The sequence below is a fragment of the Acinetobacter sp. TSRC1-2 genome (genome assembly GCF_049895885.1).
Lineage (GTDB): Bacteria > Pseudomonadota > Gammaproteobacteria > Pseudomonadales > Moraxellaceae > Acinetobacter.
In genome coordinates, this window is sequence record NZ_JAFCTF010000002.1 from 1 (window position 1) to 57671 (window position 57671).

The 57671-nt window shown below is 39.6% G+C and carries 45 protein-coding genes, 2 tRNA genes and 1 pseudogene; 28 read left to right on the forward strand and 20 right to left on the reverse strand.

All coding sequences use genetic code 11. The features are described from left to right. Positions 1–816: 816 nt before the first annotated feature. Positions 817–1938: a dimethylsulfone monooxygenase SfnG gene (gene sfnG / locus ACP69Y_RS03005; RefSeq protein WP_425916082.1), complete on the reverse strand. Its 1122-nt coding sequence runs from the start codon at positions 1936–1938 to the stop codon at positions 817–819. 29 nt (positions 1939–1967) lie between these two features. Then, positions 1968–2702, reverse strand: coding sequence for an FMN reductase (gene msuE / locus ACP69Y_RS03010; RefSeq protein ID WP_425916084.1), 735 nt, complete (start codon positions 2700–2702; stop codon positions 1968–1970). Positions 2703–3079: 377 nt separating this feature from the next. Between msuE and ACP69Y_RS03015 the strand changes: the two genes are divergently transcribed. Next, complete coding sequence (locus ACP69Y_RS03015) at positions 3080–3730, forward strand: response regulator (RefSeq protein WP_131292605.1); 651 nt, start codon at positions 3080–3082, stop codon at positions 3728–3730. A gap of 97 nt (positions 3731–3827) precedes the next feature. Here the strand turns inward: ACP69Y_RS03015 and ACP69Y_RS03020 are convergent, their stop codons facing one another. Beyond that, positions 3828–4595, reverse strand: a complete 768-nt coding sequence (locus tag ACP69Y_RS03020; RefSeq protein WP_425916086.1) for a hypothetical protein — start codon at positions 4593–4595, stop codon at positions 3828–3830. 416 nt (positions 4596–5011) lie between these two features. After that, positions 5012–8503, reverse strand: a complete 3492-nt coding sequence (locus ACP69Y_RS03025) for a hybrid sensor histidine kinase/response regulator (RefSeq protein ID WP_425916088.1) — start codon at positions 8501–8503, stop codon at positions 5012–5014. Positions 8504–8685: 182 nt separating this feature from the next. Between ACP69Y_RS03025 and ACP69Y_RS03030 the strand changes: the two genes are divergently transcribed. The 4 genes from ACP69Y_RS03030 (at position 8686) to ACP69Y_RS03045 (ending at position 13874) form a co-directional block, all read left to right on the forward strand. Next, positions 8686–9018, forward strand: coding sequence for a DUF485 domain-containing protein (locus ACP69Y_RS03030; RefSeq protein ID WP_131215340.1), 333 nt, complete (start codon positions 8686–8688; stop codon positions 9016–9018). A 1-nt stretch (position 9019) separates the two neighbouring features. Next, complete coding sequence (locus ACP69Y_RS03035) at positions 9020–10735, forward strand: cation acetate symporter (protein ID WP_425916090.1); 1716 nt, start codon at positions 9020–9022, stop codon at positions 10733–10735. Between the two features lie 302 nt (positions 10736–11037). Then, on the forward strand, positions 11038–11730 hold the full coding sequence (locus tag ACP69Y_RS03040; RefSeq protein ID WP_425916092.1) for an ion channel: 693 nt from the start codon (positions 11038–11040) through the stop codon (positions 11728–11730). Positions 11731–11903: 173 nt separating this feature from the next. Beyond that, positions 11904–13874: a BCCT family transporter gene (locus tag ACP69Y_RS03045; protein WP_425916094.1), complete on the forward strand. Its 1971-nt coding sequence runs from the start codon at positions 11904–11906 to the stop codon at positions 13872–13874. Positions 13875–13936: 62 nt separating this feature from the next. Here ACP69Y_RS03045 and omp33-36 read toward each other — a convergent pair whose 3' ends face one another. Continuing rightward, complete coding sequence (omp33-36, locus tag ACP69Y_RS03050) at positions 13937–14818, reverse strand: porin Omp33-36 (RefSeq protein ID WP_425916096.1); 882 nt, start codon at positions 14816–14818, stop codon at positions 13937–13939. Between the two features lie 1073 nt (positions 14819–15891). On the opposite strand from omp33-36, the gene blaOXA reads away from it, so the two are divergent. Further along, positions 15892–16746, forward strand: a complete 855-nt coding sequence (blaOXA, locus tag ACP69Y_RS03055) for a class D beta-lactamase (protein WP_425916098.1) — start codon at positions 15892–15894, stop codon at positions 16744–16746. A gap of 246 nt (positions 16747–16992) precedes the next feature. Continuing rightward, positions 16993–18648, forward strand: a complete 1656-nt coding sequence (locus ACP69Y_RS03060; protein WP_425916100.1) for a diguanylate cyclase — start codon at positions 16993–16995, stop codon at positions 18646–18648. A gap of 19 nt (positions 18649–18667) precedes the next feature. On the opposite strand, the gene ACP69Y_RS03065 is transcribed toward ACP69Y_RS03060, so the two are convergent. Both ACP69Y_RS03065 and uvrA read right to left on the reverse strand, forming a co-directional pair. After that, entirely contained in the window at positions 18668–19510 is an 843-nt protein-coding gene (locus tag ACP69Y_RS03065; protein ID WP_425916102.1) for an AbiJ-NTD4 domain-containing protein, read from the reverse strand. A 109-nt stretch (positions 19511–19619) separates the two neighbouring features. Next, positions 19620–22451 (reverse strand): excinuclease ABC subunit UvrA, encoded by a 2832-nt coding sequence (gene uvrA, locus ACP69Y_RS03070; protein WP_425916104.1) that lies wholly within the window; start codon positions 22449–22451, stop codon positions 19620–19622. 261 nt (positions 22452–22712) lie between these two features. On the opposite strand from uvrA, the gene ACP69Y_RS03075 reads away from it, so the two are divergent. Beyond that, complete coding sequence (locus tag ACP69Y_RS03075) at positions 22713–23066, forward strand: DUF1304 domain-containing protein (RefSeq protein ID WP_425916106.1); 354 nt, start codon at positions 22713–22715, stop codon at positions 23064–23066. 64 nt (positions 23067–23130) lie between these two features. After that, positions 23131–23472: a GlpM family protein gene (locus ACP69Y_RS03080; protein WP_425916108.1), complete on the forward strand. Its 342-nt coding sequence runs from the start codon at positions 23131–23133 to the stop codon at positions 23470–23472. Positions 23473–23878: 406 nt separating this feature from the next. Here ACP69Y_RS03080 and tenA read toward each other — a convergent pair whose 3' ends face one another. Further along, complete coding sequence (gene tenA, locus ACP69Y_RS03085) at positions 23879–24550, reverse strand: thiaminase II (protein WP_425916110.1); 672 nt, start codon at positions 24548–24550, stop codon at positions 23879–23881. A gap of 238 nt (positions 24551–24788) precedes the next feature. Between tenA and ACP69Y_RS03090 the strand changes: the two genes are divergently transcribed. The 4 genes from ACP69Y_RS03090 (at position 24789) to ahpC (ending at position 28818) form a co-directional block, all read left to right on the forward strand. After that, positions 24789–25874 carry a DUF475 domain-containing protein gene (locus ACP69Y_RS03090; protein ID WP_425916112.1) on the forward strand — a complete coding sequence of 362 codons (1086 nt, stop codon included), beginning with the start codon at positions 24789–24791 and terminating at the stop codon, positions 25872–25874. A 147-nt stretch (positions 25875–26021) separates the two neighbouring features. Beyond that, a complete protein-coding gene (locus ACP69Y_RS03095) occupies positions 26022–27386 on the forward strand; it encodes an MFS transporter (RefSeq protein ID WP_425916114.1) in 1365 nt (454 codons plus the stop codon). A gap of 51 nt (positions 27387–27437) precedes the next feature. Beyond that, positions 27438–28043, forward strand: coding sequence for a single-stranded DNA-binding protein (ssb, locus tag ACP69Y_RS03100; protein ID WP_425916116.1), 606 nt, complete (start codon positions 27438–27440; stop codon positions 28041–28043). Positions 28044–28254: 211 nt separating this feature from the next. Continuing rightward, positions 28255–28818 (forward strand): alkyl hydroperoxide reductase subunit C, encoded by a 564-nt coding sequence (ahpC, locus tag ACP69Y_RS03105; RefSeq protein ID WP_425916118.1) that lies wholly within the window; start codon positions 28255–28257, stop codon positions 28816–28818. Positions 28819–28965: 147 nt separating this feature from the next. On the opposite strand, the gene ACP69Y_RS03110 is transcribed toward ahpC, so the two are convergent. Both ACP69Y_RS03110 and ycaC read right to left on the reverse strand, forming a co-directional pair. Further along, positions 28966–29169 (reverse strand): hypothetical protein, encoded by a 204-nt coding sequence (locus tag ACP69Y_RS03110; RefSeq protein WP_425916120.1) that lies wholly within the window; start codon positions 29167–29169, stop codon positions 28966–28968. Positions 29170–29332: 163 nt separating this feature from the next. Then, the gene (gene ycaC, locus ACP69Y_RS03115) at positions 29333–29959 is read right to left on the reverse strand and encodes an isochorismate family cysteine hydrolase YcaC (RefSeq protein WP_425916121.1); all 627 of its coding nucleotides are present in this window, start codon (positions 29957–29959) and stop codon (positions 29333–29335) included. Positions 29960–30266: 307 nt separating this feature from the next. On the opposite strand from ycaC, the gene ACP69Y_RS03120 reads away from it, so the two are divergent. The 3 genes from ACP69Y_RS03120 (at position 30267) to ACP69Y_RS03130 (ending at position 33713) form a co-directional block, all read left to right on the forward strand. Then, positions 30267–31154 carry a pirin family protein gene (locus ACP69Y_RS03120; protein WP_425916123.1) on the forward strand — a complete coding sequence of 296 codons (888 nt, stop codon included), beginning with the start codon at positions 30267–30269 and terminating at the stop codon, positions 31152–31154. A gap of 429 nt (positions 31155–31583) precedes the next feature. Beyond that, a complete protein-coding gene (locus tag ACP69Y_RS03125) occupies positions 31584–32882 on the forward strand; it encodes an FAD-dependent oxidoreductase (RefSeq protein WP_425916125.1) in 1299 nt (432 codons plus the stop codon). Between the two features lie 3 nt (positions 32883–32885). Further along, a complete protein-coding gene (locus tag ACP69Y_RS03130; RefSeq protein ID WP_425916127.1) occupies positions 32886–33713 on the forward strand; it encodes an SAM-dependent methyltransferase in 828 nt (275 codons plus the stop codon). A gap of 85 nt (positions 33714–33798) precedes the next feature. On the opposite strand, the gene ACP69Y_RS03135 is transcribed toward ACP69Y_RS03130, so the two are convergent. From ACP69Y_RS03135 to ACP69Y_RS03150, 4 genes are all read right to left on the reverse strand, one after another. Then, positions 33799–33874 (reverse strand) — tRNA-Thr (locus ACP69Y_RS03135). A 138-nt stretch (positions 33875–34012) separates the two neighbouring features. Next, a complete protein-coding gene (locus ACP69Y_RS03140; RefSeq protein ID WP_131215281.1) occupies positions 34013–34240 on the reverse strand; it encodes a hypothetical protein in 228 nt (75 codons plus the stop codon). A gap of 267 nt (positions 34241–34507) precedes the next feature. Further along, positions 34508–35566, reverse strand: a complete 1059-nt coding sequence (locus ACP69Y_RS03145; protein WP_425916129.1) for a type II asparaginase — start codon at positions 35564–35566, stop codon at positions 34508–34510. 380 nt (positions 35567–35946) lie between these two features. Next, complete coding sequence (locus tag ACP69Y_RS03150) at positions 35947–36057, reverse strand: hypothetical protein (protein WP_131215275.1); 111 nt, start codon at positions 36055–36057, stop codon at positions 35947–35949. 459 nt (positions 36058–36516) lie between these two features. On the opposite strand from ACP69Y_RS03150, the pseudogene ACP69Y_RS03155 reads away from it, so the two are divergent. The 8 genes and pseudogenes from ACP69Y_RS03155 to ACP69Y_RS03190 form a co-directional block, all read left to right on the forward strand. Beyond that, positions 36517–36734, forward strand: a pseudogene (locus ACP69Y_RS03155) (tyrosine-type recombinase/integrase); the annotation flags it as partial. 263 nt (positions 36735–36997) lie between these two features. Further along, positions 36998–38515: a hypothetical protein gene (locus tag ACP69Y_RS03160; protein ID WP_425916131.1), complete on the forward strand. Its 1518-nt coding sequence runs from the start codon at positions 36998–37000 to the stop codon at positions 38513–38515. Positions 38516–38822: 307 nt separating this feature from the next. Beyond that, on the forward strand, positions 38823–39698 hold the full coding sequence (locus ACP69Y_RS03165) for a hypothetical protein (RefSeq protein WP_425916133.1): 876 nt from the start codon (positions 38823–38825) through the stop codon (positions 39696–39698). Positions 39699–39790: 92 nt separating this feature from the next. Beyond that, complete coding sequence (locus tag ACP69Y_RS03170) at positions 39791–40063, forward strand: hypothetical protein (protein WP_425916135.1); 273 nt, start codon at positions 39791–39793, stop codon at positions 40061–40063. Between the two features lie 20 nt (positions 40064–40083). Next, entirely contained in the window at positions 40084–41118 is a 1035-nt protein-coding gene (locus tag ACP69Y_RS03175; RefSeq protein WP_425916137.1) for a DUF932 domain-containing protein, read from the forward strand. 151 nt (positions 41119–41269) lie between these two features. Further along, positions 41270–42334, forward strand: coding sequence for a YqaJ viral recombinase family protein (locus ACP69Y_RS03180; protein WP_425916139.1), 1065 nt, complete (start codon positions 41270–41272; stop codon positions 42332–42334). A 176-nt stretch (positions 42335–42510) separates the two neighbouring features. Further along, positions 42511–43398, forward strand: a complete 888-nt coding sequence (locus ACP69Y_RS03185; RefSeq protein ID WP_425916141.1) for a hydrolase or metal-binding protein — start codon at positions 42511–42513, stop codon at positions 43396–43398. Positions 43399–43477: 79 nt separating this feature from the next. After that, positions 43478–43708, forward strand: coding sequence for a helix-turn-helix transcriptional regulator (locus ACP69Y_RS03190; RefSeq protein ID WP_425916143.1), 231 nt, complete (start codon positions 43478–43480; stop codon positions 43706–43708). Between the two features lie 103 nt (positions 43709–43811). Here ACP69Y_RS03190 and ACP69Y_RS03195 read toward each other — a convergent pair whose 3' ends face one another. Both ACP69Y_RS03195 and ppk1 read right to left on the reverse strand, forming a co-directional pair. Next, entirely contained in the window at positions 43812–44039 is a 228-nt protein-coding gene (locus ACP69Y_RS03195; protein ID WP_171541582.1) for a hypothetical protein, read from the reverse strand. A 119-nt stretch (positions 44040–44158) separates the two neighbouring features. Further along, positions 44159–46237: a polyphosphate kinase 1 gene (gene ppk1, locus ACP69Y_RS03200; protein WP_425916145.1), complete on the reverse strand. Its 2079-nt coding sequence runs from the start codon at positions 46235–46237 to the stop codon at positions 44159–44161. A 398-nt stretch (positions 46238–46635) separates the two neighbouring features. On the opposite strand from ppk1, the gene ACP69Y_RS03205 reads away from it, so the two are divergent. The 3 genes from ACP69Y_RS03205 (at position 46636) to ACP69Y_RS03215 (ending at position 52341) form a co-directional block, all read left to right on the forward strand. Next, complete coding sequence (locus ACP69Y_RS03205; protein ID WP_425916147.1) at positions 46636–49098, forward strand: ExeM/NucH family extracellular endonuclease; 2463 nt, start codon at positions 46636–46638, stop codon at positions 49096–49098. Positions 49099–49386: 288 nt separating this feature from the next. Next, positions 49387–51303 (forward strand): bifunctional metallophosphatase/5'-nucleotidase, encoded by a 1917-nt coding sequence (locus ACP69Y_RS03210; protein ID WP_425916149.1) that lies wholly within the window; start codon positions 49387–49389, stop codon positions 51301–51303. Between the two features lie 852 nt (positions 51304–52155). After that, positions 52156–52341 (forward strand): hypothetical protein, encoded by a 186-nt coding sequence (locus ACP69Y_RS03215; protein ID WP_425916151.1) that lies wholly within the window; start codon positions 52156–52158, stop codon positions 52339–52341. A gap of 302 nt (positions 52342–52643) precedes the next feature. On the opposite strand, the gene ACP69Y_RS03220 is transcribed toward ACP69Y_RS03215, so the two are convergent. The 3 genes from ACP69Y_RS03220 to ACP69Y_RS03230 all read right to left on the reverse strand — a co-directional run bounded on the left by ACP69Y_RS03220 (position 52644) and on the right by ACP69Y_RS03230 (position 54798). Then, entirely contained in the window at positions 52644–53237 is a 594-nt protein-coding gene (locus ACP69Y_RS03220) for a hypothetical protein (protein WP_425916153.1), read from the reverse strand. 91 nt (positions 53238–53328) lie between these two features. Continuing rightward, positions 53329–54525 (reverse strand): tyrosine-type recombinase/integrase, encoded by a 1197-nt coding sequence (locus ACP69Y_RS03225; protein WP_425916155.1) that lies wholly within the window; start codon positions 54523–54525, stop codon positions 53329–53331. Between the two features lie 182 nt (positions 54526–54707). After that, a tRNA-Ser gene (locus ACP69Y_RS03230) sits at positions 54708–54798 on the reverse strand. Positions 54799–54920: 122 nt separating this feature from the next. Here ACP69Y_RS03230 and ACP69Y_RS03235 point away from each other — a divergent pair. Beyond that, positions 54921–56801, forward strand: coding sequence for a potassium transporter Kup (locus ACP69Y_RS03235; protein ID WP_425916157.1), 1881 nt, complete (start codon positions 54921–54923; stop codon positions 56799–56801). 86 nt (positions 56802–56887) lie between these two features. Here the strand turns inward: ACP69Y_RS03235 and ACP69Y_RS03240 are convergent, their stop codons facing one another. After that, the gene (locus ACP69Y_RS03240; protein WP_425916159.1) at positions 56888–57625 is read right to left on the reverse strand and encodes a hypothetical protein; all 738 of its coding nucleotides are present in this window, start codon (positions 57623–57625) and stop codon (positions 56888–56890) included. Positions 57626–57671 lie beyond the last annotated feature (46 nt).

Here is a 57671-nt window from a genome sequence, read left to right on the forward strand (position 1 = left end):
GCAACAACATGAAGAGTTGGAAAAACAGAATAAACGTTCCCGGGCCCAGAAAAGTATGCCGAGTCGTAAAGCTCAGAGAGCCATCATTGAACAACGAAATCTCAATCCTGTGCTTGACTCTTGTCGTTAAAAACAGGACATTTTAAATGGTTTATCGCATAGATATTTTAATTGGTGAATAACAGCGTTTCATAAAACCTTTGTTTTTCATGTATTTAAAAAAATTTTGACCGACCTGAAAAACAGCAAAAAGCCGGCTTGGAAACAAGTCGGTTTCTTTTTAAGCAAAGCTATAAGCTTTCGCCAATAAAATTGATCAATAAGCAATCAAATTAAAGCTTTTTTCAATGTCCTCGCGTCCGAAACTCCCCCCATTTCTGCGGATAAAAAGGGAACGGTTTTTAGCCGATCTTGTACGCATTTGCTCACATCAATCTCGTCCCTTTGCGGCTAGGCGACTAGACTTTAATTTCCTATGATGGGGCCATAGAGAACAGGAAGTTCTACAGAATAAAAAGAATAGATCGCACAAGGACTGCAAGGTACGACAGGAGTTATACCAAGCGAACCAATACGAAAAACCCCGGGCAGGATGCTGGGGTTTTTTATTATCTAAAATTTTATTATGACCAAGACTAAAAGTCCTCTCATATTGCATCCTTTCTACTTATGTAATTTATTTAACATCAATCTCTTATACGAAATGAACTTGTTATCATCCATTTAAGTTATTTATAAGAATAAAAAAGCCCTCAAGCCGAGCCTTGAGGGAGAAATGGAGCTGCTTTTTATTCTTCTTGTTATTTTCAACTGTAGTTAAGCAGACCTGGCTTGAACCCGTTGTTGCTGCTGTTTTGCTTCAAGTTCACGAACCAGAGGCAACACCTTCGCACCGAAATACTCGACTTCCTCAATAAAGTGTAAGAAGCCTGAAAGCACCAAATCGACACCGACTGCTTTCAATTCCAGAATACGCTCTGCAATTTGTTGCGGAGTACCAATCAGATTGGTTTTAAAGCCATCGTTATACTGCACTAAATCTTCAAAAGTCGATTTCGCCCAGTTTCCTTCACCCTCTAATGTTGAAGCACCTGCCTCACGGGTAGCATCGCCAAAAGCATTCACAGCTTGGATATTGGCTCTATCCACAATTTCTTGCAGAACGGATTGTGCTTCTTCTGCTGTATCACGGGCAATAATGAACGCATTGACCCCAATTTTCACACTGTGATTATTAGCTTTAGCCTTTTCTCGAATATCATCGATTTGCTTTTTAATTTCTTCAGGCGTGTTGCCATTGGTAAAGTACCAATCTGAAACACGCGAAGCCATATCACGTGCAGCACGTGAACTGCCACCTTGGAAGATTTCAATATGTGGCTGTTGCACCGGTTTTGGACTGAGGGTGTAATCCTTGAATTGATAATACTTGCCATCAAAACTGAAATTATCTTGAGTCCAGACTCCTTTTAAAGAACGAATAAATTCTTCTGAACGGACATAACGCTGATCGTGTTCTGGCCATTCTTCGCCAATCGCATCAAATTCACCGCGGAACCAGCCACTGACCACGTTAATTGCGATACGACCATTTGTGAGATGATCAATCGTTGCTAATTGTTTTGCAGCAAGCGCGGGTTTCCAAGGGCCGGGCAAAATCGCCGCAATCACTTTTAAGCGTTCAGTTTTTGCCAAAATGCCGTGACTGAAGCTTACAGACTCATGTTGATTTTCTGCGTTGTAGCCAGCAGTAAAACGAATCTGCGTCAGTGCATACTCAAAACCACTTTTTTCTGCCGCTTGGGCTAAGCGTACGTTGTACTCATAGCTCCAATCGGTGCGTTGTTCGATATTACTGATCACCAAACCGCCACTGACATTCGGTACCCAATAGGCAAATTTTATGTTGTTGTCTTGCTGTGCTTGTTGTTGTGACATATCTAAACCCTCGAGGTAGAAGTCGCTGCTTAAGCGACTTGAGCCTTCGGTGCTTTTTTGCTGTGTAGGCGAGATTCTGCTGCATCCAAGTTTGGCACTGCCGCTGAAGGAAGTACTTCTTCCTGCTGGATTTGTTTATTAATGCCCAGGTTTTGGTTGGCTTGTTGGGTTTTCTCTTTCACCACTTCTGCGCGTTGGCCTTTTGCTGGCGCCCATTCAAGAATTGGTAAAGCACGTGCCACTGCCAAAGTAATACGGTCACGCAAGAATTCGCTGTGAATGGTGTATTCAGGTGTGAAATCACGGTCTGTTGCATATACACCGATAGGCAAAGTTTGCGCCTGGAAGAAACTAAACAACGGACGTAACTGGTGCTCAAGAACCAAGGCATGACGTTCAGAACCGCCTGAAGCCGCAAGAAGAACCGGAACATCAACCAATGCTGTTTGTTCTACAAAATCAAAGAAATGTTTAAATAGACCGGTAAATGATGCGCGGTACACTGGCGTACCTACAATTAGCGCATCTGCTGCTTCTACGGCAGCCAAGTCATCTTGTACCCGTTGTGGTAATTGATTGCGGTAGATCGCACCACCCAACAAATGTCCAATTTCGCTGAATTTAATAAAATGCACATTAATTGGTGTTGCTTCACCCAGTTCGTCCAGAATCGCTTGAACCAAAGCTTCAGTTTTTGATGGGTTGTTTAAACCACCTGATACAGCAACAATATTTAAGGGCTTTTGTGTATTTAAAATAGACATCTCGGAATAACCTAAAACAATAAAATCTCGGAATGTGTTTATTAATCAATACCTGAGATATCCTGTAAAATAAGCAAATACAGAAAAGTTATCTGATTTTGAGATATACAGAAAATTGTCATTAAGTAAGCTTTAAAGGGTCGTTAATGGTTTGATTTATAAATTTATCTTGACTTTTAATAAGCATTTTTCTTTATACGATAAAATTTATATGAAAAAGTGATTAGGTTTAAACAAATTAAGAAAATACACAGTTTTGCTAATTTCTTACTGCGAATATCAGCTTAAATGCAAAAATAGTGAGATCTTGCATATCCTTAGATGTGTGACTATGGTTAGAATAGAAACCACTGTGCACAAGATCCTTCATGTCGCTTATGAATATTTTAATCGTTGATGACCATCCGTTGTTTCGTCATGCCTTAATTCAGGCCGTTCGTTACAGCTTACCGCAAGCTCAAATTCACGAAACGGCTGCAGTAAATGAGTTGTATGAACGCTTAGATAACGGACCAGAACCGGATTTGGTTTTATTAGATTTAAATTTGCCAGGGGCTTCGGGCTTTTCAGCTTTGGTTCACGTTCGTGCACAATATCCCTCGATTCCAATTATTGTGGTTTCTGCACATGAAGAAACTTCAATTATTCAACGTGCGATTGCGCATGGTGCAATGGGCTATATTCCTAAATCAGCACATCCAAGCCATATTGGTGAGGCGATCCGTCAGGTACTGGAAGGTGAAATCTGGTTACCGCCAAACTTGCCTGCCAATCTGAATTTTGATCCACGTGCAGCAGATGAAACTGCCCTTGCAGAACGTATTCAATCGCTGACACCGCAACAATTCCGTGTATTGATGATGGTGGCTGAAGGTTTGCTGAATAAACAGATTGCGTATGAGCTTGATGTCTCTGAAGCAACCATTAAAGCGCATGTCACTGCGATTTTCCGTAAATTGAATGTGCAAAACCGTACTCAGGCGGTATTGGCAATCAGTGCTTTAAATATCGAAGAAAAAAAAATGTAATCTGCTGAACCCAGCATTGAACGAAAAAGGCACTTCATGGAAGTGCCTTTTTCATTGTGAGGGAGATTTTAAAAGTCAAAGCATTTAGTGCTTTAGATTACGCGACACAGCTTTGTCTGGGAGTGTGGTCGGTGCAAAATAATGGATTTAATGCACATTGCAGATCATCAATTTGCTCTTGAGAGACATAGGCTTTCTCTTTCAGGTATTCAGCCACGCTGTCATCTCGTAAACTTAAAAATGCAGCATCATATACGCCTAAATCGACAAATAAGGCTGCAGTTTCCAAGCTGTTAAAACGGTCTAAATAGACATCACTGCCATACAGCAGGAAAATATGATCTTCATTGGCCTGCGCATTTACACCTAAACGTTTTGCCAATTCAAAAGGTGGGGTTTTAATAAAAAGCAGATCAGACAATTCATCAAATTGTGTGGTATCTAACATATTCTCATCGGTTTTTACTTTACCTAGCCATGCTTTAAAGACCAGTACCGCACCACCACGTAATAGCATGCTCCAAATCTGGTGACGCACTTGATCAGTCAAGTCTTTAGATTCGGCTTTTAAGGACTGAATCAGCTTATCTTCTTGTTCAGCCAGTCGATCAAATAGACCCAAGCCTTGGGGTTTGTATGCGGCAGGGCTGAAAACATCAAAATTCAATTCATCGAACACTTGTAATGCAAGTGGAACTGCACTTTGATACAGGGCGTTTAATGCCTGAATATGAATATCCTTCAAGTGGCTGGGCTTAAACAATTCAGTCCATTGAATTTCGGGTAACAGGGCATTGGCACCATATTGACGGTAAAATTGTTGCCATTGATCTACGTTATGGCTTCCGGCTTCAGAAATGTTCATCTTAAACTCCTGTATTTTTCTATGATGATCAGTTTCTTGGGCAGCGTTTTATGTAGGTACTGATAGACAGATTAAACTGATCATTTGTTGCTCTCATATATGAGCCAGGATGATGACAAACGGAATACGACTAAAGTTATAGATGCAACTTTTATCAAAAAAATACTTTTAATAATAAAAACTTGTAAAATTGTAACCAAGTATACAAGTGTATATTTAAATTTTGATGTTCTTTGCCATAGAAAGTACGAACTTGGAGTTTTTGGTCAATGCAGCAGTGCTTAAACTAAGACTTTTTGAACAGTTTTGCCTAAATGAAAAAATAAATTGCCAGTACCCGTAATCATAGGTGTATTTGTGTAAAAAAACGTCCATTTCATCAATCTGAAATGGACGTCTGAGTTTAGGATTTAGGTTTAAGGACTGGAAATTTTTAATCCAGATAACCATGAACGAAGCGATGCCGGTTTTAACGGTTTTTTCAGCAGCACAATATTCATTTCTTTCAAATATTGTGGAAGTTCAGGATCAGAATCTGCAGTAATCAGCGCTACAGGAACTTGCTCTTGACGGTTTTCCAGAATGAAATCCAAACCGATTTTATTGTTATTCAAGTGCTGGTCGACCAACCACACCTGAATGTTTTCTTGCTGAATGAGTTGTAGCGCCTGTTCAGGTTCAGTCGCTTTAAACACTTGATAGCCCCATTTGCTCAGCAAAGTCGACATGCCTTCCAAAATGGTTTCATCATTGTCTAAGCATAAAATTTTATAGGCTTTGCTTTTCAGCGGAGTCGCCTGAACCGGCGTTGCCACCACTTTTGGCGCTTTCACAATCGGTACTTCAATCATGAAGCAAGAGCCTTTACCATATTCGGAATAGACATGTACCGGATAGTCCAGCAGACTGGTCATACGCTGTACAATGGCTAAGCCTAAGCCCAGACCTTGTTCACCCCAAGGTGAGGTATGACCGCAGCGCTCGAATTCCTGGAACAGCTTAATCCGTTGTTCTTCTGCAATACCCGGACCGGTATCCCAGACACCAATCCGAATGTTGTTGGGTTTTTCTGCAGAACGCAGCACACCGACAATCACGCGACCTTTGGCGGTATAACGCAAGGCATTGCTGACGAAGTTTTGAATAATACGTCGAATCCATTGCGGATCGGTATCAATCCAGAATTGCGCATCATGTACACTCAATTTAATCCCACGTTGTGCAGCGATGGATTTAAATTGCAGTTCTAAATCACTCAGCAAGTCATGCAGGGGATAAGATTGACGCTTAGGTTGAATCGTCCCACCTTCCAAACGCGCAATATCAAGCAGGGCAGACAACATACTTTCTGCACCATGCAAGGCACGATCAAGTTGTTGTAAGGTTTTGCGGTCTTCATCGGACTGCACGCTTTGTTCTAAAGCGGTACTAAACAAACGTGCGGCATGCATCGGTTGTAATAAATCATGACTCGCTGCTGCAATAAAGCGACTTTTTGACATATTGGCGCGGTCAGCTTGTTCGCGTGCCAATTGCTGCTCGGAAAGCGCATTGGCGAGCTGTTGGGTTCGATCTTGAACTCGCCCTTCAAGTACGGCTTCATTTTCACGGAATGCGGTAATATCGGCAAAAGTGGTCACGAAACCACCGCCTTCAATCGGATTTCCGCGCATCTGAATCACCCGACCATCTTTACGGATCCGTTCAAATTCATGGGCGCTCCCCATCGCCATCCAGTGAATCCGTTTACGCACATGTTCTTCAACTGAACCCGGGCCGCATTCACCACGTTCTGCGTTATAGCGAATTAGATCTGCAATTGGACAACCGACATAGACAATGTCTTTTGGATAGTCGAACAGTTTCAGGTATTGATTGTTCCAGGCCACCAGACACATATTTTCATCCACCACGCTGACCCCTTGGGTCATATGGTCAATCATGGTCATGATCAGGTTTTGGTTAAAACGCTGCCATTGTGAAGCCTGATCCAGAATGTTTGCAACCTGACCAAGGGCTAAACCATTATTCACCATTGCCGTGGTGAGCAGTGTACGCGCAGAAGCTGAACCGATGGTTCCTGCCAGATACTGTTCGGTGAAGCGCCACCACATGCCATTGGCACTGCTGTTCTCGTTCAGGATGACATTGTTTTGCGCACAGAATTGGTGAAAGGCTTTGGTAGTAGGTCCTTCACCGGTAATCCGTTTGGCCAGGGCAATTAAATCCCCAACTTTCAGACGGGCCACATCATGATTGAGGTAGGTAATGTCCGTCGAGCTTGTGTGTGCCGGCAAGGGCTTGGTTTCATAATAGAAGAAACTTTCCGCTTGAATCTGTTCCGCAATACTGGGGCGAAAAATTCGAGAGACCCAAACATATAACAGGATATTCAGACCTAAAGACCAAATCACGCCATGGGTCAATGCGGCAAAAGACTGAAAACCGAGTAAAGCTTCTGGACGTAACCAGTTAATGCCCAAAGGCCCCAGACTCAGGAATTGTTGGGTAAACTGGCTGTATTCAGCAGGCAAGCTACGCAATACGGTGGGTAACAGCAAGGTATATGCCCATATTACGAAGCCGGTAATCAGACCTGCATAAACCCCCTGCTTGCTACCGCCACGCCAATACAGTCCACCAATCAGGGCAGGAGAGAATTGTGCCACTGCACTAAATGCCAGCAAGCCAAAAACAGAAAGTTGGTCGATGTCATTAAAGAAATGGAAGAACAGGAAGCCCAGCAACATGACCGCTAAAATACAGACGCGACGGGTGAATTTGAGTACCAACGGCAGACGTTTGTCGTGACGTGAAATTATGCCTGTGCGCCAGAGAGCCGGCATAATCAGGTCATTACTGAGCATAATCGACAAAGCGACCGATGACACCAGCAACATGCCGGTTGATGCAGAAAAACCACCCAGAAAGGCCAATAAGGTTAACCATTCCTGATTATAACTGAGCGGTAATGACAGCACGGCAACATCGGGAATGGCTAAAAAGTGCGGGGCTGCATGTAATGCCCAACTGGCAATGGGAATAATCGCGATGGTGGTCAGGATTAGATAAGTGGCAAACCAGCGACGTGCCCCACGAATATGTTTTTCATCGCGTAGTTCAACCACAGCCACATGGAATTGGCGTGGCAAACAAATGATCGCAAGGGCTGCCAATACCGTTTGTACCCAAAAAGTTTCCGGTACACCAAACAGTTGGACCTCTTTAAATGTATTAGCGACATCATTTGAAATTTGCGCCAGATTTCCCGGAGAATCAAACACAAAAAATAAGGCAACACAGAGTAAAGCAAACAGTTTAACAAAGGACTCAAATGCCACCGCCAGCATTAAACCGCCATGCTGTTCGGTATTGGCAATTTGTCGGGTTCCAAAAATCATGGCTAAAATGGCCAATATCCCAGTTAAGAACAGCACGCCATTGGTCGTGCTTTCTATGCCCGAGTCCTGTTGCAGAATCACGGCGGCACTTAAGGCAATCGCTCTCAGCTGCAAGGCCAAATAAGGAATAATCGCGATGACGGCAAGAATGGTAACCAGGGATGCCAATGTTCCGCTTTTGCCATAACGCGCGGCAACAAAGTCGGCAATGGAGGAAATGGCATGATGTTGACGTACTCGACCCAAGCGTCGCCAAATATCGTAACCGAGTCCGACAAAAATTAACGGTCCTAAGTAAATTGGCAGGAAAATAATCCCTTCACGAACAGCGGCACCAGTCGCACCATAAAATGTCCAAGATGAACAGTAAACCCCTAAAGTTAAACTAAAAAGTAGCATGCGACCGCGGGTACTTAATCGACTTGCATGTTTTTCCCCAAAAAATGCACAGATAAAAAGTAATGCGATATAAAGGGCGAGAACCCCGATAATAAGCCAGCTGTTCATATTGCCTACAGTGTAAAACTATGTCGTAATGATACCCTATCTGATAATCTGACCGCTTAATTGATCAAAATTTAACGACCAAAGTATTAATTACAACAACCCAACAAGATTGTTAAGTTATACAACGTAATAATTCGAATTAAAAATAGCACCTAAGATTGGGTGCACACAGGAGCATTGTTATGGATGAGAGACAGGTAGAGCAAATTCTACAAAATCCAAAATTTAAACAGATGGTCAGTAAAAAAAGCACACTGAGCTGGACACTTACAGCAATTATGTTGTTCGTCTACGTGGGTTTCATGCTGCTCGTCGGTTATAACAAAGAATTCTTAATGAGTTCTTTTAGTGGTGGTGTAACAACTTGGGGAATACCACTAGGTCTAAGCATCATCGTATTATCATTTATACTTTGTGGCGTGTATTCCTATATTGCTAACAATAAGTTAGATCCGTTAACAAAAGAAGCAATGAGAGAAGTAGAAGCAATTGCTAACGCAAAAGGACCGCACTAATATGAAATGGAATTCATTAAAGGCTCAGGCCTTAGCAGCATCAACGCTGCTCATGTCGGGTATGGTCATGGCTGGTCCAGATCTTGGGGCTGCTGAACAGCAAGCGACCAACTGGCATGCCATTATCATGTTCGTGATTTTTGTCGCTTTCACCTTGGTGATTACCAAATGGGCAGCGAAACAAACCACCAGTACTACAGATTTCTATACTGCCGGTGGCGGTATTTCAGGTTTCCAAAATGGTTTGGCGATTGCCGGTGACTATATGTCTGCCGCATCCTTCCTCGGGATTTCTGCACTTGTTTTTAGTTCAGGTTTTGACGGTTTACTTTACTCACTCGGCTTTATGGTAGGTTGGCCAATCGTATTGTTCTTGGTGGCTGAACGTCTGCGTAACTTAGGTAAATTCAACTTATCTGACGTGGTGTCTTTCCGTTTGGCAGAAAAGCCGGTACGTACCTTGGCAGCCGTGAGCTCACTTGTGGTTGTTGCGTTCTACTTAATTGCTCAGATGGTTGGTGCAGGCCAGCTCATCAAACTGCTCTTTGGTTTGAACTACAACATTGCTGTTGTCATCGTTGGTCTATTAATGATGGCTTACGTAATTTTCGGCGGTATGCTGGCAACCACTTGGGTACAGATCATTAAAGCGGTGATGTTACTTTCAGGCGCGACCTTTATGGCATTTATGGTCATGAAAGGCGTGGGCTTTAGCTTCACTGAAATGTTTGAACAATCGATTCAAATCTTCTCTAAAGTACATGAAGTAAGTTTGACTGAAGCCGGCAATATCATGGGGCCAGGTAAGCTAGCAGCCAATCCTCTAGATGCTATTTCACTCGGTCTGGCATTGATGTTTGGTACTGCAGGTTTACCTCATATCTTGATGCGTTTCTTCACCGTGAAAGATGCTAAAGAAGCTCGTAAGTCAGTTGTGGTTGCCACAGGTTTCATTGGTTATTTCTACCTTTTAACTTTCATCATTGGTTTCGGTGCGATCCTTTATGTATCGAATAACCCGCAATTCCTTGATGTGGCAAAAATGGCACTGACCGGCAAGTTAGAACTTGTTGGTGGTAACAACATGGCTGCAGTGCACTTAAGTGATGCGCTTGGCGGCGACTTGTTCATGGGCTTCATTTCAGCAGTGGCATTCGCAACGATTCTTGCTGTAGTTGCAGGTTTGACCTTGTCTGGTGCTTCAGCAATTTCACATGACTTGTATGCAAACGTATTCAAAAAAGGTCAAACGACCCCTGAATCTGAACTTCGTATGTCAAAAATTGCGACTTTAGGTCTTGCAATCTTTGCGATGATTTTAGGTATTTTGTTCGAGAAACAAAACGTTGCCTTTATGGTTGGTTTGGCATTCTCTGTGGCTGCATGTGCCAACTTCCCGGTACTTGTACTTTCAATGTTCTGGAAAGGCTTAACTACGCGCGGTGCGGTCATTGGTGGGGTAGTAGGTTTAGCGCTTGCAGTGCTCTTGATTGTTCTATCTAAAGCCGTTTGGGTGGATACATTAGGTATCTCTGATACACCAATCAATCCGTTTAATGGTCCTGCGATCTTCGCTATGCCATTGTCGTTCTTCTGCTGCTGGTTGTTCTCTGTGACTGATAATTCAGCACGTGCACAAGCAGAACGTAAAGCATTTGACGCACAGTATGTTCGTTCACAAACGGGTATTGGTATCTCTGGAGCATCGGATCACTAAGACTCAAAATTGAACCGATAAAAAAGTCCCTGCGGGGACTTTTTTATTGTCTGAATATTTATGATGCGCTTGATTAATAAGCTCTTGTTTCAAATTTAATAGGTTTATTTGAAGCTGATTTTTATTTTTTTGCTTCACGAATTCAATTTTTAAAATTCAATTTAGAATATTTATGAATGAATTTCTTGATGATTTTCATACAAATGTATTGCTGGTATTGTGTTTAGTTCGTGCTAAGTTCATCAGATGAAAACAAAGAAAACACCATGATAAACAAAAACAGCAATGTCTTGGAGTTATGAATGCAGGCGTTTATTGATGTTTGGAAGATTTTCCGCTTATTACCTTCGGCGTGGCTGATCTTGTTGCAATTTTTCATTTTAATATTATCTGTGGCCGTCAATTACAGTACGACTTATCGGACATTGACCTGGCTTTTAGGGGTTTTGGTTTTATTGGTGATTGCCAAAGTTATTCGACAAACACCGATGTTTACATTTTTAGGCTTAAGTTTTGTGGGTGGAGCCGTCGTTTTTTCTTCACTGATTTTATTGGGTATAGATCATCCAATGATTCAAGTGATAGCGCATGGTTTCGAGGCTGCAGCCTATTTTAGTGCCGCATATGGATTATTGCGTTATATGTTTGAAGACCGTTATTTAACTATAGATGAACTGTTTGCGGCAGGTGCGGTATTTACGCTGCTTGCTTGGGGTTTTGCCTTTTTATATAACATTTGCCAGTTGTTGGTGCCGGGCAGTTTTCACAATCCAAATATGAGCGGTTTACAAACCTGGCTGGATTTATTGTTTTTAAGTTTTAGTTTGCAGTCGGCAACAGGCTTGGCTGATTTAATGCCGATGAGTGCACCGGCACGGGTGTTGGCTGTGATGCAAATGTTTTGTGGGGTTATGTATTTGGCACTGATTGTGTCACGTTTAATTGCCCTGCAATATATTGCACATTTACCCAATCGCGATAAAACCAACAAATAATCTGGGCTTTTGAGAATGTTACAGGAATGTAACTGCGCTATTCCGGTCATTAATTTATGATGCGTTTGAGTTTTAATTCATTTCTACTTAACTCATCTTTTATTTATCCTCGATAAATGCTTTGTTTGACCTGCTGGTCTGTCACATTAATTAAAATATAAAATGGAGGATGTATGCCTTCCAAAAATCCATCCTGGTTTGCTAACGTCAATCCAAATGTGTTTTTAAGTACGGTCACTATTATTTCTATCTTCCTGATAGTGGTTGTTTTAGCCCCCAACTCATTTGAGCTTATTACCAAACACCTTAATCAGTGGGTTACAGATTCTTTTAGTTGGTTCTATGTGTTATCGGTCGCGATATTTCTTATTTTACTGATTTATATTGCGCTATCGGACATGGGCAAAATTAAACTGGGTCCTGATCATAGCCAACCCAATTATAGCAATGGTTCCTGGTTTGCCATGCTATTTACGGCAGGTATGGGGATTGGTCTGATGTTCTTTGGGGTGGCCGAGCCGGTAATGCATTATGTATCACCGCCAGAAGGTGCGGGCGAAACGATTCAAGCCGCACAGCAGTCTATGCGTGTGACTTTCTTTCATTGGGGCTTTCATGCCTGGGCAATTTATACTGTGGTGGGATTGGCACTGGCTTATTTTGCTTATCGCCATAATCTGCCACTAAAAATTCGTTCTGCTTTATACCCGATGATCGGTCAAAAAATTCATGGTCCGATCGGGGATGCAGTGGATACCTTTGCCACGATCGGGACAGTTTTTGGTGTCGCTACCACCTTGGGCTTTGGGGTAACGCAAATCAATTCCGGGCTGAACTATCTGTTTGGAATTCAGCAAGCACCTACTACCCAAGTGATCTTGATTATCGTGGTCAGTGCCATGGCTTCAATGTCGGTATTTTTAGGCTTAGATAAAGGGATTAAACGGCTATCTGAACTTAATTTAATTCTGGCACTGATTTTACTGCTATTCGTATTTTTTGCCAGCTCTTCTATCTATTTGCTGCAAACCACCATTCAAAATGCCGGGCAATACATCTCAAATTTATTCGCGATGACCTTTAATTTATATGCCTATCAGCCCAATGGCTGGATTGGCGGTTGGACCATTATGTATTGGGCATGGTGGATTTCATGGTCGCCATTTGTGGGCATGTTTATTGCCCGGGTATCCAAAGGACGCACTATTCGTGAATTTATTGTTGGTGTTTTACTGATTCCGACCGGTTTTACCCTGATCTGGATGGGTTTTATGGGAAATGCCGCATTATATAGCATTCTCCATGAAGCGAATCATTCTCTGGTTTTGGCGGTGCAACGCGATTCATCGGTCGCGTTATTTGAGTTCTTGCACAGCTTGCCTTTTTCAAGCGTCATGAGCTTGTTGGCAACTTTTCTGGTAATGCTATTTTTTGTGACTTCCGCAGATTCGGGTGCATTGGTGACCGATTACTTAACCGCAAAATCTGAAAATTCTCCCACTTGGCAAAGGCTGTTTTGGACCGTACTGATGGCAGTATTGGCGATTGTTCTACTGTTAGTAGGCGGATTAGGCGCATTACAATCAGCCACCATGATGAGCGCCTTGCCATTCACTTTTATTATGCTGTTTATTTGTTGGGGCTTATTAAAAGCCTTACATTTAGATGTCACTAAAATGAATGCATTACAAGAGGCACGCATTACTCCACGAGCAATCCAAAACCCACGCAGCTGGCAGCAGCGTTTAGGTTTGATTATGCATTATCCGCATACTGAAGCAGAGGTGAAACAGTATATTGAAACTGAAGTATCCAAGGCCTTTCAAAGTGTGCAAAAGGAGTTTCAACGGCGTAAGTTGACGGTGACGATTGGTTCGATTGCCGATGGCTTGGAATTGAGAGTTGATCATCACGATGAAATTAATTTTATCTATCAAGTGGTGATACGAGAAACTGTTCCACCGAGTTTTATGCCAGAAATGACCGCGAATGAAATAACCTATTATCAAGCGGAAGTTTTTTTAAGAGAAGGTGGTCAGAACTATGATGTGATGGACTGGACTTCAGATGATCTATTGCAAGATATTATTGATCAATATGAACGCCACTTACATTTTTTAAGTCTGGTTCGAACCTCTGAATAAAGCTAAAAAATAAAAAAGGACGCATAAAGCGTCCTTTTTTGAATTCTTTTTCTAATCAAAAATTAGAAACGGAATTTAGCGTTTACACCAACAGTTTCCGTATCATATACAGAACCTTTTTCAGCATTAGCATTTACGTAAGATGCGCCCACTGCAACAGCAGGAGTGATGAAATAGTTTACGTTCGCACCCCAAGCATTATCTGGAGAACCAGCGAAGCTAGATTCCATGTAAGAAGCAGCAACGCTTAATTTAGGTGTAACGAAAAGAGTTGTACCTAGGTTGTAAGCAGTAGCTTCACCGTAAACTAAACCGCTTTCGAAACCGATTGACATGTTCGTACCGTCAATCGCACCTACGTATTTAGTACGTGCAGTGATCGCATCTTGGTCGGCAGCAATAGTGTCAGACTCTAAAGTAGCCTTAGCAATACCATTATTCATGATATTGAAAGCATCTAAAGAATATTCGTTAGCAACACTTGTATAACCAACTGCAACCAAGAAGTTAGGGATTACAAGAGCACCAAGTTCTAATGCATAACGGTCGCCTTGGTCATCAGATTGACCGCCTTTACCATCAAGTTTAGTGTGGTTGTAAGAAGCGCTTAAGTATGCAGGAACAAATTTAGTAGGAACATAGACTTCAGCTTTAGCACCATAAGTATGAGCTACCATGTCAGTTCCATCAGCATCAACGTCATATTCACCATAGTTATAAGCTACAGATACGTTAGACGCTTGGTTTAAGAAAGCTGCTTCAGCTAATGGACCTTTTGAAGAATCAACATCTTTAAAGTAGTAAGTACTTTGTACAGCACCAGTAAAGTTTTTGTCATTTACAGTGTTGTCGATGTACTCAGATTGACCTTGTACTTCGAATTGGTACGCTTGAGCACCGGTCATGGCTAATAATAAAGCAGTGGCTAAACCGAGTTTTTTCATAATAGATACCAGTTCTGTTAAAAATGGATTAAACAGCAGGTATTGTATTGTAACAAAACATTAAGTCAATGAACTAAAAGAACATTATTTTATTGGGCTTTTACTCTAGATAATGTATTTGGTTAAAAAATAAACAGTCGGCTTATTGCCTGTCAACTTTAAAAACTTTTTTCAGAACAAAAGAATATGTGCATTAAAGCAACTTATCCTTCTTGTAATTAAGAAAATTCAAATGAATCTTTACAATGTAAAATTAGATTGATTTGTATATATTAATTGTAAAAAACAATTTATGTGTGTTGGTATAGAGTCAACTAATTATCATATTTGTAATATTTTCTGGATTAAAACAATAAATAAAACTTAAATTGGATATTTTTTGTTTAAAAAACAAACGTACTAATTGGGAATTTGTGAAATATTTCACATTTATCTGTAATTATTGTGACTAAAGTAAATCCATAGTGTTTCAATAGGCTTTACTTATTTAGTGTTTTTTACCATAATCTATCTATCAAGTCGTATTACATTGAAATAATGTGATGATGATCTGATTCTCCATGAATAAGTTTTGTTTTTATATGCCCAGCTTTCCCCAAGGTTGGGCTTTTTTTTGAACTAAGCATCTCTAAATGAGTTTTCATATTTAATAAAGAAACTATCCAAATATTTGCTCTCCCATTCAAATCCAAACAAGATTAATTTTTTTTACATAACGAGTTATTGCAAGGTTTAATGATTCAAAAAACCTATTCGGAAATATTTCTATTATTATTGCCCTATTTAAGTGCGAAAATAATTTGAATTTCATTTTGATGAGTAATTTTAGGCAATAAAAAACCCCAGTTTTCAAATAAACTGAGGTTTTTTAGCCAAAATCTCGGGAAAATTAACAATCCTGCTGAGGAATGATTCTAACTCGCCCTAATAAGGTGCATTATGCACTTAATTGTGGCACGTGTAAATATTTTCTTAGATCTGTCGTAAAAATATTTTAAATGTGTGTAATTGATACAAAATCAATCAATAAAATTTGATAAAAAATAAACAATTTATTTTCTTGAGATTTAAAGATGAAACAAGGACTGTTTTACTTGAGCTGCGTAATGGTTTTTATGCAATTAACTGCTTGCCAGACGGGAAAAGATCAAAGTTTAAATTTATTTCTGCTGAAACCGATCTCCGGAATAACAGCAGAGCGATCAGCTGAGATTGCCACATTATTAAATCAGGCCAATAAACAAGCAGTCTTTATCACTTACGATGGTCATCAGTTCAAGAGTTATGGAAATGCTTTAACCCGTGCCAATCATTCCTATATTCCAGCTTCAACGTTTAAAATGTTAAATGCCTTGATTGGCTTGCAACACCATAAAGTGAATGCAACTGAAGTTTTTAAATGGGATGGAAAGAAACGTACTTTCGCTGCCTGGGAAAAAGACATGACTTTGGGGCAAGCAATGCAGGCCTCTGCAGTTCCGGTCTATCAAGAGCTGGCTAGACGTATTGGGCTGGACTTAATGCAACAAGAAATACAACGTATGGGTTTCGGAAATCAAAAAATTGGTCAACAGGTTGATAATTTTTGGCTTGTAGGTCCTCTAAAAATCACATCTGAACAAGAGGCAAAATTTGCTTATCAGCTTGCAACAGAGCAATTGCCTTTTGATGCTGCTGTACAAAAGCAAGTGAAAGAGATGCTTTTTATAGAGCGTCGAGGGAATACAAAACTATATGCTAAAAGTGGCTGGGGAATGGATGTTCAGCCACAAGTCGGTTGGTATACCGGTTGGGTTGAACAACCGAATGGCCAGGTTACTGCGTTTGTTTTAAATCTGGAAATGCATGACGCTGATGATGCGGGTGAGCGCAAGCAACTCAGTTTAGATATTTTAGATAAACTGGGTTTATTCTTTTATCTTCATTAGAGTTAAGTAAATTAAAAAATATATAAAAGTGACTTCTTATCACAAAATAATATAAGTAATTGATAAGGGATATAGAGTTAATAAAATTGGTTAAATTTTGTCTATTAAATATTAAAGTAATGTAATATATACAATTGTATTGTAAACGAAACGTCATGATGATTGGCCAGTTATTTTTATGCGGAGCGTACTGAAATTATGTATAAATTACGTTCGAAGCATATTGGTCGACGGCTTTTTTTGTCGATGATGATTATTATATTCTCATTGCTTTTTCTTTCTGTCCCCTTAATTACCAGTAGCTATCAGAGTTATCAAAAAGCAGATCGTGCCTTAACTGAAATTTTTGCACTACGTGCGGTTGCAGATTTGTCCAATAAAGTTTCACGCGAGAGAGCACCTGCCAATAAGGTAATGGCGAGTACCGCTGATGAATTAGCAGAAAATTTACAAGAATTGCATGCACATCGAAAAAAAGTCGATTTACAGATTGAGCAGACCCTACAGATTTTAGAAGCAGCGGGCTTTTCTGCTCAGGTACGAGGCTTATTTTCCAATTTAAAAGTGACTTTACATCAAGGTCGTCAAGCTATAGATGCTTATGCTGCTTTCCCCCGATCTGAACGGACTTCAAAACAGCTTGATAATGCGATTAAGCAAATGTTCACGGCTTGGGATAGTTGTCATGACATTTTGAAAAATGTATTGGTACAGTCTGAAGCTGAAAGTACATCTGTTTCTGAATACTACACTCTCATTTTAATTCTGGCAGATTTACGCGATCAGGCAGGGCGAATTGCCTCAAATATCATCGCATCCATTACTTTTGCAGAAAAAATATCTGCGGATAATCTGGCTCGATCATTACAGACTCAACATCAAGCCTATTATTTATGGGACTTGGTCAATACCCTACAACCTGAACAAGCTAAAACTCCAGAATATTTAGCTTTGCATCAACAAGTAAAGGCACAGTTTTTAGACCAAGGTATTCCAATCGTTACGCGCTTAATTAATGAAAGCATGCACAATCAGGCATATTCATTGACTGGTACGCAATTGACAGAAGTAATGGTTGATAAATTCGTAACCGTGGTAAATTTGCAAACCTATATTTTAGATTACAGTGTTAGCATTGCTGAAAACCAAAAAAATCAAGCACAGCAACAATTTATCCTAACGTTACTGGTTGCGGTAATTTGTCTGGTTACGGCATGCTTTACAATGATCTATGCGCGAAATTGGGTATTTAAACCTTTACTTAAAGCCAAAAATAGCATTCTTCGTTTGGCACAGCATAAAATTACAGATGATGAGGATGAAGATTCATCTGCTGATCCGATCACTTTACTGGACGCAGTTAAAAAGTTAAAACGCGTGTTACAGCAACGAGACGCTCTAGAATTTCAGCTCAGAAACATTGCCAATACCGATACTTTAACCGGTATATCCAACCGTTTGGCTTTGGATGAATATATTAAATATGTGGAAAAGAAACCTGAAAAATTTACTAAAACTGGCCTAATTATCTTCGATATTGATGATTTTAAACACGTAAATGATACGTTTGGACATATTATTGGCGACGAAGTTATTCGGCTGGTTGCGGAAAAATTACAATTTTGTGTGTGTACTTCAAATTTAATTGTACGTTATGGCGGTGATGAGTTTTTGGTATTAATCGAGCAGGTTGATTTTAAGGATGCTTGGATCATTGCGAATAAAATTCTTGAAGAAATTGGCAGCTCTGAACTCTACATTGCTGAGATAAATCAAAATATTCAGATTTCGGTGAGTGCAGGTGTGGCTGTTGGTGCAGCCTCATGGATAGCATTACTTGAAAAAGCCGACAAGTCTTTATTTCAGGCCAAAGAAAATGGCAAAAATAAAGTGGTGGGGTGAGATTAAGATCACCCTGTATTTATTTAGTTTTTTCAATTAAATAATTAATAAAGTTGGTACAAGCAACCAACATAAATTTTGCGTCGATATAAGAAAGATTAGATTCTTCAAGCATGGCATGGCGGATACCATCAGCATCAGAGGTATAGCCATAAAGTTGACTTAAACTACCTTTTAATGCTGCATGTAGTCCATGTTTATCTTCAATGATTTTTAGTGTCTTTCCAAGTGTTGCTTTATCTTCATTGGTGACAATTTTACAAATAGACTCAACAGCACTGATAGACTCTTTAATTGAATTCCGGTAATCCGGATTTTGTCGATCTGAGAGCAATTTCAAAGCTTGATTCAAATGTTGTTGAACGCCTGAATATGGATTTGTATTTTCTAAGGCTTCTTCGATGGATTGGATTTCTTGTTCGGAAGTGATTGGAATGATTTCGTCATTTATGATTCGATATGCACTATTTTCTCTTTCTAATATCTGATTAATTTGTTCAATGAATTTTTCTTTTTTTTCACAATATTGGGTTGGATAATTTTCTAAAGTTTCTTCAATAAAACTATAAATAGTATGCCATTCAAATTTAAAAAATAGATTTCTGATGATAGTAATTGATTCATGAGAACGAAGCGGAATCGTATCGTTAGGTTTTTTAAAAAAATTGAACCAATATTTATTTATTAAGTTATTTAGATTCGAATTTTTTGTATATGAGTAACTAGAAGAGGGATGCGAAATTTTACTCCACAAACATAGATGAAAAACGCTCCAAATCCCATTTCTTAAATGATCATCCACACTTTCTTTTTGAATAATGTCACGAACAGGTTTATATCCATATCTTTCTGAAAACCGCATGATTTCCCCAACAAATTTAAGATTATATTTATTTTTTAATCCTCCCTCACCCTCCTTTACGAAAGGAGAGAATTCCCCCTCTTACAAAGAGGGGGCTAGGGGGAGATTTTTACTTCAACAACGGCTTCAAGAACTTCGCTGTATGTGAAACTTTAGATTTCACCATTTCTTCAGGTGTACCTTCGGCAATAATCATCCCGCCACCAGCGCCACCTTCAGGACCTAAATCAATCACCCAGTCTGCCGTTTTAATCACGTCCAGATTGTGCTCAATGACCACAATGGTATTACCCTTATCACGCAGCTGATGCAAAATATCGAGCAACTTGGCAATATCGTGGAAATGCAGACCGGTGGTCGGTTCATCTAAAATATATAAGGTTTTACCCGTATCACGCTTGGCCAATTCACGTGCCAATTTCACACGTTGTGCTTCACCACCAGACAAAGTTGTCGCAGACTGGCCTAAACGGATATAACCCAAACCGACATGAGTCAAAGTCTCTAAACGACGGTGAATCACTGGAATGGCTTCGAAGAAATGCATTGCATCTTCAACAGTCATGCCCAAAACATCGGAAATATTTTTACCTTTATAACCGACTTCTAGCGTTTCACGGTTATAACGGTCGCCGTGACAGGCATCACACGGTACGTACATATCTGGTAAGAAGTGCATTGCAACCTTAATCATGCCATCGCCTTCACAGGCCTCACAACGACCACCTTTCACGTTAAACGAGAAACGACCTGCAGCATAACCGCGTGCTTTGGCTTCAGGCGTTTGCGCAAACAATTCACGAATCGGGGTGAACAAACCGGTATAAGTCGCAGGGTTAGAGCGTGGCGTACGTCCAATCGGGCTTTGGTCGATATCTACGACTTTATCAAGGAACTGTAAGCCATCAATCGAATCAAATTTTTCAGCAGTTAAGGTGGTTGCGCCGTTCAATTGCGTTGCAGCAAGCGGTAACAATGTACGGTTAATCAGGGTCGATTTACCTGAACCCGAGACACCGGTGACACAGGTCATCACGCCCAAAGGAATGGTTAAATCAACATTCTGTAGGTTATGACCTGCAGCACCCATCAACTTGATTTTTTCTTCCGGTTTTGGCGGTTGAGTTCGGACTTTCGGCACTTCAATTTTTAACTTGCCTGATAAATATTGTCCAGTAAGCGAGTCAGGGTTTGCCAAAATTTCTTCATACGTCCCTTCGGCAATAATATGCCCCCCGTGTACACCCGCACCCGGACCAATATCAATAATGTGGTCAGCGGCACGAATGGCATCTTCATCATGTTCAACGACTAAAACTGTGTTTCCTAAATCCCGCAGGCGAACCAGAGTTTCAAGCAGACGGTCATTATCACGCTGATGCAAACCAATCGACGGTTCATCGAGGACATACATCACACCCATCAAGCCTGCACCAATTTGCGAAGCCAAACGGATACGCTGTGCTTCACCGCCTGATAAGGTTTCGGCAGAACGCGACAGACTTAAATAGTTCAAACCAACAGAAACGAGGAAGTGCAAACGCTCACGAATTTCTTTAAAAATCTTGTCGGCAATTTCGCCTTTGGCACCTTCAAGGTTTAAATCCTGATAGTAATTTTCGGCATCGCCAATCGACATTTTGGTAATTTGCGCGATGGTTTTGTCTTTAACCCGGACGTTACGTGAAATTTCATTCAGACGCGAGCCATCACAGGCATCACATGCAGCATTAGATAAATACTGCGCTAAATCATCACGGACATAATTCGATTCAGTTTCACGGTAGCGACGTTCCAGATGCGGTAAAATCCCTTCAAAAGGAATGACTCGATTATGTTTGCGACCACGTTCATCGATATAACTTAAATCAATTTTTTCTTTGCCCGTTCCATAAAGAAATTTCTTTTTGGTATCGGTATCCAGTTCATTCCACGGTGTATCTAAAGAAAAGCCAAAATGTGCTGCGACTTTTTCGATCATGCTGTAGTAATACGGACGTTGTCTGTCCCAACCACGAATCGCGCCCTGGCTAATTGAAACTTCATTGTTTGGAATCAGTTTTTCAGCACTAAAATGACTGCGGGTACCCAAACCATCACAGACCGGGCAGGCACCAAATGGATTGTTGAAGGAGAATAAACGCGGCTCAAGTTCGGCTACAGCTCGGTCACATTCAGGACAAGAGTGTTTTGCAGAAAATACACGATCTGCCTGTTCATCTTTCATCCACGATAAAATCGCGATGTCGCCACCTAAACGCAGCGCAGTTTCAAAAGATTCGGCAATGCGGTTACCCAAATCATCACGGACTTTAAAACGGTCGACCACCACTTCAATGGTATGTTTTTTCTTTTTATCCAGTTCAGGTGGAGTGTCAATATCAATCACTTCACCATCTACACGCGCACGGACAAAACCCTGACTTTGCAGTTGTTCAAACAGATGGGTATATTCACCTTTACGCTCACGTACCACAGGTGCAAGCAGCATTAAAGCGGTGCCTTCCTCCAAACCTTTAACCGCATCCACCATTTCTGAAATGGTTTGTGCCACCATCGGTAGATCATGTTCAGGACAATATGGTGTTCCGACACGGGCATATAAAAGACGTAAATAGTCGTAAATTTCGGTGATTGTTCCCACAGTTGAACGTGGATTATGACTGGTAGATTTCTGTTCAATTGCAATCGCTGGACTTAAACCTTCAATGGAATCGACTTCTGGTTTTTCCATTTGCGAGAGGAACTGGCGCGCATAGGCAGAAAGTGATTCCACATAACGGCGCTGACCTTCAGCATATAAGGTGTCAAAAGCTAAGGAAGATTTACCAGAGCCTGAGAGTCCCGTAATGACCACGAATTTGTCGCGTGGAATATCGAGTGACACATTTTTTAAGTTATGGGTACGTGCGCCTCGAATACGGATATGACTTTGGCTCATAAAACATCTCGGTAATGTGCAAATTGAAGGTTATATATGATAGCGATTTAATTTTGTTCAAGCTGAATAAAATCGTTTTTTAACGACATAATGTGTCGGCTGAATGAATTTAGTTAAATTTTATAAGACTGTAGCGAGCTTTAGTGAGACTCACAAGTCTGAATAAGTTACTTTTAATGTGAATCGTGTTAAATAAGAGAGTGCTAAAAAAGTAAAAATCACCGTACAAGAGCATGAAAATAAAAAAGGGAAATGAAAACCATGATCGCCAAAATTTTAATCGCACTGATTGCATTATTACATGTTTATTTCTTGATTCTGGAAATGTTCCTGTGGGATAAACCGATGGGAATGAAAGCCTTTGGTAATAATGCAGAAAAGGCAAAATTGACCAAAGTTTTGGCGCAAAATCAGGGCTTATATAACGGTTTTCTGGCAGCCGGGTTAATCTGGTCCCTGTTTGCACCTGAAGCTTATGCGACTGCACTGGCCAATTTCTTTTTAGGCTGTGTTCTGGTTGCCGGAATTTATGGGAGTATCACCGCCAGTAAAAAGATCATTTATATTCAGGCAGTGCCGGCATTGATTGCTTTAATTGTGGTGAATTTAATTTAAGTGAAAGATATTTTGCGGCGTAGACTATGCGATTCAATCAATTGATCTGTTCGGATGGAGAGGGATGCTGGCTTTATTTTTAAAATGTAGTTTAGGGGCAGCCGTTGTTCTAATTATTTCTATCCTTTCCAAGAGTAAAGCTTTTTATATTGCAGGCTTGGTTCCTTTATTTCCAACTTTTGCGTTGATTGCACATGTGATTGTGTCACAACAACAGGGCGCAGAAGCGTTGCGTAAAACCGCATTATTCGGTTTATGGTCGCTTATTCCATATTTTATTTATTTACTCTTGGTGTATGTATTGGCAACCAAAATGTCGATGTGGTCGTGCCTAGGTCTAGCAACGCTATGCTGGATTGTGGCTGCGGCAGGATTGATTTATGGCTGGCAGTTTTTTCAGCAGTAAAAAACAAATTCCTCCCCACCTATGCTTTATGAAAGGAGTTTAAGGGAAGACTTAAATAATCTTTTTGACGGATTTTCACTTGTTAAAAACATAAATTGAACAATATATTTTTTATGACTGATTATTAGATAAGTTGTATAAGTCAAAAAATGTTCAATATTAGGTTCTTTAAAATCAGCACTGCCTTATTTAATTGATTCAATTTCTATACCTTTGCGTAGGCATTAGCTCTACTTTTGAAAGGTCAAAAGTAGACAAAAACCTTTTGTTTCCCATACACGACATCCTTGTCGTGATGGGAAACGTGTGGCATCCATGCCACACTCATGACTCGCTAAAATCTATTTTTAATTTTGACTTTAAGAATGACTTAATAGTGATTGAAAAATGATTTATGAAAAAAAGTCTATTCATCTAAACCTAACCACTGGCGTTGATCATAGGCGCTATCCCAGAACAACCATTCCAGTTTAGCGGCTTGAGTATAAGCCTGATGCATTTTCTCAAGCGTATCGGCATCACAACGCGCTGCGACTTTATCAATGGTGGTAATCACGTTGCGTACAGCCTCATTGAATTCTTCGCCCGAATAGGTATCGACCCAAGCTTGGTACGGATTATTTTCTATAGAATTTTTGACAATATCTTTACCTACTTCTGCATAAATCCAGAAACACGGAAGTAAAGAAGCCAACACCACCGGGTAGCTTTCAGACCATGCCGTCGCGGTTAAAAATGAAGTGTAATGATGACAAGCCAAGGTAAGTGGAGTTGATTCAAATTCTTTTTTGGTGATATCAAATTCCTGCATAAAACCATCATGTAGACTGCGTTCAACCACAATGGCAATTCTGGCAGCTTCCGCAAACTGAATCACGTCATCAGCTTCAAAGGCTTTGGCAGCACAGACTGCCAGTGCGCGACCATATGCCAGTAAATAATGTGCATCCTGAATCACATAATGACTAAAAACCTCTTTGCTCAAAGTCCCTCGTGCAAGTTCCTGGTTAAATGGCAGGGCTAAAGTTTTTTGATATAAATCCAGATTTCGCTGCCAAACCTCTTGAGAAAAGCTCATCTCATCATCCTGTCGATATTAAAAGAAGAATTTACAGAAGGCAGGACTATAACAAGAGTTTTCACCTGAAGATATCCAGCAGCCCAAAGCGTGGTTCTATCTTCAAAAAAAATCATACGAAGAATTTTGGATTAATGTTAAAAAGGCGTCATAATTGTGCGCATAAAATCTTAAGCTGCTATTTTTAAGTTTTACCGAATTTACTCTCCATACATATTTGTTCATAGGTCGATCTATCATGATGAAACATTTTGGTTTCTCAATCATTTTTACGATCGTGTGTCTGGCTATATCTGCATATTGGGGCTTTACGCATGGCCCAGAAGCAGGTTTAAAGACCATGTTCACGGCGCTCACCATTACTACTATTTTAGCAGTGATGGAAGTGTCACTTTCTTTCGATAATGCCGTGGTCAATGCCTCGGTACTACGTGGTTGGGATCATTTCTGGAAAATGATTTTCTTAACCGTCGGTATTGTTATTGCTGTATTTGGCATGCGTCTGGTGTTCCCGATTGTGATTGTTGCAGTCACTGCGGACATGGGCATGCTTGAAGTCGTGAAAATGGCGATCAATGATCCGATTAGTTATTCAGCAAAACTGATGGCACATCATGCTGAAATTGCGGCATTTGGTGGCTCATTCTTATTGCTCGTGTTCCTGAATTTCTTCCTGGATAGTGAGAAAGATACCCACTGGTTTAGATGGCTTGAGGCACGTTTGTCTAATCTGGCCAATGTACCGGCAATGTCAGTATTCCTTTCACTGGTTGGCTTACTGATCATGGCGGCAAATGTAGATGACACTGCGCGTTTAGCTGTGACTATGGCAGGGATCTGGGGTATCGTCGTTTACATTGGGGTTCAAGTACTGAGCCACTTGTTAGGCGGTGAACCTGAAATTGATGAACAGGGCAATGCTGTGGCACATGATGCCAGTGGGGCATCTACAGGTGTGATTAAAGCCGGTTTTGGTGGTTTTCTTTACCTTGAAGTACTTGATGCGTCGTTCAGTTTTGATGGGGTAATCGGTGCTTTTGCGATTACATCCGATGTCGTAATCATTATGCTCGGTCTTGCCATTGGTGCAATGTTCGTGCGTTCAATGACCATTTATCTGGTCGAAAAAGGCACACTGGATGCTTATATTTTCCTTGAGCATGGCGCGCATTATGCGATTGGTGCTTTGGCATTCATTATGCTGGCGAGTGGGGCAGGCTTACACATACCAGAAGTGGTGACGGGTTTAATTGGGGTCGCGTTTATTGTCTGGGCAGTCATTGCATCCATTCAATATAGTAAGCGTCAAGAACGGATCGGTTAATGGTTTTTTAAGAAAAACGGTTACAATAGGGGCGCATAAAATGCGCCCTTTTTTATAGTGGCTGATCTTTGAATAAATCAACATCCATAACATGAATGTTGTAGGATAGCCCATCGAAATTAAACTCATAAACCTAAGCTTATTGATATGATGAATGCTTTAGAACGCCGTTCAACCTTTGCCTTAAGCAGTATTTTTGCACTGCGTATGTTGGGCTTGTTCATGATTATTCCTGTTTTTTCTGTAGCAGGGCAGTCATATCAAGGTGCAACGCCTGCGCTGATTGGTTTGGCGGTGGGTGTATATGGTTTAACCCAAGCCATTTTACAAATTCCATTTAGCTTGCTGGCTGACCGTTTTAGCCGTAAGCCTCTGGTCGTTTTAGGCCTATTGTTGTTTGCACTCGGTGGTGCAATTGCCGCGATGTCTGAAACCATTTATGGCGTGATTATTGGTCGTGCGATTGCCGGTGGTGGTGCAGTTTCTGCGGTAGTCATGGCACTATTGGCAGATGTCACCCGTGAAGAGCAGCGCAGCAAAGCTATGGCTGTGATGGGGATGAGTATTGGGTTCTCTTTTATGCTCGCCTTCAGTCTTGGACCTTGGCTCACGAGTCTAGTGGGTATTTCTGGACTGTTCTGGGTGACCACCATTATGGGCTTGGCGGCAATTTCCATGTTGCTGCTGGTTCCCAAAGTAACCCGTCATCATAAAAATTATCAGCAAGGTTATGTGGCACAATTGAAACAGGTGCTGAAAATGGGCGATTTAAACCGCTTGCATGTTTCAGTGTTTGCGCTGCATTTGTTGCTGACCGCGATGTTTATTTATATGCCATCACAGTTGATTCAGGTCGCTGATATTCCATTGGCCAGTCATGGTCTGGTGTATTTACCCTTACTGATCATCAGCCTGTTTTTTGCTTTTCCAAGCATTATTTTGGCGGAAAAATATCGCAAAATGCGCGGCATTTTCCTGACCGCGATTGGTGGAATTATTCTGGGTTTACTGGTACTGATTTTTGGCTATGAATCCAAATATATTTTATTGGCAGGTTTGGGATTCTTCTTTATTGCCTTTAACGTGATGGAAGCTTTGTTGCCTTCTTGGCTCTCTAAATCCGCACCGATTCAGTCTAAAGCCACAGCGATGGGTGTGAATGCCAGCAGTCAGTTTTTAGGGGCATTTTTTGGTGGCATGATTGGTGGTCAACTCTTGTTACTAAATAATACGGCCTTGGGTTGGAGTATCTTAAGTGGTATCGCTATTGTCTGGTTATTGATCAGTTTTGGCTTGGCCCAACCGCGCTATCTTTCATCTTTGGTCTTGCGTTTACCTGAGACCAAACAAACGGATGAGTGGACTTCTCAACTTTTGGCAATTCGTGGTATTGAAGAGGTTGTGGTGATGTCTGATCAGCAATTTGCTTATGTTAAAATTGATAAGCAGCTTATAAATGAAGCTGCGCGAAAAGATTTAACGCAGTTGTTAGGTAAAGATATAGCCATTTAAGCATAACTCTTATAAAGTAAAATATAGAAATAAATAGGAAGTGTACGTCTGATGCGTGGTGTTAATAAAGTAATTTTAGTCGGAACTTTAGGTAAAGATCCTGAAACCAAAACTTTTCCGAATGGTGGTTCTCTTACTCAGTTTTCAATTGCAACCAGCGATTCGTGGACTGACAAAAATACCGGTGAGCGTAAAGAACAAACTGAATGGCATCGTATTGTGCTGCATAACCGCTTAGGTGAAATTGCACAGCAATATCTACGTAAAGGTTCTAAAGTTTATATCGAAGGTTCATTGCGTACACGTCAGTGGACAGACCAAAGCGGTCAGGAACGTTACACCACAGAAATTCGTGGTGAACAAATGCAAATGCTAGATAGCAACCGTCAGCAAGGTGAACAAGCTGCGGGTGGTGAAAACGCGGGTTATAACCAACCACGTTTCAACAACAACCAAGGCGGCGGTTATAACAACAATAATAACAACAGTAATAACCAAGGCGGTTATGGCAATAATCAAGGTGCTGGTTTTAATAACAACCAGCAAGGCGGTTATGCAAACAATAATCCGTCTGCTTTCCAGCCAAAAGTACCGCAATCAGCACCTGCTGCTCCTGTAGCTGCACCTGCTGATCTAGATGACGATTTACCGTTCTAATTGCATTAAAACGGCAAGTCATCTTCAAAGCCCTCTCATTGCAGAGGGTTTTTTATTGTCTAAAACAATCACTTTTAAAAACTCCATAGAAATATTAAATCTACTTTTTCGATTGTTTTTATAAAAAAGTACGGTTTTACCTATTTGAGAAACTTTCGTATTCTAGCTTCACAAGATAAGCGATCCCAGAAATCAGCGAGAGGAATATCTCATGAGTTTAATCAATACTGAAGTAAAACCATTCAATGCAACAGCTTACAAAAACGGTGAATTTATTGCAGTGTCTGAAAAAGACATGATCGGTAAATGGTCGGTGGTGTTCTTCTATCCTGCAGACTTCACTTTTGTTTGTCCAACAGAACTCGGTGATTTGGCGGATAACTATGCTGAATTCCAAAAAATGGGTGTTGAGATTTATTCAATTTCTACCGATACCCACTTTACCCATAAGGCTTGGCATGACAGTTCTGAAGAAATCAAGAAAATCCAATATCCAATGATCGGCGATCCAACCTGGACTTTGGCGAAAAACTTTGAAGTTTTAATTGAGTCTGAAGGTTTGGCAGACCGTGGTACTTTTGTGATTGATCCTGAAGGCAAAATCCAGATTATTGAGATCAATGCCGGTGGTATTGGTCGTGACGCTCAAGAGCTTCTACGTAAAGTGAAAGCAGCGCAGTATGTACATGCACATCCAGGTGAAGTATGTCCGGCGAAATGGAAAGAAGGTGATGCTACACTTGCTCCTTCCATTGACTTGATTGGTAAGATTTAATTTTAAGTTAAAATGCTCTCACAAAAAATCCAGGACTTTGTTTCTGGATTTTTTATTTGCTTCATCTGTTAATTTAAAGCGCATAACCTGAATGGTCTTTGGCTAAATCTCTTAAACCTTCGACCAGATAATTAATCAGTTTTTCCATCACCAGATGTTGATCTTCTTCTGCATGGAGACTCCGGCAAAATGATTAATTTTAATCCGTGTTTGCAGCGGAATATCAATGACTTCATCATGCGTACGGTTGTTCAAATGCCAATAATATTGTGATTTTTGTATGCCGCGAACTATGTTTGAAATTTGATTTGATGAGATTGCTGGCATCAATTGTTGCACTAAATCCACCATATTTCACCACCAGAAAAATTAATAATCATCATCAAATGAATGTATAAATCATGCTCAAACTGGGTAAAGAACTCTTTATTGTGGCTGAAAAAAGATAAAAAGAAGGAGGTTGTAAAACAAAATAAAAAGCGATCCGAAGATCGCTTATTTATAAGGAAAAATCTTATTTTTGAGTGCTGTGTTGGTTGTAACTATGAATTAGGTTGCGATAATCAGGAATGTGATTCGAGAACAATGCGCCCAAACCTTCCACATCATTACGCCAGTCGCGATGTAATTCACATGCCGCACCAAACCAAGTCATCAATTGCGCACCCGCATTGGACATACGATTCCATGCCGAGTCACGGGTTAAAGGATTGAATGTACCGGAAGCATCGGTAATCACGAATACCTCAAAATCTTCTTCCAGTGCAGAAAGTGCAGGGAAAGCCACACAGACTTCAGTTACCACACCGGCAATAATCAGCTGTTTCTTACCTGTGGCTTTTACTGCTTTGACGAAATCTTCATTGTCCCAAGCATTAATTTGACCTGGACGTGCAATATAGGGCGCATCCGGAAACATTTCTTTCAGTTCCGGAACCAGAGGCCCATTGGGCCCGTTTTCAAAACTGGTGGTTAGAATGGTGGGAAGATTAAAATATTGAGCTAAGGCAGCTAATGCTAAAACATTATTTTTGAATTTATCCGGATCGATATCACGAACCAATGACAGTAATCCAGTTTGATGGTCGACCAGTAAAACTGCTGCATTATCTTTATCTAAACGAACATAGGGTTTGCCCATTTTTGTAGTCCTCTTTTTAATCATTATGGAGGCTGATGGATCGAGCATAAAACGCTGACCTCAGCTTGTGAGTATTTTCATTATGTCTTACAGTAAAAAACGTGAAGTGTATGAAAGGGGGAAGCATCATCATAGGATGAGTAGCCTCAGCAGATTAATAAAAATGATCTATTTTTTGTATTCTTTTTGAGTATAAAAATAGAATTATCCCATTCCTGGGACGCTGTATATTGCTCATGCGCTAGGCTGGTGACTTTAAAAGTTCTAAGATAAATCCATATTATTTCCTAGTGATAGGAGCTTTGAAATGAAAAAAATTATTGGTGTTTACCGTAACCAGAACATGCATTGGGTCGGAGATGGTTTCCCGGTTAAAAACCTGTTTTCCTACGACCGCTTAGGTCAGGCGATTAGCCCATTTTTGCTCTTGGATTACGCAGCACCGTATCATTTTAGCCCGACTACGCAGCAGCATGGCGTGGGTTCACATCCGCATCGTGGTTTTGAAACGGTGACGCTGGCTTATCAAGGCGGGGTGACTCACAAAGATTCAGCAGGCGGTGGCGGCCAGATTAAAACTGGTGATGTACAGTGGATGACTGCAGGTGCAGGTTTGATGCATGAAGAGTTTCACTCTGAAGAATTCGCTAAAAATGGTGGATTGTTTGAAATGGTGCAGCTTTGGGTGAATTTGCCTGCGGCAGATAAAATGACCCCTCCTAAATATCAGGCCATTCAAGCACAAGAGATTCCGGTCATTGAACTTGACGAGAGTGCCGGGCATATTCGCGTGATTGCAGGGCGCTATATACAGGGTGATACAGAACATAGCGGCCCTGCCTCTACTTATAGTCCTGTAAATGTCTGGGATGGTGAATTAACAGCAGAACATATTCATCACATTCATGTACCGGTCGATCACAATGTATTGATTGTGGTGCTATCCGGTGAAATGCAGTTGAACGGAACGCAGTATGTTCAAGACAGTTCCATTGTCATGTTTGCTCAAGATGGTGAAGCCAATATTCAATTACAGGCGATTAAAGACAGTAAATTTTTGGTGCTGACTGGTCAACCTTTGAATGAGCCCATTCAAGGCTATGGTCCCTTCGTGATGAATACCAAGGATGAAATCGTGCAAGCTTTTAATGATTTTAATAGCGGCAAGTTTGGTGAGATTCCGGTTACCAGTTAATTTTGGCCATTCCTTGATCATATAAGAAATAAAGAAGCCCCTAAAATACTTAGGGGCTTTTTGCGAAATAAATTTTCTTGTTTTTACAGCATTTGCATAGTTATGGGGTGTTAAAAGTGTGATCTGATATTCAATTTGTTAGGTGAGGTATGATAGTGATACTTTAGGCTTTTGTAAAACGACTGTTATAATATTGGTTAATATATATGTCTTTTTTTTAACAAGTTTTAAGGTTAGTTAGAAAAAATTATGATAATTTATTGTTTTTATTTAGGGTTTTTTCTATGTAAAAAAATGTAAAAATTTTACTGATATTCTTGATGATGACTTTTGTTAAAAAAACATATTCTGGAATATTTTAATACCCCCTTTTAATCTCGCTTGGTTCATAATTTCAAGAATCTTATATGTAACTGACGGATAATAATTTTGGATATTGCAGTTATTGGTAGTGGCATGGCTGGGCTAGCTACCGCCAGAATTCTTAAAGATGCAGGGCATAGCATAACTATTTTTGAAGCATTGCCTGGACGTGGTATGGATAGCCATAGCATTGAATTTGAAGGCGGCTTAATTGATGCACCCTTGCGTGTAATGAATCCTCATTTGTGGAAAAACACCCTGAGTCTGGCGACCTATTTGGGTATACCCACTTTCCCTGTCCGTACTTATATGGCATGCAGCTGGTTGTTTGAAGACCGCACTGAAACATGGTTAACCACCACTCGTAGCCGTATTGGTAATTTCCCAATTATTAACAACCGTAAAGGGCTTCAACAATACGGTTGGCGCCTGGTCAAAGGCATGCTGCAACTGAAAGCTGCTATCGCCAGATTCTTCAAATCCAAGAATCAGGATATTACCCTGGCCGAATTTATAAATAATAATGATATTGAAGAAGTATTCTGGCATGGCGCAGTGATGCCGGTGCTCTATACCATTTGTACCTGTAACCCAAAAACCATTGGCGAATGGCCTGCAAAGCCTTTATTGACCTTCTTGCGTCAATTAACCGATGGCGATGCTTTACTGCGTATTCAGGGGGGCACACCGGCATTGGTAAACAAGCTGATTGAAGGCATTGAAATTCATAATAGTTCTGCCATTACCCAAGTCAAAGAACAAGACAATGGTGTTTTAGTTGAAAATGCACTAGGTGAGCAACGCATCTTTGATCGTGTCATTGTGGCAACACCGACCAATAAAATTGAAACGTTTTTAAACAATGAACAATTTGTAGATGATATTGCGCTGTTAAAGAAATTCAAATTTGAACAGGGTCAATTGGTGATTCACACTGACCAAAGCGTAATGCCACCCAAACGTAAAGATTGGGCGGTACTCAGTTATATGATGGATCGTAAATTTACCCGTCAACAGTTTACAGTATGGTTGAATTCGGTCGAGCCGAGTCTGGTCGGTAAAAATCCAGTGTTTCAAACCTGGCAACCAGTGACTGACATTGATCCTAAAAAAGTCATTTCCAGCGTTACGTTAAATCGTGCTGTGGTGGACTCACAAACAGTGGCTTTAAATAAAGAGCTGCAACAACGTCATAAAGATCTAAACCGTAAAGTGTTCTACTGTGGTTCGTGGTCTTGTGATGGTTTGCCACTTTTAGAATCGGCAGTGACTTCAGCAATGAATATTGCGGAAATTTTTAATGCCCCATTGCCGTTTGTGGGATTAAAACCTAAAGTTGAGGTTGCCCCACAACTCGGCTACTAATACATGAAATGGCTTCAAACGATTCAGCAGCAATTTTCACAACATAAGTATGCGATAAACGCAAAACAGTTAGGAGATAATGCTGAACTCGCTTGGAGTAATTTGGGTTATTGGGAGGATGCAACATCTTCCTATCCTGAGGCTTGTCGTCAATTAGCAGGTCAGTTGGCGCAAGCAGTCCATTTAACCTCAAAGGACAGATTGCTTGATTTAGGCTGTGGGCAAGGCGCAAGTCTGGTTCATTGGCAGCAGCAATATCATGTTCAAAATATTGAAGCCGTGGAATTACAATCCAGTTGTGTGATTCAAATTCAAAAACTTCTTCCTGAACTTCCTGCGATTCATCAACAATCTTTTTTAAATTTAAAACAGATTCAGTTTAAATCTGGCTTTGATGTGGTGCTGTGTATCGATGCAGCCTATCACTCCAATTTAAATTCATTTCTTGATTCAGCGGGGAGTGTTTTAAATTCAAAGGGCAGATTGGGTTTTCATTATTTAATATGGTCTGAAAAATGGCTAGATTTAAATTTATTCCAGAAAAAAAAGTATCAGTGGTTATTAAAAGCAGCGGATGTGAATTTAAATCATTTAATGACGGAATTAGTCTTGAAGCAAACCTTGCAGAGCTATGAGTTTGCAGAGATTGAAATTCGTGATTTATCTAAAGGCGTTTTGCAGGGTTTTGCAAATTATTTTCACAAATTGCAGCAATTATCGGCACAGACTACAGATTTGGATGCATTTAAAATTCGTATGACAGCAAAGTTATGTCACAAGCTGTATGCGGAGGGTGTGGTCAAGTATGTGCAAATCAGCGCGAAAAAATAATAAATAATGATCTTTTGGATATTCTGAAAAAGGATGAGTCCCAAAAACAACAAAGCCTCACTAAAAAGCGAGGCTAAGTATAAAATGGTGCCGGCACACGGATTCGAACTGTGGACCTACTGATTACAAGTCAGTTGCTCTACCAACTGAGCTATGCCGGCAACGTGGGATGAATAATAGCGAATTTTGCTGAAAACGCAAGCCAAAAAATGAACGATTGATTTGACTGCTTTAAGATAAAAATAACTTACCCACCGCAAAGGTGGGCAAGTCAAAAAGAATTTAAAAGGTAAAAATGCTTATTTGGGCCTCAGGATCTGGGCTAAGTCTTGTGCGCATTCTTCTAAGGTTAAAGCCATGTCTATTTGCATTTGTGGCTTCAGTTCATCTGCCAGCTTTCTCCATTGTTCTATTAAACGTATAGCTTTCTGAATTTTATGTTTATTCATGTCTTTGGCAATGGTTGGGGTATAGCCACCACGTTTCGCATTCTTGATCTGTTTTACATAGTTATCGCTGGTATTCATGCTTACTCCCGAATAGCAGTTTTTGATATGTTGAATGAGCTTTTAGGCTTCGATCTAAGGTTCTGTAATATGATTATTATCAGCAGAATATTGCAGCTTGATGATATTTTTTTGAGTTTTTATGGAGTCTTGTAATACTGGAGTGAAGGTCTAAATTTATTTTCAAAATATGCGCCGTTATTTTAAATTTTAGAGCTACAGATGACGACTTTTAACTTCATGAATGAAGAAAGTATCCCTGGATACTTTCTTCAGTTTATCTAAATATTAATATTCCCAAAACATGCGCTGAATTTCTTTTGCATCTCGGGTTTTGGTAAGCGCAAGGGCTGCCAGTAGTTTTGCTTTCTGTGGATTTAAGTCATGCGCCACCACCCAGTTATATTGATCATCGGGCTGTTCTGCATTTCTTAAAACAAAGCCTTGTGGCACACGTGATGAACGGATAATTTGCACGCCTTGTTTTTGTAGCTCATTTAAAGTTGGCACAATATTTTTTGCCACTGAGCCATTGCCTGTACCTGCATGAATAATGGCTTTTGCCCCAGCTTTTGCATACGCTGTATATGCATCAGGAATCATATTGCCAGAACCATAGACAATTTGAACTAGAGGTAACGTATCACCTTTAATATTTTCAATATTGAATTCGGACGCATTGTTAAAACGTTTTGCGACATTTCTAAACCAATACGTTTTACCTTCGACCAGTGTACCTAATGCACCCCACTGACTAGTAAAGCCATTGGTGTGAATATTAATGCTTTTGGTCACATCGCGTGCTGCAAAAATATCATCATTCATGAGCACAAAAACGCCTTTAGCTTTTGCATTATCGGCAGCAGCTAGCGCCACAGCACTATATAAATTTAAAGGGCCATCCGCAGATAATGCTGAAGGTGGGCGCATAGAACCCACGACCACAATGGGTTTATCCGTATGAACGGTCAAGCTTAAAAAGTAAGCTGTTTCTTCTAGGGTGTCAGTACCATGTGTGATCACAACGCCATTTACATCTGGCTTTTTCACCAATTCATTGACTTTTCGTGCAATGGTTAAAAGTTCTTTGTCTGTAATGCTTTCCGAAGCAACTTGAAGTGCTTGTATACCTGTAACATTTGCGAGGTTCTGAATTTGAGGAACAGCTTTAAGTAAGTCATCCACCGGCACTTTGGCTGCGGTATAGGTTGCACTATTGGTGGAACTGGCACCTGCACCTGCAATTGTGCCACCTGTGGCCACCACCACCACATTATTTTTAGCAAAAGTTGAAAAGGGCAGTAATAAACCGAGGCTCAAAGAAAGTGCTGTAAGTGTTTTTTTCATCATTTTTCCTTATAAAAGTTCTGTACAATCCAAGCATTTTTTGTACCGCTTATAACGTAATATAAAGAAACTAGATTTGCCTATACCTAATTTAAAATATGGATTTCATAATGAGAAATATAACAACTGAGAATTTTTATAAGGGCTAAATGAACGAAGATAAAAATCCCAAATGCATTATTTTCTATTGATAAAACAATTATATGAATGAGATGAAGGCGACCTTTTGACAGGGGTGTTTGTATATAAGCATCTAAGTGAAGATACCCATAAGACTAAACTCCCCTTTAATTTTAATGTAGGACACCCACCCAAATAAAAAGATCCTGTATCTAGGTCTAGGGCGTTTCAGAGAAATAAATATGAGAACAATTATGGAGTTATAAAAAGTATTCCCAAATGACATAACCCAAACCGAATCCAATAAATGAGTAAAGTGTGATGATAAAGAATACAAAGCTCGCTTTATTTTTCTTTTTTAAAAAACTCATATTAATCCCCAAGATTTGGCCTAAGTTAGATCATATTATCCCATTTATTCAGGAAAAGTGGTCTGCTCGGCTGCTTTAAGTAGACCTATTTCAATTTTTTTTGATTATAAAAACACTCTTAACGTAATCGTCGAGAGGCTACGATTGAAACTTACCTAGAGCGATACGCCAGTTCAGACAGATCGAATGTGGGGTTATAGACAATAAAAAAAGGCTCAATCCCTTTAGAATTAAGCCTTTCTTCACTGCTTTGGAGTGCAGTTCTTTCGAATTTGGCGAAAGAGGGAGTCATATTTTTAATTTAATCATATGAAAATAAAAACATTAAAATAATATTTTTTTGATTATACCCACATTTATACCCCCAAATATATGAGGATACGCTTATGTCATTTCGTAGTTATTATCAAATGGCTAAAGAGCAACCAGTTGCTTTATCTGATTTGTTTTACTCACATTGAATCAATTTTGACTGTGATTAAGCGTTCTGGTTATGCATTGCAAAAAACGACACATGGTTTTAAGTCACTATTTAGTACTTTCCTTAGTTAACCAAATTTATTCGATCCTAATGTAATTGAGCATCAACTTGTCCATATGCCACATACAGGGCACAGTATTGGAAGCAGCTTGTAAAAATCATCGAGTGGTATAGCAGAAAGCGAAGGATTGGCTAAATTAAATGACTAAAAATTTTAACAAGGACCATGCTTTTTAGCGTGGTTTTTTTATATCAGTGAGTTGAACAGTAACACATGAAATTTAGCATAAGGACATTTTTGCTTGATGAGATGTGTATAAATAATTTGATCTTCTAGAGGGAATTGATGGTTTAAAACCTGGGAATTTAACTAAAAATATATGGGAATTAATGGTTTACATGCTGGGAATTGTAGTGGTAGTGTTTGAGATATAGATACAGTAAAAGCGATGATATAGCATGATGAATGATATCGGAAAAGATCAATCAGTTGACCAAGGTGATCAAGATAGTAATGATATTTTAGGAGGAATATCATTTGATGAAAAGGATCAAATGATAGAAAGTGTAGCTGAGGCTATTCTCAATCGAATACTGGATGATGAAAGGATCAAGACCTTAAAGCTATCAAATGATTCTATTACAGATAGTAGAAGACATGGTGATCGACGTAAAATTGAAAAAAATACAAATGAGAGTGTTTTATTAGACGATTTGGTACCAGTTAATAATAAGGCATTAGAAGCGAGCATCAAGCAGCATAAGTGGGCAAAAGAATATTTAATTATTATAGAAACTCTTTACGAAGAGTTAAGGGTAGAAAATAGGAATTTTCCTCTTGGACGTACAGACCTTCCCGAGCACGTGAATCCAGTCGTTAGAATGGGAAATTTATTAAATAGCTTAGAAGTATTAAGAAGAATAGAAGTATTTATGTTGGCGCTATTATATCAGCCAACACCAGCTTTCATATTTTTCGGAACCTCAGGCGCAAGGGTAAAAGAAGAAACATCATTACAATTGAAAGAAAGAATGACACGTTTGGGGCTAGAGTTTTTGTTTTTATGGAGAAATAAAAATCTTATAAAAGCATTAGATGCCAAATATTTAACAAGAAACATACAAGTGTTAGCTGATTTTTTTAATGAGTTAGAACCTACGGTTGGAGAAAAAACGGGCTTTACATTTCAACAGGATCTAAATTTCACTTCGCTATCTGAGTTAAATCACCTTCTAATCAAACTAAAGTCATTTGTTGAGAGTGGTAGACATAAGAAAAACCTGCCTTCAAGAATGCTATATAGGGTGCGAGAAGGGGATGAAGAGCCTGCTACTCTGATACTGAGGCCAAGCCGTATTGATATGACGAAATCATGGGATAGACGTTCTCTACAACTATCGGAAGCGATGTCATACTTTAAGAAATACGAACGTCAAAGTATTCTTTTGTATCGCTCCCAAATACGTTTGAATTCTAAATTGGGGCGGGTTACGGCTGAGCAGTTTCAAAACTTATTTAGTATCTTTAATAAAAAAGCTAAGAAACCTAATGGATTAAATGGTTATTCAGATTTTTTATATTTCTGGAAAGAGGACTTTAAAACTCAGGATCTTATACTTGATTTAGTGTGTGTCTTTAAGGCAGAGACATTGATACAACAAACTGTAAATGATGATGAGCAGCTCTATAAATCCAGAAATATTCGTAAGGAATTGGAAAATTATCTTCAAAATGTTTTGACTGATAAGCTAGAAATTTTTGAAGGGCAAAATGTTGTTCTAAAGTTTGAGCCTATTCCAATTTTGCAAAATCCATCATATGGACTAGCACCAGAGCTCCTTATTGAAGCAGGTGATAAAACAAAGTGGAAATTTTTTGAGCAAAAGATTTTACCGTATTTTATTTTTCTGGAGTTTTTCGATATAGATTATTCCGATGAAATCAGGAATCGTTTTAAGAGAGGTCAAGCAAGTTAATAGTATTAATTTTTGTACTTAACTTACGCTTCACTTTTCTCTGTAAAAACAGAGTCATTCGTAAGATTTTCCCAGTTTGCTATAGAAGTAGAGATTTTCATTTCAGTCTTGCACTTGTTAGCTTATTTTAGTTTGAGAATAGCTAGGATATATATTTAATATTATTAAATACTTAAACAACTTAATAACCTTCATCATCCCCAAATGATGAAGGTGTTTTATTGAGAGAAAAATAATCCACCCGCTTCAAATTTAAAAAATACAGATCGGTCACTCCTATGGAATTAACCACTATAGGATGATAAAGATGAATGAAGCACAAACTTTACTCGCAATTGAAAACCTGATGAAGAAAGTGATTCAGAAAACGTATCGATGGCAAGAGCTCGAGTCTGACTTAAATAGATTAAGAGAAAATGCCAAATTAGTTTATGACTCAAACAGAATGTACAGCCCTTTGATTCAGGCTTACTTTGATTTGCTACCTGAGCTAATTAGAAAAGAAGATGAAACTATTTTTTTAAGTCCTATGGTCTTTAGACAATTTCAAAGTGGGCTGGGGAAAGAACACAAATCATTTTTAAGAAATAATAAAAATAAGAGAGAACTTAATTGGGAGCCATTAAGAACGTACTTTGAGGATATGGTCAGTCATCATTGTAAACTGCTTTTGGTACGGGTCGATTTAAATTATCCATCAGAGACACATCCAGGCGTGACTAAGTTTGATGAACATATGAGAGTACTGCTTAAACGGATACATGACAAAGATACAATTTTTGAAGGTCAAATTGGATATGCATATCGTCTTGAGCAGGGGGGAAAGTCAAGAGGTTATCATTGTCATTTACTGGTGATCTATAACGGTTCACTTCACTGTAATGACAACTATTATGGACATGAGATTGGTCGGTTATGGAAGGAAAAAATTACCAAGGGAAGTGGTGGTTTTTTTAATTGTAATCAGGCCTCCCATAAGCGGCGCTATCGGCATGAGGGTACGCTAGGTATAGGTATGATTGAACGATGCAACGAAAAGAGTGTACGTAACGCTTTTAATGTAATCCGTTATTTGGCTATGTCTGAGAAAGCTGATCAATACCTGCGAGTATGGTGGAAAAAAAAGAGTCAATTTAATATGGCACAAAATCCATGGAAAGGCATCGATCCCAAAAAATCATAGATATACATCATCTACATGAACAATGAGTGTTTCTTTACACATTCAAAGGCTTATCAGACGGTAAGCCTTTTTTCATTTTAGAGGTATATCTTATGAATATTACATGTCCGTATTGCCATTCCGAAAACGTCAGCCGTGTCATTGACCAGCAGTCCTCTAATCAGGGCAGTCTGTCTTCCATGACCTGTGCCGGTATTGGTGCCAGCATTTCCAAAAGTTTGCCGATGCCGATCTCTCCGTGGATGGGGGGTATTGCAGGTGCAGTCGTCGGTGGATTGATTGATAGTTTCATCCAGCCCTCCCGACCAGTAGCGGCACCCGTTCGTTACTTCCACTGTCACCATTGCCAACGCAATTTTGATTAACCTAGTTCAGGAGAAAGAATATGGCACATCAAGTTGAACAAATGGCCTATGTCGGTGATACACCTTGGCATGGTCTAGGTAATCAACTGAGTCCGAATCAACCATTAGAAGTTTGGGCACAGCAAGCCGGAATGGACTGGCGGATTGAATCATCTAATGTCAGCTATATTGCACAGAATGAACGTGGTCAGAGCATCATCCTGCCATTTGAAGAGCAACGTGTGTTGTATCGCTCAGATACACATGCTCCTTTGTCTGTGGTCAGTCAGCGTTATCAGGAAGTTCAACCGATGGAGATTCTGGAGTTCTATCGGGATCTGACCGAGCAATCCGGTTTTGAACTGGAAACCGCAGGCGTGCTCAAAGGCGGTAAGAAGTTCTGGGCATTGGCACGTACCGGACAATCTACATCGCTTAAGGGTAAGGATGTCAGCAATGGCTATATTCTGCTGGCCACTGCATGTGATGGGACATTGGCGACCACGGCACAATTTACCAATATTCGGGTGGTCTGCAATAACACCTTGGCAATTGCTTTACGTGGACAGAATAGTAGTGCGGGTGTAGTTAAAGTTCCACATAGCACCAAGTTTGATGCTGACAAGGTTAAGCAGCAATTGGGTATTTCAGTCCGTGCTTGGGATGAGCATATGTATGAAATGAAACAGCTGAGTCAGCGTAAAGTTACTCAAGGTGAAGCGGCTGCTTATTTTGATGCGGTGTTTAACAATACCAGCATGAGTGTTATCGACCAGGAGGAGAACATCATTCAGTTCTATCGCAATATCGCTACTTCAAATCTTGCCAAAGAAAAGTCTGAACCGAATGGACGTGCCATGAATAAGGTCATGGATATGTTCAATGGTCAGGGGCGTGGTGCAGAACTCAGTTCAGCCAAAGATACCGCTTATGGCTTACTTTGTTCAATTACCGAGTTTGCCGATCATGAACGTCGTGCCATGAGTACCGATCATCGTCTCGATTCTGCTTGGTTTGGTGCAGGTGCTGCGTTAAAGCAGCGTGGCCTAGAACAGGCACTCCGCTTAGTGGTTTAAGTTTTACTTAAATCAGTACCATTACAGTAACGGTCAAGGGTCATGCAGATGATCCTTCTCCAGTGAAGACCCCCCTTTTGCCACATCTCCAGATGTGGCTTTTTTTATGCCGCAAATTTTTACAGACCTCGCTATTTATAAGGATCAGACCATGAATCAGATTGCACCGATGAATACCCATCAACTCCCTCATTTCCCAATTCCGAATGAGATGAATGAATCGAATACAGCAGCTAAGCGAACAGTGACAGCCAAGCGTTTAGCCAATACCAAAAATATGGATTACCAGGAATGGCTTGAAGTGCGTAAACAAGGGATTGGCAGCAGTGATGCCGCTACTGCCTGTGGCCTCAATCCCTATATGTCGATGTTAGAACTATGGCTAACCAAGACCGGACGTGTGCAGCAGAACCTGAATGATGACAGCTCAGGCATTGCACCGTTGTATTGGGGCAAACAGCTAGAGCCACTGGTGGCTGAGTACTATAGCTTGCACACCAATAATAAAGTGAGACGAGTCAATGCCGTGCTTCAGCATCCCGATCCGGATAAGTCCTTTATGTTAGCAAATCTGGACTATTCTGTGGTGGGTAGTGATGAAGTGCAGATTCTGGAGTGTAAAACCGCAGGAGAATATGGTGCCAAACTGTGGCGGGATGGTGTGCCTTTATACGTGCTGTGTCAGGTGCAACACCAGCTTGCAGTGACAGGTAAACAGGCAGCGCATGTCTGTGTGCTTATTTGTGGACATGAAACCAAGATATTCAAAGTGACACGGTCTGAATCAGTGATTGAACATATTGTTAAAGCAGAGCGTTATTTCTGGGAATGTGTGGAAACGGATACTCCGCCATCTGTGGATGCCAGTGAATCCGCAGCTAAAGCGATTCAGCAACTCTATCCAGCGCATGTACCCCTAACCGTTGAAGATCTTTCGCAAAATGAAAATGCTAATTTGATGTTTGATCAACTCATCAAAATCAAAGAAGAGATTCAGCATAAGCAGGAACGCTTTGATCAGCTGAAGCATCAAATCCAAATGTTGATGAAAGATGCAGAACGAGCCACCTTTGCCAATGGCTCAGTGGTCTGGAAGAAAGCCAAGGACTTAATCAGTCTGAATACCAAAGCATTGCTTCAGCACCAGCCTGAACTTATCGAGCTTTATCCACTAAAAAAACAGGGCAGTCGTCGCTTCAACATCTATATCGACTAAGCCTGTTTCCGTCCATTCAATCACAGAAGCGCAAAAACCGCTCCCCGCCCTCCATTCGCTAGGAATAGAGGGCAATACGGTCACGGCTTTTGTAGCGAGCTATATACATATTTATTGAATCAGGTGATCTACATAAAGCTGGATGATCTGTAAAAAATCAAATTGAGGAAAATAGAATGATTAAAGGTTTAGCGATTACACCACCAGCCCTGGGACGTATCAGTATTGGTCGGATGGTAGAAAAGAATGGCAAACGCCTACCTGAAAAGGATGACCAGTTCACCATTACTTCCCAGATCCAAAGCAAAGAGAGTGGCTGGATAAAGCATCCACTTGATGAACAGCTTCGAGCACAAGCACCCAATCAAAAACTCAGAACTATCCCGGTTCGCCTGATTTTTAATGATCCTGATTTAAACCTACGTGCAGAATACATCTTATTTGACCGACAGACCGGACGACCTGTGTGTGTCGGCAATGGAGAAACCTGCCAGCGTTTAACCAATCAAGGGGTTGAGCAACATCCGTGTCCATCCCCTGATTTATGTCCTTTGGCTCAAGGCGGCAACTGCAAGCCTTATGGTCGCTTGCATGTGAACTTAGATGAGTCAGACGAATTTGGCACTTTCATTTTTAGAACAACGGGATTTAACAGTATTCGGACATTAGCTGCACGGCTGAGTTATTACCACGCAGCTTCAGGAGGCTTGCTGTCTTGTTTACCATTGCAACTGACTTTAAGAGGCAAAAGCACCACACAAAGCTATCGCCAGCCAGTGTACTACGTGGATCTGACTTTACGGGAGGGTATTAGCCTGAATGATGCCATTACTCAAGCCAAGCAAATTGATGAACAGAGCAAGCAGGCAGGGTTTTATCAGGAGGCACTGGATCATATCGCCAGACGAGGTTTTGCCAATGCGCAGTTTGAGATGGATGTAGATGAAGGTTTGGATTTAGTGGAGGAGTTTTATCAAGGTGAGGATCAACAGCAGACACCAGTTCAAAATGAGTCTTTTAATATCCAACAGGGTTTAAAAGGCTCAGTGACTGCATTGAACTGAATCGAATAGGGTAAAAACTTACGGGATTGTCGTATCTCATGAGCGAGTTGCTCGAAATCATGAGATAGGAGTAAACATCATGAATGCGTTCACAGGTCATCCTTTTCAGATGAACCAAATTATCAATATTAAAGAAGTCATCCAATTCACGAGTATTAGTCGAGCTAAGATCTATGAAATGATCAATGAGAAATCAAAATACTACGATCCTACTTTTCCTCGACCTGTCCGTTTAAGTGAATCACGTATCGGTTGGTCAGCTTGGGAAATACATCAATGGATTGAAGATAAGTTGGAAAGTCGTGAATAAAAATGGGAGCTTTGGCTCCCTTATTTTTTGTATTCATTGGTATTAGTTGTATTAGTTCAGACTTGATCTGATCCTTCATCTTGAAAAAGTAAAAGCCCTTATTTTACTTGATTTCAAAATAATGTTTTTCAGTAAGCAGCTTAATTTTTATTTTTTTATAAAGCCTCTCTTTAGGATCTTCCATTGATTTTGTGACTTTATCAGCAAATTTCTGATCTAACATCAAGGCTGCATAGGTTTTATAACCTATTTCCAATCGGTCTACTTTATTTCCTTCTTGCTCAAATTCTTCAATTAATTTATTGATTTTTTTTACGCTGATATCACTCATATATTTCAACCATTTAGTTTTGGGTTTTTTAATTTAATCTTCAATTATTTAGATTATATTAAAGTACAATTTAAAGGATTCAAGGGCTAATAATTTGTAGCGTAATCAACCCAGGTTAATTAAGACGTATGATTTAATAAGTGCTGTTGTGCAATATAGACGGGTTTGCCCAGACTCGGTGAACATTGTATCCATGTTCCATCTGCTTGAAGTTCCCATGCTCGACGGTTATCTTGAAGATAATTCATTAATCCATCTTCCAGAATTTGTTTACGAAGTTTTTTATCTTCGATTGGGAAACAGGTTTCGATGCGAGAAAATAAATTACGCCCCATCCAATCCGCACTGGCGCAATAAAGTTTGTTTTCACCCTGATGATAAAAATAATAAACGCGGGTATGTTCTAAAAAGCGTCCTACAATTGAGCGGACTCGAATATTTTCAGAAAGTCCTTTCACTTGTGGACGTAAGCAGCAAATTGAACGGACGATTAAATCAATTTGAACGCCCGCTTGTGAAGCTTTATATAGAGCATCAATCAGTTGAGGTTCAGTTAAGGCATTTACTTTAATAATAATCTGCGCTTTTTTCCCTGCTTTGCTATTTTCAATTTCAGTTTCGATGAGTTCAATCAATTGAGAATGCAGGGTAAATGGTGCATGAAAAAGTTTTTTCAATTTGACCATTTTTCCCATGCCTGTGAGCTCTTGGAAGATTTTATGGACATCTTCACACATATCAGCATCACTGGTCAGTAGTCCGTAATCTGTATATATTTTGGCATTGGTCGCATGATAATTTCCTGTACCTAAATGAACATAACGTTTAATTTTATCCATTTCACGGCGGACAATCAGAATCATTTTGGCATGGGTTTTATAACCGACAATTCCATAGACCACCACTGCACCTGCTTCTTGTAATACATTGGCCACTTCGATATTAGATTCTTCATCAAAGCGTGCCCGTAATTCAATCACAGCGGTGACTTCTTTACCATTTCGTGCGGCTTCAGCAAGAACTTGGACAATTTCTGAATCTGCACCACTACGATAAAGGGTTTGTTTTATCGCCAAAACATGCGGATCGTGTGCGGCTTCTTTAAGCAATTTAATGACAGGGGAAAATGAATGAAAGGGATGGTGCAATAAAATATCTTCAGTTTTTAATACATCGAATATCGATTTCTTGCTATATAACGCTTTGGGTGATTTTTGAATATAAGGTTTAAAACGTAATTCGGGCAAATTGAAGTTTGAGATAAAACGGACTAGATTAAGCGGACCATCAATACGATAGAGTTGCTCTTGCTCAAGATCAAATTGTCCAAGTAAATAATCAGTAATATTTTCAGGGCAGTTTTTAGTCACCTCAAGTCTTACAGCGCGACCAAAGCGTCGCGAGGATAGTTCACCTTTTAAGGCAATCGCTAAGTCTTCAACATCTTCTGAGATGGTTAAATCTGCATTACGTGTGACCCGAAATTGATAACATCCCGTTGTGGTAACGCCTGGAAATAATTCATGAATATGTTGCTGAATAATGGCTGAAAGTAAAATGTAGTGTTCAGCCTCACCGGAAATACTTTTAGGTAACTTCACTAATCTAGGTAATGATCGTGGTGCGGGAACAATCGCCAAATCAATTTTTCGTCCAAAAGCATCTTTACCCTCTAAAGTTACAATAAAATTTAAACTTTTATTCACCAGCCGAGGAAAGGGATGTGCTGGATCTAAACTGATAGGCGTAACCACAGGTTGAACTTCATTATGAAAATAATCCTTAATCCATTCTTTATGTTTTTGAAGGATGTCACCATACTGAATGAAATGAACGCCATGTCCTTGCAGTTGCGGTAAGAGATTATAATTAAGAATTTTATACTGTTCTTCGACAGCTTCATGTGCAAGTTTGGAAATGGTGGTGACTATGTCTGAGATTAATAAGTCATCTGGACGAGTTCTAGCATGATTTGAAAGTTCAATTTGTTGCATTAAACTGGCAACTCGTATTTCAAAAAACTCATCAAGATTACTTGAAAAAATAATTAAAAAATTTAATCGTTCAAGTAAAGGGTATTCAGTATCTTTCGCCTGTACCAACACCCGCTTATGAAACTCAAGTAGTGAAAGCTCTCTATTTATATACTTTTTTAACGGATGTGATGAAGAGTTTGAAGGCACATTCAAGGAAGTCATTTATGGCTCTTATAAAGTTAGATTACAGCACTAAAGAAAACTTAATAAAAAACCCCCTAAAACCCTTAGAAGAGGTCAACTGATTTTTTATAAATAAAAAATGCTCAGGTTTGGGGGGGAGGCTAAGAATTGAACTTTATTCAATTGAGTATTCTGTGACTACTTAATGACAGATTTATGAAATCGTATTGTATTGTTGTTCCATCTGGCTGATATTTAGACTTTTTATCTGAATTTAGCAGAATAGGGGAATATTGATTAAAACCGAGACAACTTGGAGGCTTAATGGGGGGAGATTTTCTAGAGAAGCGATTTCAACTAAAACTGTCATCAGTTATTCATAGTGATGTCATGTATAAAAATTAATCTATTTTGAATTTTAACAACTGTTCAAAATCATGATGAATATAAAACCACAAATATTGAGTTTAAGTTTAGCGCTCATGGGGTGCTCTTTTTCTGCACATGCACAATTAATGTTTAGTCAGTACATAGATGGCACATCCAATAAAAAGGGCTTGGAAATCTATAATCCAGACAGTTCAACAGTGAACTTAGCTGACTATGAGGTTCAACAATTTACCAATGGTTCAATCACGAAGTCTGCGACTTTTCAATTACAAGGCTCATTGGCAAGTAAAGCAAAGTACATTATTGGTCGAACAGAGTTACAGGCGGTAATTGGTACTAAAGTCAATCAAGTGGCAGGACTTGCATTTAATGGAGATGATGCTTTAGTCCTGTTATATAAAGGTACTCCAATAGACCGTTTTGGTCGAGTGGGGGAAGATCCAGGCACTGGTTGGGGAGTCGGTTTTAGTAGTTATCAAAATAGTTTGTCACGTACTAAAACTTCAAATAATGTAACTTCAATTGATCCTGCAGCAGCATTTGAGTTAGAAAGCGAATGGTCTAAATGGTCAAGTCGAGATGATTTTTCGCAGTATTTAGACACAAGCCCGCCTGTCACTCCACCCATTACCCCTATTAGTTGTAATACAGTAGATACCGCGATTGCAGACCTACAATCTGCCACTCAAAATCAACCGTATGTTGTTCGTGGTGTTATTACCGCAGACTACCGTTACGATAATGGTTTTTCTGGTTTTTATGTACAGACGCCCGATAGTAAAGCCAAAGCGAATTTGAGCAATGCTATTTTTGTCTATCTTCCTGTAAGTAGTAAAATCACTGGAGGAAAAGTAGGTGAAGAAGTTATTCTAAAAGGTCGTTTAACCTCATATCAAAACCAACTCCAAATAGATCAACTTGATCAAAATATTCAAACCTGTACTCCACAAGCATCCAATACAGTCACGGCACAGGCACTTAATTTGCCATTTACCAGTTTGACGGAGACAGCAGGAAATGTACCTAAACGCTATCAAGGGATGCTGGTTAAAATCCCGCAAAGTTTAACGGTGAGTGAAAATTACAATTACGGTCGTTATGGTGAGCTATCTTTAAGTCTGGATCGTTTATATATTCCAACCAATTTATATCCTGCAAAATCTGCTGAAGCAGTTGCGTTAGCCAAGCAAAACTTACTTTCTAAAATTATCTTAGATGATGGCTATAACAATCAAAATAGAACACCATGGCTGCCGCAAAACTTCAATGCCTTAAATACATTAAGAACAGGTTCTCAACTGAAAAATGTTGAAGGGATTTTAGAGTACCGTTTTAATGCATGGCGAATTCAACCGATACAGGCAAAGGCACAACCTGAAATTATCAAAGATACCAATTTACGTCCTTCAACAGTGATTGCAAAAGACGCTAAGCAAATTCGCGCAGCGGCTTTTAATGTCTTGAATTATGATAATGGTGCAGAAAAAGGTTTCCCAACAGAACGTGGTGCAAGCTCAGAAGCTGAGTTTAAAAAGCAACATCAAAAAATTGTCAGTGCTTTAAAAACAATTGATGCCGATGTGTATGGGTTAATGGAAATCGCAAATAATGGTTTTGATGATAAAAGTGCAGTGGCATACTTATCTCAAGCCTTAGGTGCAGACTGGAAATATGTCATTCCAACCAAAATGACAAAACTGGGGACAGATGCAATTGCAGTTGCGATTATTTATAACAGTAAGCGCGTAAAACCTGTGGGAGAGCCTGCGGTTTATGACGATCAGACTGAAAAGAACCGTGTCACCATGGCGCAAAGTTTCCAATCTGTAAATGGTGGAAAAATATTTACAATAGTACCGAATCACTTGAAGTCGAAAGGCAGTTGTCCTGCTGATAAAACTCTAGCCGATGCTGATCAGGGTGATGGTCAAGGTTGCTGGAATGCAACACGTTTAACGGCAGTACAAAAACTCATGCAGTGGATTGCAAAAAATCCAACGCAAGTGACTAAGCCAAATTATTTGTTGGTCGGGGATATGAATAGTTATGCTAAAGAAGATCCGATTTTAGCATTGGAAAAAGCCAATTATAAAGTCTTGCTCAATGATGAAAAAATTGGACAAGGTAAAACGGCCTATAGTTATGTCTTTGGTGTAGCAAGTGATGCCAATGGCAATGGTGGTGCAGGAAACTTAGACCATGCAATTGCTGATGCAGATTTATATCCAATGGTGAAGCGTGCTTTTGCATGGCATATTAACGCCGATGAGCCGACAGCTTTAGATTATAATGAAGAATTTAAAACCGATGAGCAAATCGCAGCATTCTATAGCGACGATGCATTCCGTTCTTCCGATCATGATCCAGTGATTGTCGATATGGATTTAAACGAAAGTGTATCGAATAATCCTGATACAGGAAAAATAAGCGGTGGCAGCATGGGGTTATGGTCTATTTTGTCACTTATGGGCTTAGTTTTAGTTTCCACAATACGCAGACGTAAATTTTAAGATGAATCTATCAATTGTAAAATCTCGAAACTGATCAGATAGGTTTACTCAATAAGGAGAAATTTTATATTTCTCCTTATTTTATTGTGTGCGTAAAAAATTAGCTCAGTAGTAATCAAACATACGCTTATTCAAAATTTATAATTTAAGCTTTAGGACAGAAATATTAAGTTTCCCTAATGGAAAAACTTCAACCTTTTGTTAAAAAATAATTAGAAAAAATAGTGAATGTCATGAATTTTAAACAGCAGGCCTACATCATGTTTGTTTAAATTCTAATCAGTGGGGATGGTCGTGACTTTTAATAATAAACTAAGTAAGTATTCGGGTTTTACATGCAGTTTATTAGTTTCTAGTATGTTTTTAACTGGGTGTAATAATGATAGTAAAGAAAATACGAATATAACGCCTGTCATTCCTCCTAAACCGTTGGAAGTCAACTTAGTACATATTAACGACAGTCATTCACATTTGGATGAGGAAAGCACTAAATTAATGCTTGAAACTTCGATAGGTAAGCGTGAGGAAATACAAGTCTCTAATGGGGGTTTTGCACGAGTTGCTGCACTTATCAACACTTTAGCTAGCACTGAGAAGAACCCAATAAAAATTCACTCAGGTGATTCCATTACTGGGGATCTCTATTTTACTTTGAAAGAAGGTGAAGCAGAAGCGGATCTCATGAATACGGTTTGTTTCGATACTTTAACTTTGGGCAATCATGAGTTTGATAATACGGATGCAGGTTTGCAAAAGTTTATTCGCTTCTTAAATGATAAAAGTAATTGTAAAAATAAAACCCAAGTCTTAAGTGCAAATGTCGAGTTTGGCAAAACTTCCCCTTTATATCAAACTGATCTTGTGAAACCTTATACGATTATGGAAAAAGAAGGGCAGAAAATTGCTTTAATTGGTTTAACGATTGCCAATAAAACTAAAAATGCTTCTCGACCAAATCAAGATACTGTATTTAACGATGAAATAGTCACTGCACAAAAATATATTGATGAGCTAAAACAGCAAGGCATTAATAAAATTATTGTTCAATCTCATTTGGGATACGGATTGGAAAAAGATTTAGCCACGAAATTATCAGGCGTTGATGTCATTGTTGGCGGAGATTCACATACCTTACTGGCAGACGCAAAGCTGAAAAACTATGGAATTAGTCCAGAAGGCGACTATCCAACTACCCTAAAAAATAAGGATGGTGACCAAGTTTGTGTTGTACAGGCATGGCAATATGCATATGTAGTCGGGCAATTAAAAGTAAATTTTGATGCGAATGGTAAAATTGAAGCGTGTACAGGAAAAGCCAATGTATTGATTGGCGATGATTTTAAACGTACAGCTAAAGATGCTCCAGCATTAATGAGTACGGAGCTAGATTCTATTAAACGAGATATTGAAAGCAGTAACGCTTTACGTATTGTACAGCCGGATGCGAAAGCTTTAAGTATTTTAGAACCGTATAAAGTGGCTAAAAACTTATTAGGCAAAGAAATTGTGGCGAAAGCTGAAACGAGTTTATGCTTACGTCGTGTTCCAGGTACAACCAAAGATACTTCTCGTTCTACTTTAGGGGACATTTGTAATAAATCAGATTTCACTAATCAACATGGTGGTGATGTGCAACAGTTGGTTGCTGAAGCATTTTTACAACAAGGTAAAAAATATTTTAATGCAGATATTTCGATCCAAAATGGTGGTGGTGTCCGAGTGGATTTACCTCAAGGTGATATTACAGTAGAGAAAATTTATACAGTATTGCCATTTAAAAATACCTTGGTGCAATTAAAAGCAACAGGGCAAGAAATTAAAGCGGTGCTAGAAGATGCAATCGATGCAGTTACCAGTAATAACACAGGCAGTTATCCATATGCGGGTGGATTACAATGGGATGTGGATTTAACGAAGGCCAAGGGGCAGCGTGTATCCAATTTGCAGGTTCGAAATGCACAGGGTCAATATCAGCCATTAAATCTGAATCAGACTTATCAAGTAATTACCATCAACTTTCTTGCCGATGGTCAGGACTTCTACAGTAGCTTTAAAAACATCACGGGCGAGCGTCGTATAGATGTAGGATTAGATTATGCAGAAGCATTTTTGCAGTACGTAGAAGGGTTATCTGGTGAAAAAGGGCAAAAGGTCTTGTCCCGATTGCCCGTTGAGCAATACAGCACGCAAAGTTATAAAGAATAAAAGGATTTATTGATAACAGCTAAAAAATTTAGCTCATAACCGACTCATGGTTTTTTAAAAGAAGAAGCTCAAATGAGCTTCTTCTTTTTTAGTTAATTTTAATTAGAGAAATACCACTTTCAAAATTTTCTTTTAAATTTATTTAAACTGCACACCTCTTAATCATCTCTGAGCTATTTTCCATCTTTTTGAAATAGGTATTAAATTTTTCACTTAGATAACGACTGCTTAACTAACCTATATGTCGGCGGTAATAATGGCAAATATTTTTGTTAAAATATATTATATTGCTGATATTAAATATTTTTTTAAAACTCAATTCTTAAGCGGGTTTTTTATTGGTTTTTAAACTGAATTTAAAAGTAATATTTTGCCAGTGATTGTAAATTAATTGTATATATAATGCGCGCCATAGAATCTATCGCTGTAGTTTCTGGTTTTTAGTTTTAGCCTCCCACCCTCGGGAGGTATTTTTTTGCCTGAAATAAAGGAGAAGTAAATGTTCCGCTTCTTAATGTGTTTATTTGGTCTTCATGGTGTAACCGAGGTTGATTACACGGTTTATGATGAAGAATTCAAGGTGTGTCGTAATTTTTTGAAAGAGGTTAAGTGATATTTAACAATCAAATAAATTATTGTTTCATCACAGTGAAATAATTTGATCTTATATTTAGTGCAAATAAATAGTACTGAATAATTAGTGATACAGCGCAAATTGATCTGTTTAATTTGGGAGAATTAAACAGATTTTTTATTGAACAAAAATATTTACCTCCTCGCCGAAATTATTACGGCACTAACAGCCCCGCCAAGTTATTGAGCGGGGTTTTTCTTTTCTTATTGGTGGTACTCATGGATGTAGTCGATGCACAAAGAACCTTAAATAAATTGCAGGATGAGTTAGAGAAATACCACAACCTTAATCGGGCATTTATGAACAGCAAGCAGATGGTCGCTATCGATGAAGTGATGGCTAGTATTCAAATACGTATGAAGAATATTCAATCCAATTTTAATCAGGGATATCTATTTCAATAGCTCCATAGAGAGCAGATGATGCAATTGCTTTCCGATCCATCTAAAGCACATGTATTTGGTCATTTGATTTTTGATATGTTGGCAAATCGTGGGCAGATGCCTTTGAGATAGAATCAATAAGTTAAGTTTTTGAAAAAAATACTTAATGAGGATATTTACAGGTGAATCTGAAACGGAATTTTTCTTCTAATATATTGAGTCAGACTTTTCTGCTTTAAGAAACTATTATCCTGTTGTTTTCATCTAGTTAAGAACGACCGTGGCTTAGGCCACGGTCGTTCTTATATTTTGTATATGACCCATCAATATAATTTTGCTAATTTTTCATACTCCTTCGACTCTTCCAACATTTGCACCATTTGAAGATTTTTATATCTAAAAAGTGTGGGCATTTCATGAAATAAGTCAAAAAAGAACGAGACAGATTCTTTGTACATTTCTTGCTTTAGTTTGGAAAAGTCCGGTCTATAAAATTCACCTGAACCGAGTATAGGGGTATAGAAAACTTTAATATGGTTAATGTGAAGACCTGGCAAATGCTGACTAATAAAATGATTAATCATGTCCTCAAAATTAATTTCGTAGAAATCGATTTCGCGGTCTTCATCATAGTCATCTCTTACATTGGTAATAATGAGCCATGTTTCTAATCCATAGGGATGATAGATATAGATATCAGATGAGATGTCTTCACCATCTTCATGTTCATAACCCGCAGGCAGCGGAGTATAAAAGCCATCAAAGGCATTGGTTATAAGTTGAGCCTGGGATTTCTCCGAGTCGTCAGCGAGACTACGAATTGCATTAACTGTATTCTCATGTAGCTTAAATGCTTTATTTACAATGCCACGGCGTTCATTACTTTCTTGATTAATTTCAGTTCTAGTCTTGACCATTAATAATATCCTTTCATTTTTATTATTAATAAATGTAGGGTATCCTACCAATTTAAACAAGTGAATCAAGAAAATATTTATAAATTATAGTTTAAGCCTGCTTGTATTTAGGAAAAGGCACAATCTTATTTCTTAAACTATCAATAAAATCTGACCATTCCTGCATCATCTTAGTTCTATATTCTAAATGTTGTGCATGGTTATAGGCTTGAGATACGGCATTCCCTACAGTATGTGCTAGCTGTATTTCAATTGCATCATGCATATAGCCTTTCTCATGCAGTGTCGTAGAGGCAAGTCCACGGAAGCCGTGACCAGTCATTTTCCCCATATACCCCATGGTTCGAATCGCACTTAAAAGAGCATTGTTACTTAAAGGCTTAGCTGTACTGTGGTTATAAAAAACAAATTGCTTATTACCAGTAATAGGCTGTAACCCTTTGAGTAACTCAATAGCCTGTGTAGATAAAGGAACAATATGTGGTAAAGCCATTTTCATCTTATAGGCTGGGATGCGCCATAGTTTATTTTCAAAATCAATTTCATCCCATTCCATATTGATCAGTTCAGACGTTCTAACAAAAGTTAAGGCTATGAACTGTAATGCTGTTTTAACCAAGATATTCCCATGATAATGATCCATCCGTTCAAGAAATGGAGGAAATTCAGAAATATCTAAACGAGCCATGTGCTTTACTTTTCGGGGCTTTAAAGCTTCTTGCAAGTGTGGTGTTGGGTCATTTTCGATCAGACCTTTACGAATTGCAAAGCGGAAAATACGTCCAGCTAAAGGAATGGAGCGCTTTGCCATTTCTTGTGCACCACGTGCTTCAATTTTTTTGGCACAAGCCAGAATATCTTTTCCTTTAATCTGATCAATAGGCATATGACCTAATGCTGGGAACAGATCTTTTTCAAATACAGATAAGTCACGTAAATATGTACCTTCTTTAATAATGCTCTTACGATCCTCCATCCATTCCATAGCTAGAGATTTAAACAGGATATTTTCATCGGCTTGCTGTTTCTTTTGTTTCTTTGCCTCATTGGGGTTAATCCCATCTTTTAATTGGAGTCGAGCTTCGTCTCGCATTCTTCTTGCTTGGGCAAGTGTCGTATCTGGATATGTGCCAATGCTGAAAATATTTTCTTTGCTATTGAAGCGGAATTTCATACGCCAATACATACCGCCTGAAGGTGTGACCTCCAAATACATGCCTTTTTCATCAGAATATTTAGTTTTTTTCTCTGATGGTTTAATTCTTCTGACTTGAGCATCAGTAAGCATTGTAATTTTTCCGAAGAAACTGGGGGTATAAAAATGGGGGTAATTTGTTATACCCCTAGTTATACCCCCAACTACATCAAGATTTCAATAGGCATTATCAGACAGTATTAGATACAAAAAAAGCTTAAACCCTTTAGATTTAAGCTTTTTAGGACACCATGAGACATCATGAGAGTAATGTTTGGCGGTGAAAGAGGGATTCGAACCCTCGAAACGCTATAAACGTTTACACACTTTCCAGGCGTGCTCCTTCAGCCACTCGGACACTTCACCATTGCGCCGCGATAATAACGAAAAAAAACAGCTCTGCCAAGTTGAAACAATTGATTTAAAGCAAAAGTTTTATCTCGGTGATATGATGGCGAAAAAATAGTGTCTAAAAACGAAGACAAAATATGCAAAGTACTGCAAAGAAAGCCGCCTTGCCTGTGATTACCCTCGCAGCGCTTGGGGTTGTATTCGGAGACATTGGCACCAGCCCACTGTATGCGCTTCGGCAATGTTTCCTCACCGCACATCTCGCTATTACCGAAGCATCAGTCCTTGGCATTTTGTCGCTGATCTTCTGGTGCATGATGCTGACAATTAGTTTCAAATACGTCACTATTATTATGCGTGCGGACAATAATGGTGAAGGCGGGATTATGTCGTTATTGGCATTGAACCTGCGGACATCACGTATTGCCGAGAACAAAAAGATTTACCTGATTGCCTTGGGATTTATTGGTGCATCACTTTTTTTTGGTGACGGCATTATTACTCCGGCAATTTCTATCCTGTCAGCCATTGAAGGCTTGAGTATCGCTACACCCATGTTTAACCAATGGCTAATGCCTTTAGCAATTGGTATTTTGGCTGGATTATTTCTGGTACAGCGGCATGGTACGGCGACTATGGGGAAATTCTTTGGTCCATTAACGATGGCTTGGTTTTTATCCATTGGTGCACTCGGGGTATGGAGTATTATTCAAACACCATTTGTATTGACCATGGTGAGTCCACATTGGGCCTTTAACTTTGTTGTCCATCAGCCTTATGTAGCTTTTCTGACCATGGGTGCAGTCATTCTGACCATGACCGGGGGCGAAGCTTTATATGCCGATATGGGACATTTTGGTCGCTTACCGATACGCCTCGCCTGGTTCATTATCGTTTTACCTTGTCTACTGTTTAACTATGCAGGACAGGGAGCCTTGTTGCTACGTAACCCAGATGCAATTGCTAATCCATTCTATATGCTGGTTCCTGATTGGGCTTTATTTCCCATGATTGGTTTGGCGACTGCTGCGGCAGTCATTGCATCACAGGCAGTGATTACTGGCGTATTCTCCATGACCAATCAGGCGATTCAACTACGCTATTTGCCGCGCTTAACTGTACATCACACTTCAGATGTTGAGCAAGGCCAAGTCTATTTGCCATTCATCAATTGGGTGTTATTCATTTCGGTGGTTATCCTGATTTTGCTGTTTGAAAATAGTGCCAATTTGGCCAGTGCTTATGGTGTGGCTGTCACTATGACCATGCTTTGCGGTACGATCTTAATTTCGTTTCTGGCCTATGGTTTTTGGCGTTGGCCGGTCTGGAAAGTTCTGTTATTTGCCGTACCATTCTTATTGATTGATTTTATCTTTGTGGCCTCAACCTCATTAAAAATCATTTCTGGAGGATGGGTGCCAATTCTGATCGGCGCTGCGGTATATACCCTTTTAATGACCTGGAAGGCGGGACGGGAAATTGTGCTGGCACGTTTAGAAAAAGATGCTTTACCGATAGATCTGTTTATTAAAAGTATTAGCATGAGCGCGGAAACTCAATTTGTTCCCGGTTCAGCGGTCTTTCTAACCGGCACACCCAATATCGTGCCGCATGCCATGTTGCACAATATCAAGCATAACAAGGTACTGCATGAGCTGAACATTATGGTGACTGTCATGACCCGTGATATTCCTTATGTGGCGCAAGAAGAGCGGACCAAAGTCGAAAAATTGGACAATCGTTTCTATCGTATTTCGCTGTATTACGGTTTTAAAGATCAGCCCAATATTCCAGAAGCACTTGAACAGGCCTATCAACAGTTAGGTTTTGACTTCGATATGATGCAAATGAGCTTCTTTATTTCGCGTGACCGACTGATTCATACGGTTGGAGACGGTTTGTCTCCATGGCGTGAAAAACTGTTTATTTCTATGCAACGTAACACCAGTCCAGTGAGCGATTTTTATCAGATTCCACCTAATCGTGTGGTCGAGCTGGGTAGTCAAATCGAAATATAGTTTGTTAAACAGCAGATAATAAAAAACCAAGGTGGAAAATCCTTGGTTTTTTATTATCTGGAGGATAAAGTCTGGGAAGAGAGTGATTAGTTCTCTGTTTGTTCTACCACTGGAGCTTCAGGAGAGGCATTCACAGGAGCATCATTAATATCAGCTGCTGGTACAGCCTGCACAGCATCATTGGGTTGTACAGCTTCAGGTGTAGCCGCAAAAGCTTCATTTGTTTCAGCAGTATTCACTGGTGCCGCAGCGACAGCTTCATTGGTGACATCAGTTTGTGACATATCCGCAGCATTGACAGGTTCATCAGTAGAGGGTGAAGTCATAGGTGCAGCAGCAACATTTTCAAGGGTTTCATTTACAGGTGCTTGTGCAGCAGTTTCCTGATCCATGACTTGTTCAGCTTGTTGTGCAGCTAATTCCGGATTAGGTTGCATTGGATCTACATTTTCTGATGCAGCTTGAGCAGTTTGCTCGAGAGCAGGACTGTCCGCTTGCTCTGGGGATGCTTCAACGGCTTGTGCTGTTGTATTTATATCCGTAGCTTGAGGTGCATTTACATCTACAGCTGAATTGGTTTGTACGTGTTGGGTCTCAGATCCTGCTTGAGTTGGTTCAGTAGCGATTTGACTTGCATCGACAATACGGATTTGACCACTTGTCACTAAATCTTGAATCGAACCTGCTTGACCATTCACGGTAGTAGTCACTTTAACTTTAGATAAACTTTCTAAAGAATCGCCAGGCTGAATTGCGGGTTCTGCGAATGCAGTTGCACTCATTAGTCCTGTAACGAGACTTAAACCTAAAAGCTTCGAATGCATAAAATACTCCGTAGAAATAATAATTCCGAATCTTGCATATTTTTAC

Excerpts from the sequence above, each read along its gene's own strand:
- sfnG (WP_425916082.1), bottom strand. The coding sequence starts at position 1,938 with ATGTCACAACAACAAGCACAGCAAGACAACAACATAAAATTTGCCTAT.
- msuE (WP_425916084.1), bottom strand. The coding sequence starts at position 2,702 with ATGTCTATTTTAAATACACAAAAGCCCTTAAATATTGTTGCTGTATCA.
- ACP69Y_RS03015 (WP_131292605.1), top strand. The coding sequence starts at position 3,080 with ATGAATATTTTAATCGTTGATGACCATCCGTTGTTTCGTCATGCCTTA.
- ACP69Y_RS03020 (WP_425916086.1), bottom strand. The coding sequence starts at position 4,595 with ATGAACATTTCTGAAGCCGGAAGCCATAACGTAGATCAATGGCAACAA.
- ACP69Y_RS03025 (WP_425916088.1), bottom strand. The coding sequence starts at position 8,503 with ATGAACAGCTGGCTTATTATCGGGGTTCTCGCCCTTTATATCGCATTA.
- ACP69Y_RS03030 (WP_131215340.1), top strand. The coding sequence starts at position 8,686 with ATGGATGAGAGACAGGTAGAGCAAATTCTACAAAATCCAAAATTTAAA.
- ACP69Y_RS03035 (WP_425916090.1), top strand. The coding sequence starts at position 9,020 with ATGAAATGGAATTCATTAAAGGCTCAGGCCTTAGCAGCATCAACGCTG.
- ACP69Y_RS03040 (WP_425916092.1), top strand. The coding sequence starts at position 11,038 with ATGCAGGCGTTTATTGATGTTTGGAAGATTTTCCGCTTATTACCTTCG.
- ACP69Y_RS03045 (WP_425916094.1), top strand. The coding sequence starts at position 11,904 with ATGCCTTCCAAAAATCCATCCTGGTTTGCTAACGTCAATCCAAATGTG.
- omp33-36 (WP_425916096.1), bottom strand. The coding sequence starts at position 14,818 with ATGAAAAAACTCGGTTTAGCCACTGCTTTATTATTAGCCATGACCGGT.
- blaOXA (WP_425916098.1), top strand. The coding sequence starts at position 15,892 with ATGAAACAAGGACTGTTTTACTTGAGCTGCGTAATGGTTTTTATGCAA.
- ACP69Y_RS03060 (WP_425916100.1), top strand. The coding sequence starts at position 16,993 with ATGATGATTATTATATTCTCATTGCTTTTTCTTTCTGTCCCCTTAATT.
- ACP69Y_RS03065 (WP_425916102.1), bottom strand. The coding sequence starts at position 19,510 with ATGCGGTTTTCAGAAAGATATGGATATAAACCTGTTCGTGACATTATT.
- uvrA (WP_425916104.1), bottom strand. The coding sequence starts at position 22,451 with ATGAGCCAAAGTCATATCCGTATTCGAGGCGCACGTACCCATAACTTA.
- ACP69Y_RS03075 (WP_425916106.1), top strand. The coding sequence starts at position 22,713 with ATGATCGCCAAAATTTTAATCGCACTGATTGCATTATTACATGTTTAT.
- ACP69Y_RS03080 (WP_425916108.1), top strand. The coding sequence starts at position 23,131 with ATGCTGGCTTTATTTTTAAAATGTAGTTTAGGGGCAGCCGTTGTTCTA.
- tenA (WP_425916110.1), bottom strand. The coding sequence starts at position 24,550 with ATGAGCTTTTCTCAAGAGGTTTGGCAGCGAAATCTGGATTTATATCAA.
- ACP69Y_RS03090 (WP_425916112.1), top strand. The coding sequence starts at position 24,789 with ATGATGAAACATTTTGGTTTCTCAATCATTTTTACGATCGTGTGTCTG.
- ACP69Y_RS03095 (WP_425916114.1), top strand. The coding sequence starts at position 26,022 with ATGATGAATGCTTTAGAACGCCGTTCAACCTTTGCCTTAAGCAGTATT.
- ssb (WP_425916116.1), top strand. The coding sequence starts at position 27,438 with ATGCGTGGTGTTAATAAAGTAATTTTAGTCGGAACTTTAGGTAAAGAT.
- ahpC (WP_425916118.1), top strand. The coding sequence starts at position 28,255 with ATGAGTTTAATCAATACTGAAGTAAAACCATTCAATGCAACAGCTTAC.
- ACP69Y_RS03110 (WP_425916120.1), bottom strand. The coding sequence starts at position 29,169 with ATGGTGGATTTAGTGCAACAATTGATGCCAGCAATCTCATCAAATCAA.
- ycaC (WP_425916121.1), bottom strand. The coding sequence starts at position 29,959 with ATGGGCAAACCCTATGTTCGTTTAGATAAAGATAATGCAGCAGTTTTA.
- ACP69Y_RS03120 (WP_425916123.1), top strand. The coding sequence starts at position 30,267 with ATGAAAAAAATTATTGGTGTTTACCGTAACCAGAACATGCATTGGGTC.
- ACP69Y_RS03130 (WP_425916127.1), top strand. The coding sequence starts at position 32,886 with ATGAAATGGCTTCAAACGATTCAGCAGCAATTTTCACAACATAAGTAT.
- ACP69Y_RS03140 (WP_131215281.1), bottom strand. The coding sequence starts at position 34,240 with ATGAATACCAGCGATAACTATGTAAAACAGATCAAGAATGCGAAACGT.
- ACP69Y_RS03145 (WP_425916129.1), bottom strand. The coding sequence starts at position 35,566 with ATGAAAAAAACACTTACAGCACTTTCTTTGAGCCTCGGTTTATTACTG.
- ACP69Y_RS03150 (WP_131215275.1), bottom strand. The coding sequence starts at position 36,057 with ATGAGTTTTTTAAAAAAGAAAAATAAAGCGAGCTTTGTATTCTTTATC.
- ACP69Y_RS03160 (WP_425916131.1), top strand. The coding sequence starts at position 36,998 with ATGATGAATGATATCGGAAAAGATCAATCAGTTGACCAAGGTGATCAA.
- ACP69Y_RS03165 (WP_425916133.1), top strand. The coding sequence starts at position 38,823 with ATGAATGAAGCACAAACTTTACTCGCAATTGAAAACCTGATGAAGAAA.
- ACP69Y_RS03170 (WP_425916135.1), top strand. The coding sequence starts at position 39,791 with ATGAATATTACATGTCCGTATTGCCATTCCGAAAACGTCAGCCGTGTC.
- ACP69Y_RS03175 (WP_425916137.1), top strand. The coding sequence starts at position 40,084 with ATGGCACATCAAGTTGAACAAATGGCCTATGTCGGTGATACACCTTGG.
- ACP69Y_RS03180 (WP_425916139.1), top strand. The coding sequence starts at position 41,270 with ATGAATCAGATTGCACCGATGAATACCCATCAACTCCCTCATTTCCCA.
- ACP69Y_RS03185 (WP_425916141.1), top strand. The coding sequence starts at position 42,511 with ATGATTAAAGGTTTAGCGATTACACCACCAGCCCTGGGACGTATCAGT.
- ACP69Y_RS03190 (WP_425916143.1), top strand. The coding sequence starts at position 43,478 with ATGAATGCGTTCACAGGTCATCCTTTTCAGATGAACCAAATTATCAAT.
- ACP69Y_RS03195 (WP_171541582.1), bottom strand. The coding sequence starts at position 44,039 with ATGAGTGATATCAGCGTAAAAAAAATCAATAAATTAATTGAAGAATTT.
- ppk1 (WP_425916145.1), bottom strand. The coding sequence starts at position 46,237 with ATGACTTCCTTGAATGTGCCTTCAAACTCTTCATCACATCCGTTAAAA.
- ACP69Y_RS03205 (WP_425916147.1), top strand. The coding sequence starts at position 46,636 with ATGATGAATATAAAACCACAAATATTGAGTTTAAGTTTAGCGCTCATG.
- ACP69Y_RS03210 (WP_425916149.1), top strand. The coding sequence starts at position 49,387 with ATGGTCGTGACTTTTAATAATAAACTAAGTAAGTATTCGGGTTTTACA.
- ACP69Y_RS03215 (WP_425916151.1), top strand. The coding sequence starts at position 52,156 with ATGGATGTAGTCGATGCACAAAGAACCTTAAATAAATTGCAGGATGAG.
- ACP69Y_RS03220 (WP_425916153.1), bottom strand. The coding sequence starts at position 53,237 with ATGGTCAAGACTAGAACTGAAATTAATCAAGAAAGTAATGAACGCCGT.
- ACP69Y_RS03225 (WP_425916155.1), bottom strand. The coding sequence starts at position 54,525 with ATGCTTACTGATGCTCAAGTCAGAAGAATTAAACCATCAGAGAAAAAA.
- ACP69Y_RS03235 (WP_425916157.1), top strand. The coding sequence starts at position 54,921 with ATGCAAAGTACTGCAAAGAAAGCCGCCTTGCCTGTGATTACCCTCGCA.
- ACP69Y_RS03240 (WP_425916159.1), bottom strand. The coding sequence starts at position 57,625 with ATGCATTCGAAGCTTTTAGGTTTAAGTCTCGTTACAGGACTAATGAGT.